This is a genomic window from Phocaeicola faecium (assembly GCF_014837055.1).
Taxonomy (GTDB): domain Bacteria; phylum Bacteroidota; class Bacteroidia; order Bacteroidales; family Bacteroidaceae; genus Phocaeicola; species Phocaeicola gallinarum.
This window is the reverse complement of sequence record NZ_JACSPQ010000014.1, coordinates 1-57,671: the sequence shown is the minus strand read 5'-3', so window position 1 is coordinate 57,671 and position 57,671 is coordinate 1. Positions and strand designations below refer to the sequence as shown.

The 57,671-nt window shown below is 45.2% G+C and carries 40 protein-coding genes (1 of these 40 running past the window's edge); 16 read left to right on the top strand and 24 right to left on the bottom strand.

Features of this window, described 5'->3' with window-relative positions:
* From H9626_RS11150 to pyrH, 4 genes are all read left to right on the top strand, one after another.
* Positions 1-485 carry the 3' portion of a biotin--[acetyl-CoA-carboxylase] ligase gene (locus H9626_RS11150; RefSeq protein ID WP_191710509.1) on the top strand. The gene continues 274 nt to the left of window position 1, outside the view, so 485 of the gene's 759 nt are visible here — the last part of the coding sequence; its start codon lies off the left edge, out of view; it ends in the stop codon at positions 483-485.
* Positions 469-1,767, top strand: coding sequence for an MATE family efflux transporter (locus H9626_RS11145; protein WP_191710508.1), 1,299 nt, complete (start codon positions 469-471; stop codon positions 1,765-1,767). Before H9626_RS11150 ends, H9626_RS11145 begins: the two co-directional genes overlap by 17 nt.
* Before the next feature lie 516 nt (positions 1,768-2,283).
* Positions 2,284-3,069: a glycerophosphodiester phosphodiesterase gene (locus tag H9626_RS11140; protein WP_191710507.1), complete on the top strand. Its 786-nt coding sequence runs from the start codon at positions 2,284-2,286 to the stop codon at positions 3,067-3,069.
* 75 nt (positions 3,070-3,144) lie between these two features.
* Entirely contained in the window at positions 3,145-3,855 is a 711-nt protein-coding gene (gene pyrH, locus H9626_RS11135) for a UMP kinase (protein ID WP_178257618.1), read from the top strand.
* A gap of 84 nt (positions 3,856-3,939) precedes the next feature.
* Here the strand turns inward: pyrH and H9626_RS11130 are convergent, their stop codons facing one another.
* The 4 genes from H9626_RS11130 to H9626_RS11115 form a co-directional block, all read right to left on the bottom strand.
* On the bottom strand, positions 3,940-5,172 hold the full coding sequence (locus tag H9626_RS11130) for a GTP-binding protein (RefSeq protein WP_178257617.1): 1,233 nt from the start codon (positions 5,170-5,172) through the stop codon (positions 3,940-3,942).
* Positions 5,173-5,390: 218 nt separating this feature from the next.
* Positions 5,391-7,793: a TonB-dependent receptor gene (locus H9626_RS11125; RefSeq protein ID WP_191710506.1), complete on the bottom strand. Its 2,403-nt coding sequence runs from the start codon at positions 7,791-7,793 to the stop codon at positions 5,391-5,393.
* Positions 7,794-7,884: 91 nt separating this feature from the next.
* Positions 7,885-8,472 carry a helix-turn-helix transcriptional regulator gene (locus tag H9626_RS11120; protein ID WP_178257615.1) on the bottom strand — a complete coding sequence of 196 codons (588 nt, stop codon included), beginning with the start codon at positions 8,470-8,472 and terminating at the stop codon, positions 7,885-7,887.
* A 64-nt stretch (positions 8,473-8,536) separates the two neighbouring features.
* Positions 8,537-9,346 (bottom strand): alpha/beta hydrolase, encoded by an 810-nt coding sequence (locus tag H9626_RS11115; protein WP_191710505.1) that lies wholly within the window; start codon positions 9,344-9,346, stop codon positions 8,537-8,539.
* A gap of 277 nt (positions 9,347-9,623) precedes the next feature.
* Between H9626_RS11115 and tsaE the strand changes: the two genes are divergently transcribed.
* Genes tsaE through H9626_RS11100 form a run of 3 tightly spaced genes read left to right on the top strand, consistent with a single transcriptional unit; the run spans position 9,624 to position 10,791 of the window.
* On the top strand, positions 9,624-10,052 hold the full coding sequence (gene tsaE, locus H9626_RS11110) for a tRNA (adenosine(37)-N6)-threonylcarbamoyltransferase complex ATPase subunit type 1 TsaE (protein ID WP_178257613.1): 429 nt from the start codon (positions 9,624-9,626) through the stop codon (positions 10,050-10,052).
* Positions 10,053-10,060: 8 nt separating this feature from the next.
* The gene (locus H9626_RS11105) at positions 10,061-10,288 is read left to right on the top strand and encodes an immunity 17 family protein (RefSeq protein ID WP_178257612.1); all 228 of its coding nucleotides are present in this window, start codon (positions 10,061-10,063) and stop codon (positions 10,286-10,288) included.
* Positions 10,285-10,791, top strand: coding sequence for an NUDIX hydrolase (locus tag H9626_RS11100; protein WP_191710504.1), 507 nt, complete (start codon positions 10,285-10,287; stop codon positions 10,789-10,791). The genes H9626_RS11105 and H9626_RS11100 overlap by 4 nt, the downstream gene beginning before the upstream one ends.
* A gap of 506 nt (positions 10,792-11,297) precedes the next feature.
* Here H9626_RS11100 and H9626_RS11095 read toward each other — a convergent pair.
* Positions 11,298-12,503: an ROK family transcriptional regulator gene (locus H9626_RS11095; RefSeq protein WP_178255563.1), complete on the bottom strand. Its 1,206-nt coding sequence runs from the start codon at positions 12,501-12,503 to the stop codon at positions 11,298-11,300.
* 158 nt (positions 12,504-12,661) lie between these two features.
* Here H9626_RS11095 and nagB point away from each other — a divergent pair, with 158 nt between their 5' ends.
* The 3 genes from nagB (at position 12,662) to H9626_RS11080 (ending at position 18,256) form a co-directional block, all read left to right on the top strand.
* On the top strand, positions 12,662-13,453 hold the full coding sequence (gene nagB / locus H9626_RS11090) for a glucosamine-6-phosphate deaminase (RefSeq protein WP_178255564.1): 792 nt from the start codon (positions 12,662-12,664) through the stop codon (positions 13,451-13,453).
* 36 nt (positions 13,454-13,489) lie between these two features.
* A complete protein-coding gene (locus tag H9626_RS11085) occupies positions 13,490-15,475 on the top strand; it encodes a glucosamine-6-phosphate deaminase (RefSeq protein WP_178255565.1) in 1,986 nt (661 codons plus the stop codon).
* A 153-nt stretch (positions 15,476-15,628) separates the two neighbouring features.
* A complete protein-coding gene (locus H9626_RS11080; RefSeq protein WP_191710503.1) occupies positions 15,629-18,256 on the top strand; it encodes a transglutaminase-like domain-containing protein in 2,628 nt (875 codons plus the stop codon).
* A gap of 131 nt (positions 18,257-18,387) precedes the next feature.
* Here the strand turns inward: H9626_RS11080 and cls are convergent, their stop codons facing one another.
* From cls to H9626_RS11000, 16 genes are all read right to left on the bottom strand, one after another.
* The gene (gene cls / locus H9626_RS11075) at positions 18,388-19,698 is read right to left on the bottom strand and encodes a cardiolipin synthase (RefSeq protein ID WP_178256490.1); all 1,311 of its coding nucleotides are present in this window, start codon (positions 19,696-19,698) and stop codon (positions 18,388-18,390) included.
* Between the two features lie 201 nt (positions 19,699-19,899).
* Positions 19,900-23,604, bottom strand: coding sequence for a phosphoribosylformylglycinamidine synthase (gene purL / locus H9626_RS11070; protein ID WP_178256489.1), 3,705 nt, complete (start codon positions 23,602-23,604; stop codon positions 19,900-19,902).
* A 405-nt stretch (positions 23,605-24,009) separates the two neighbouring features.
* Entirely contained in the window at positions 24,010-26,265 is a 2,256-nt protein-coding gene (locus tag H9626_RS11065) for a GH92 family glycosyl hydrolase (RefSeq protein ID WP_178256488.1), read from the bottom strand.
* 123 nt (positions 26,266-26,388) lie between these two features.
* On the bottom strand, positions 26,389-27,357 hold the full coding sequence (locus H9626_RS11060; protein WP_178256487.1) for a glycoside hydrolase family 130 protein: 969 nt from the start codon (positions 27,355-27,357) through the stop codon (positions 26,389-26,391).
* 70 nt (positions 27,358-27,427) lie between these two features.
* On the bottom strand, positions 27,428-28,801 hold the full coding sequence (locus tag H9626_RS11055; RefSeq protein ID WP_438616945.1) for an MFS transporter: 1,374 nt from the start codon (positions 28,799-28,801) through the stop codon (positions 27,428-27,430).
* Between the two features lie 251 nt (positions 28,802-29,052).
* Positions 29,053-30,915, bottom strand: coding sequence for a DNA mismatch repair endonuclease MutL (gene mutL, locus H9626_RS11050; protein ID WP_178256486.1), 1,863 nt, complete (start codon positions 30,913-30,915; stop codon positions 29,053-29,055).
* A complete protein-coding gene (locus H9626_RS11045) occupies positions 30,912-31,208 on the bottom strand; it encodes a hypothetical protein (RefSeq protein ID WP_178256485.1) in 297 nt (98 codons plus the stop codon). Before H9626_RS11045 ends, mutL begins: the two co-directional genes overlap by 4 nt.
* Positions 31,209-31,211: 3 nt before the next feature.
* On the bottom strand, positions 31,212-32,873 hold the full coding sequence (locus tag H9626_RS11040) for an OstA-like protein (protein ID WP_178256484.1): 1,662 nt from the start codon (positions 32,871-32,873) through the stop codon (positions 31,212-31,214).
* A 29-nt stretch (positions 32,874-32,902) separates the two neighbouring features.
* On the bottom strand, positions 32,903-34,279 hold the full coding sequence (locus H9626_RS11035) for a peptidylprolyl isomerase (RefSeq protein ID WP_410554116.1): 1,377 nt from the start codon (positions 34,277-34,279) through the stop codon (positions 32,903-32,905).
* Between the two features lie 19 nt (positions 34,280-34,298).
* A complete protein-coding gene (locus tag H9626_RS11030; protein WP_178256483.1) occupies positions 34,299-35,153 on the bottom strand; it encodes a peptidylprolyl isomerase in 855 nt (284 codons plus the stop codon).
* Between the two features lie 34 nt (positions 35,154-35,187).
* Positions 35,188-36,534 (bottom strand): peptidylprolyl isomerase, encoded by a 1,347-nt coding sequence (locus tag H9626_RS11025; RefSeq protein ID WP_191710502.1) that lies wholly within the window; start codon positions 36,532-36,534, stop codon positions 35,188-35,190.
* A gap of 122 nt (positions 36,535-36,656) precedes the next feature.
* Positions 36,657-38,132: an IMP dehydrogenase gene (guaB, locus tag H9626_RS11020; protein WP_178256481.1), complete on the bottom strand. Its 1,476-nt coding sequence runs from the start codon at positions 38,130-38,132 to the stop codon at positions 36,657-36,659.
* Between the two features lie 300 nt (positions 38,133-38,432).
* Positions 38,433-39,998, bottom strand: a complete 1,566-nt coding sequence (locus tag H9626_RS11015) for a peptide chain release factor 3 (RefSeq protein ID WP_178256480.1) — start codon at positions 39,996-39,998, stop codon at positions 38,433-38,435.
* Between the two features lie 30 nt (positions 39,999-40,028).
* A complete protein-coding gene (rfbD, locus tag H9626_RS11010; protein WP_191710501.1) occupies positions 40,029-40,895 on the bottom strand; it encodes a dTDP-4-dehydrorhamnose reductase in 867 nt (288 codons plus the stop codon).
* 44 nt (positions 40,896-40,939) lie between these two features.
* Positions 40,940-41,488: a DUF4924 family protein gene (locus H9626_RS11005; RefSeq protein WP_191710500.1), complete on the bottom strand. Its 549-nt coding sequence runs from the start codon at positions 41,486-41,488 to the stop codon at positions 40,940-40,942.
* 4 nt (positions 41,489-41,492) lie between these two features.
* Positions 41,493-42,152 (bottom strand): LysE family translocator, encoded by a 660-nt coding sequence (locus H9626_RS11000; RefSeq protein WP_178256477.1) that lies wholly within the window; start codon positions 42,150-42,152, stop codon positions 41,493-41,495.
* 325 nt (positions 42,153-42,477) lie between these two features.
* On the opposite strand from H9626_RS11000, the gene H9626_RS10995 reads away from it, so the two are divergent.
* The 3 genes from H9626_RS10995 to meaB all read left to right on the top strand — a co-directional run bounded on the left by H9626_RS10995 (position 42,478) and on the right by meaB (position 51,048).
* The gene (locus H9626_RS10995) at positions 42,478-48,132 is read left to right on the top strand and encodes an alpha-2-macroglobulin family protein (protein WP_191710499.1); all 5,655 of its coding nucleotides are present in this window, start codon (positions 42,478-42,480) and stop codon (positions 48,130-48,132) included.
* Between the two features lie 395 nt (positions 48,133-48,527).
* Complete coding sequence (locus H9626_RS10990) at positions 48,528-49,604, top strand: DUF1573 domain-containing protein (RefSeq protein ID WP_191710498.1); 1,077 nt, start codon at positions 48,528-48,530, stop codon at positions 49,602-49,604.
* A gap of 328 nt (positions 49,605-49,932) precedes the next feature.
* Positions 49,933-51,048: a methylmalonyl Co-A mutase-associated GTPase MeaB gene (meaB, locus tag H9626_RS10985; protein ID WP_191710497.1), complete on the top strand. Its 1,116-nt coding sequence runs from the start codon at positions 49,933-49,935 to the stop codon at positions 51,046-51,048.
* Positions 51,049-51,178: 130 nt separating this feature from the next.
* Here meaB and H9626_RS10980 read toward each other — a convergent pair whose 3' ends face one another.
* The 3 genes from H9626_RS10980 to H9626_RS10970 are packed head-to-tail and all read right to left on the bottom strand — an operon-like array spanning position 51,179 to position 52,851.
* Positions 51,179-51,442 (bottom strand): DUF4834 family protein, encoded by a 264-nt coding sequence (locus H9626_RS10980; RefSeq protein WP_191710496.1) that lies wholly within the window; start codon positions 51,440-51,442, stop codon positions 51,179-51,181.
* Positions 51,443-51,448: 6 nt separating this feature from the next.
* Complete coding sequence (locus H9626_RS10975; protein WP_191710495.1) at positions 51,449-52,153, bottom strand: CDP-alcohol phosphatidyltransferase family protein; 705 nt, start codon at positions 52,151-52,153, stop codon at positions 51,449-51,451.
* An 11-nt stretch (positions 52,154-52,164) separates the two neighbouring features.
* Positions 52,165-52,851 (bottom strand): phosphatidylserine decarboxylase family protein, encoded by a 687-nt coding sequence (locus H9626_RS10970; RefSeq protein WP_178256471.1) that lies wholly within the window; start codon positions 52,849-52,851, stop codon positions 52,165-52,167.
* Between the two features lie 162 nt (positions 52,852-53,013).
* On the opposite strand from H9626_RS10970, the gene dnaE reads away from it, so the two are divergent.
* The 3 genes from dnaE to H9626_RS10955 are packed head-to-tail and all read left to right on the top strand — an operon-like array spanning position 53,014 to position 57,513.
* Positions 53,014-56,811, top strand: coding sequence for a DNA polymerase III subunit alpha (gene dnaE / locus H9626_RS10965; protein WP_178256470.1), 3,798 nt, complete (start codon positions 53,014-53,016; stop codon positions 56,809-56,811).
* A 37-nt stretch (positions 56,812-56,848) separates the two neighbouring features.
* Positions 56,849-57,163 carry a thioredoxin gene (gene trxA, locus H9626_RS10960; RefSeq protein ID WP_178256469.1) on the top strand — a complete coding sequence of 105 codons (315 nt, stop codon included), beginning with the start codon at positions 56,849-56,851 and terminating at the stop codon, positions 57,161-57,163.
* A 14-nt stretch (positions 57,164-57,177) separates the two neighbouring features.
* On the top strand, positions 57,178-57,513 hold the full coding sequence (locus H9626_RS10955) for a hypothetical protein (RefSeq protein WP_178256468.1): 336 nt from the start codon (positions 57,178-57,180) through the stop codon (positions 57,511-57,513).
* The last annotated feature ends 158 nt before the right edge of the window (positions 57,514-57,671 follow it).

Genomic DNA, 57,671 nt, shown 5'->3' with positions numbered 1-57,671 from the left:
ACGCAAAAGACATAACCATCAAGTGGCCGAACGATATTTATTGGCGCGACAAAAAGCTCTGCGGAACGCTCATCGAAAATGACCTGACGGGGATGTATATCAGCCGCTCGATTTCGGGCACGGGCGTGAATCTGAATCAGGCACGCTTCACCAGCGACGCCCCTAATCCCGTCTCGCTTTTCCAGATTACCGGACAGCAATACGACCGGCAGGAGATACTCCGCCAGATAATGGAACGTATCGTTCACTATTATGCACTGCTGAAGTCCGGTGAAACCTCGGAGCTGACCACACGTTACCAAGCCGCGCTTTACCGCAAACACGGATTCCATGCGTATAAAGATAACAACGGAATATTCCGGGGGCGCTTCTGCGAAGTGGAACCTTCGGGAAGGCTCATACTTGAAGATGAAGCCGGGCTACAAAGAGCCTATATGTTTAAAGAAGTAACCTTCTTAATTCCTCCGTATGACACCGATAAATAAGCAAATCCTCCATATTGCCATCCCTTCTATCGTTTCAAACATCACCGTACCGCTGTTGGGACTGGTGGATGTTACCATTGTGGGACATTTAGGCTCGGCGTCGTATATCGGTGCCATTGCGGTAGGTGGCATGTTGTTCAGTATGATTTACTGGATATTCGGATTTCTGCGCATGGGTACAGGCGGACTGACGGCACAGGCATACGGAAGTCACAATCTGAAAGAAGCTACGCGCATCCTGCAACGCTCCATTGCCGTAAGCATGTTGCTTGCCCTCGCCCTGCTTATCCTGCAATACCCTATCCGTGTCATTGCTTTTCTAATTATCGATGCCAGTCCCGATGTGCGCCAACTGGCGGCAAGCTATTTCCACATCTGCATTTGGGGCGCCCCTGCCACGCTGGGACTGTACGGCTTTACCGGATGGTTTATCGGGATGCAGAACTCGCGGTTCCCGATGTTCATCGCTATTACTCAAAACATAGTCAACATAGCGGCAAGCCTGTTTTTTGTTTTCGCACTGGGTATGAAAGTCGAGGGTGTGGCATTGGGCACGCTCATCGCCCAATACGCCGGATTGCTGATGGCTTATTTGCTCTGGCTTCGTTATTATCGTCCGCTTCGCAAGCACCTCAGCCGGAAACACATCTTCGAGCGCGAGGCAATGGTTCGTTTCTTCCAAGTAAACCGCGACATTTTCCTGCGCACGCTTTGTTTAGTTGCTGTCACCGTATTTTTCACTTCTACCGGAGCGGCGTATGGCGACGTAACGCTGGCGGTCAACACCCTGCTCATGCAACTCTTTACGTTGTTTTCTTACATCATGGACGGATTTGCATACGCCGGAGAAGCGTTGAGCGGCAAACACATCGGGGCAAATAACCGTACTGCGTTACGCCTCACCGTGCGCAATCTTTTCGGATGGGGACTTGCACTTGCATTGATGTTCACCCTGCTCTACGGCATCGGAGGAAAAGGTTTCCTGCGACTGCTGACGAACGATGAGTCGGTGATTCTTGCCTCTGCCACCTATTTCTACTGGGTGTTGGCCATCCCGCTGGTAGGATTTTCCGCTTTCCTGCTCGACGGGATTTGTATCGGAGCCACTGCCACACGCCTGATGCTACGCGCCATGATAGTGGCTTCCGCCGGCTTCTTCCTTGTGTACTACGGTTTCCGGTCTTCGTTAGGTAACCATGCGCTCTGGATGGCATTCATCCTGTATCTGTTGCTCCGAGGAGTCGTTCAGGCGATACTAAGCCGTCGGCTCATTAACAAATAAATTGTAGGGGTGTATCGCATACGCTCTGAATGCACCAACTTACCCACGAATATGCTTTCGGGCGTATGCGATACGCCCCTACATTGGTTAATTACGGACATGAATTACTAAACATCCCTAATAGAGTTTGGCGAAACGGGAGGCATGGGAAAACTTAGAGCTTGTCGTAATTTGTACGACAGGCTCTTAAACAGAATTGAAATCTTTGTTTCATACTGATGAATTTTCAGTCTCACAGAGCAGAAAAAACGGGTGTATCGGGTGAAATTCCAGCGGGGAATTTTATCTTTGCCGATACACATATTACCCAACAAGCTTAGAAACTGTATCCTATCTCGTCGGGAACTTGAAAAACGCTACCCATAGAACAGGTCAACACTATGGGTAGAACCGACCAATTCTACCGCATAAGATGACCAACACTAACGGTAGTGTTTTTCGGGAGATGCCATCGGGTGTTTTCTGCTTTTAAGCCGGCGGGTAATAATGTTTAAACAGCTTATAAAACAGAACTTTATGAACACGAAGAAACTTTTTATTACGTGCGTATGCTCGCTCTTCATGCTTGCTACCCACGCGCAGACACAGGTCATCGCCCATCGCGGATTCTGGAAAGCCGAAGGCTCGGCGCAAAACTCTATCACCGCACTGAAAAAAGCTGACGAAGCGGGAGTCTACGGCTCGGAGTTTGATGTGCAACTGACGGCTGACGGCGTGATAGTGGTAAACCACGATGAAACAATAGCAGGGCTGACTATCGGGAAAACTCCTTACAACAAGCTGAAGGACTTGAAACTGAAGAACGGAGAAACGCTGCCTACGCTTGCCGATTATCTGAAAGCGGGGAAACAGTTGCCCGACATCCGGCTCATCCTCGAAATCAAGCCGCATCCTACCCAAGCGCAGGAGGACGAGATAGCCGCTTCTGCCGTTAAAATGGTAAAAGAGTACGGGATGGAGAAACAGGTGGAATACATATCCTTCAGCATGAACATCTGCGAACAAATAGCACGGCTTGCACCGGACGCTGAAATCGCTTACTTGGAGGGAGACGTGACTCCCCAAGAAATCAAGGCAAAGGGACTGACGGGAATAGATTATCCGTACGATGCGTTCAACAAACATCCCGAATGGGTGAAAGAGGCTCATGAGTTAGGTTTGAAAGTCAACGCATGGACAGTAAACAAAGAGTCTGACATGCAAAAATTAATTGACCTGAAGGTAGACTATCTGACTACCGACCATCCGCTGAAAGCCAAAGCACTGACCGAAACTCAGGAAGCCTCCAATCGGACAAAATAAACTCCGTGATTTTTATCCCGTTTCTTGGGTTTTATTTTTACCTTTGCGATAAAACCAATAAAAGCAATGATTACTATGGCAAAATTTAAGCGCATTTTATTAAAACTCAGTGGCGAGAGCCTGATGGGAGAAAAGAAATACGGAATTGACGAAAAACGCCTCGGCGAGTATGCCCAACAGATCAAGGAGATTCACGACATGGGCGTACAGATAGGTATCGTTATCGGCGGCGGCAATATTTTCCGCGGACTGAGTGGGGCAGGTAAAGGTTTCGACCGCGTAAAAGGCGACCAAATGGGAATGCTCGCCACGGTTATCAACAGCCTCGGATTAAGCTCGGCGCTGGTGGCCGCGGGCGTAAAGGCGCGTGTGCTGACTGCCATCCGCATGGAGCCTATCGGTGAGTTTTATACGAAATGGAAAGCTATCGAAGCCATGGAAAACGGAGAAGTGGTTATCATGTCGGCAGGCACCGGTAATCCGTTCTTTACCACCGATACGGGTTCATCGCTTCGCGGTATCGAGATAGAGGCTGACGTGATGCTGAAAGGCACGAGAGTGGACGGCATTTATACTGCCGACCCGGAGAAAGACCCCACAGCAACGAAGTTTGATGACATTACGTATGATGAGGTTTTGGCACGCGGCTTGAAGGTTATGGACCTGACGGCTACCTGCATGTGTAAGGAAAATAACCTCCCCATCATCGTATTCGACATGGATACCGTGGGTAATCTGAAGAAAGTAATGTCGGGCGACAACATCGGTACGTTGGTACATAATTAAACATACGGAAATAAATATACCCGCATCTTTGCTGCAAGATACGGGTATATTTTTACGCAACGTATGCGTATGAATCATTCTTTTTTATTCCAAACACTCATCAAGGTCGCGCGCCAACTGTTCTTTGTCTAAGTGCTGACCGATGAAAACAATCTTTTCCATGCGGTCGCCGTACTTCGCATCCCAGTCGCGCATCAGTCCGGGTTCTTGCTGCATGAGCTTAATCAAGTCTTCCTCCGGAGCCGTGGCATACCACAGACCGGCTTCACGCAACTGTTTTTGTTTGCCTGCCTGTTCGAACAGGAACGACATGTCGCGATTATGGCTGAAGTAACAAACGCCTTTCGCACGAATTACATTCTTGGGCCATTTGGTTGCGATAAAGCGGTCGAACTTATGGATATCGAATGCCGGACGGCGGTAATATACAAATGTACCGATGCCGTACTCCTCTACTTCGCCTCCCTCGTGATGGTGATGATGGTGGTGATGTTCATGCTCATCATGGTCGTGTTCCTCGTGATGCTCGTGGGCTTCGTGGTGATGTCCGTGTGCGTGAGCCTCCCGTTCCTCTTCCTCGGTAGCCTGCTGCTCGATGCCGCGAATCCATCCTGCCGACATTGCCACTTTTTCAAAATCAAACAGATGCGTGTTGATTATCTTATCCAAATCCACTTTCGAATAATCACATTCAATGATTTCAGCCCCCGGTTGCAACGTCCGTATTATCTGCTTGATGCGTTTCAGCTCTTCAGGCTCTACTTCCGAAGCCTTGTTCAGCAGAATGATATTGCAGAACTCGATTTGCTGGATAATCAGATTTTCAATATCTTCCTCATCAATGTTTTTGCGCGTCAGGTCATCGCCGCAGGCAAATTCGCTTTGCAGACGCAACGCATCGACTACGGTCACGATGCTATCCAAACGGCAAATACCATACTTGATGTATGCACCTCCCATCGTAGGGATAGAGCAAATGGTTTGTGCTATCGGTTCAGGTTCGCAGATGCCGCTTGCCTCGATTACGATATAGTCGAAACGCTGTAATTTCATCAAATCGAATATCTGTTCCACCAAGTCCATTTTCAGTGTGCAGCAGATACATCCGTTTTGCAGAGCCACAAGGCTGTCGTCTTTCTTGCCCACGATACCTCCTTTCTGAATCAGGTCGGCATCGATGTTCACCTCACCAATGTCGTTGACAATGACAGCAAACTTAATCCCCTGCTTGTTTGAAAGAATATGGTTTACTAAAGTAGTCTTTCCGCTGCCCAGATAACCGGTCAGGAGCAGCACCGGAATTTCTTTTGTTTTCATCTTACGCTCTAATTTTTGATGTTCAAGACAACCGATACGTTCAGATTATGAACGAATCGGCTACGTTGCAAAATTACAATTTATTTCCTTTTCGAAACCCATCATACAAGCTATAAAAATAAAAAGCAGCAAACCCGTTTCACTCTGAATCCGGATTTGCTGCCCAATCAGCTTATTTCCTCGTATAGCCTATCTGATTACCCGATGCCATCGAATGTTTAGAATCTGCATCTCACATCTATACCAACTTGTAACGGACGCCCCATTTGAGCGAATCCTCGTCCCATCGTTTCAAAATAAAATGCCTGATAATCTTTATTCAACGCATTGTTTATCCATAACGCCACCTGTCCGTTTCCTTTATTCAGGCTGATACGTCCGTTCAACGTGCCATACAAACACTGGCTGGCATTGTTTTTCTCTGTCCAATAAATACGTCCGGCAGCCCGATAATTGGCGTCAAGCGTAATATTGTCGAGGATGCGGGTATTACGAAGCGCAAATACGTACTGTCCGCCTACGGTAAAAGTATGCTTCGGAACGAAAGGCACGTAGTTACCGTTATAGCTTACCTCTGCCATTGTTCCGTTTGATGTTTTCTCGTTAGTAACATAATCGGTAAAGGTAGCATAGGTATAGCCGTAATTTCCATGCAGGCTGAACGCATCGGTTATTTGGGTGCGAAGAGCTGCCTCAGCACCTATACTCCGACTCTTTCCGGCATTGACAGTGATGCGGCCCATGCCTCTTTCAGAAAAACGAGACAACTGCTGGTCGTGAGTATCCATATAGAATGCCGCAAAATCCGCCTGAAGTTTGCCGTTGAACAGCGTTAAATGAGAACCTATTTCATAATTCCACGAATATTCCGGACGGTAAGAGGTAGTGCCCTTAATATCCGTTTCTGTTTTCGGTAACTTATCGCCTGCCATCTGAGTAACCATCCCATGTGATTTCTCATCAATGGCGGCAATCATCTGACCGGTCATTTCACCTTGTATCAAGTCGGAAAACATCTGTACGTTATAGCCTCCCGAACGATATCCCTTCGATACGCTGGCATAAATGTTCGTATTGGGGGTAAAATCGTATTTCAATGCAACTTTCGGAAGCAACTGGAAGTTATCTGTATTTAATTTACCATCCAGCAAAGGATTGATTTGCATGTCGCGCAAAGGAATCTCCATCATCGGCAGCTTGACATTGAAATCGAAATTCATCTGAGTGCCTGAATTATAGGTCAGCCAATACTTCTCATACTCCAGACGCAAACCGGCTGTCAGTGAAAGCCCTTCCACAAACAAATCGTTAATGGTAGACTGGTGATAAATGGCGGTACTGGCTGTAGGAGTTTTGAAATGCCCGCTTACCGTAAACATCGGATCGGTTACATCGAGTTCCATGTCGGGCATACGCGGATTACTTGCTTTCAGCGAAGCAAAAACATTATTCACATTATCCTCAATCATACTCTTTACCCCGTCATTGCGGAAAGTGACAGGTCCGTCAGTAGAAAGCCACTGGTAAATACCGCTCACACCGGTAGTCCATTGCCAGCGTCGTCCGGGCAAGGATTTCATAATAATTTCTTCGGAAAGCGTTTTAGAGTTCTGTATCTGAGTCAAAGTGTAAATATCCCGCTCCGTAAAATCTTGGTCCATATCCATGTGGTCGCGCAGGTATTGGAATCCCGTAACACTGCTCAATATAAATGCATCAGTATGACGTTCAACATTCATTCCGGCATTCAACAGATTACGCTTGTAACCACAGTCATTATTATAAGATATCTTCCCGATATACGCTTCACGGTCTTCCGTCCCTGAAACCCGGCCGGTATACTCGTACGGATATCCGCCCTGATTGTTATATTCGTAATTAACGGTAAAATCTAATTTCAGGTTCTCATGGGGCAAATAAATGGCCCGTATGCGTCCGCCAAACTCATCGTTGCGGTCAATGCGCTTATCTGTATACGTATTTTTGAAGAAGCCTCCCTCATGGCGGTAGAACAGACCCACAGAGAAAGCAAACTGTTCCGATATGCGGTGGTAGTGGGTCAAAGAAGCGCGGTAGTCGTTATACGTTGCACCGCTCAACCGCAAATCAGTCCCCTGATAAGTAAAAGGCGACTTGGTATAAACACGAATCAGTCCGCCCATTGTATTACGTCCGTAAAGCGTTCCCTGCGGGCCGCGCAACACGTCGATTCGTTCGATATCGGAATAATTAAAATCGAAAGCCGATTTGTCAATGAAAGGGATGTTATCGACGTACAGTCCTACTGCCGGCGTATTGATACGCGAACCGATACCACGCACGTAAACCGACGTGGTCAGTTTCGAGCCATAATCGGGTATAAACAAGTTAGGAACCAATCCTGAAAGAGATTTTACCGAAACCACCGAATTGCTTTGCATATCGCGTTGCGAAAACGAAGTGGCTGACACGGCTTGCTGCCTCAAACGGGCATTTTCTTTCGGTGTAGCTATCACAACTACTTCTTCAATGTCTATCACTTTCGTTGTATCTCCGGGCAAAATGTAGTGTTCCGCCTTAGCCTGCACCGAGCAAACCAGCATGGCAACAGCAGGCAGAACAAGCGCTGTACGTCTTTTCATCCTTTATATTATTAGGTTTAGTAATTCGGCTGCAAAGTAAAGGCATATCTCCGAAAAACACAATCCTAATTTATGAGGATTTTACCGGATATCAGATGCGGTCGACCTCTACATATCCGTGCATGACGGCGTATACAGCCAAACCCGACACCGATTTTATTCCTAATTTCTCGGTTATATTCTTGCGGTGCGAAATAACCGTAGTAAGACTGATATTCAGCTTCTCTGCTATTTCTTTATTGATGAGTCCTCTCGTTACAAGCACCAACACTTCTATTTCGCGGGGCGAAAGTTCATGCTCCATATCCTGAGCCGGAACATCAGACGGGTGAGACGAAGCGTGTCCGTAGCGGCGAAGCTCCATAATGGATTTCACCAGACGGTCTTGAGACTGACAAATGTTCAATGTCGGAATGCCATTCAGTTGCGGTTGTTCACCCGCAGCAAGAACAATGGTTTTCGGACGTCGCTCTATGAAAAAGGCTGTATGCTCAAAATAAATCTGTGCCGAAACAAAATAATGGGCATACATATCCGGCGTATCGGCTATCAATCCTCCAAACGATGGAAATGTACGGATAACTCCTTCGGGAATCAACTCTTCGAGTATGGTGCGCAGCCCCAAAGCCGTCAGCGTATTCGGTTCAAGAATTGCTATTTCAGGTGTATGATTCGTCATTTACAGAATAGTTTAGTATATATAATATATAGGTATGCAAAGATACATATTTTCCCGGTTACGCCTATTTTTTTTCATGTTCTTCAATGAACCTCAGCAACAAAGGGAAAGCAGCCACAGGCATGTTTCCGTGGTCGTATCCGTCTAACTCGTAAAGGGTAACATCGGGATGTCCCAAAAGTTTAAACAGGCGGTAAAAATATGCCGATTCTTCATAACGTCCGTAAAGTTCTTTTTCGCGGTCGCCGGAGATTATCAGCAAAGGCGGACAGTCTTTCCGGACGTGATAAAGCGGGGCCGTACGGTCAATCAGCGGCTGAAGCGGAGGCATCCCCATCCGGTTACGCGCTTCAAAATGAGTAATGACCTGCCCGCTGAACGGAATCAGTCCGGCTATCGTATCCGGATTCTTCCCGTATTTTGCCAACAGACTTTTATCCAAGCCTACCATGTCTATCAGATATCCTCCGGCAGAATGTCCGGAAAGATAAATCTTCTCCTTGCTTCCGCCATAATATTCCACGCTATCCATCGCCCAAGCCACGGCAGCCGCAGCATCGTCTAATATTTCCTGTATCGTAGCTTTTGGAGACAGGCGGTACTCCACGCCCACTACCACCAACTTGCCGTTCAGCAACGGTTCGGGCAGCTCCCTGCTTCCTCCCGTCAGCCCGCCGCCATGAAACCATACCACTACCGGCGCATGGGTTACTCCCTTCGGCACGGCAACGTCTAACCTGCATACGGAATCCGTGTACGCATCGCCGGAAGGCACCGCACGGTAAGGAATGTTTCTCCGGTAAGTATAATCGCCCGTTGCGGCACTCAATCCGCAAAAACAGCACAGAAGAATAAAGATAAAAAGTTGTTTCATAGTCTTTTCTTTTTTCGAATAATAGGTTTCACGGATGCAAAAGTAATGGTTTCCGCCCGATGAGAAAATATTCCGGGAAAAATATCTGCCTAAGTGAAAAACGCTACCGCATGAACAGGGTAACGCTACCGCATGTTTTGAGTAAAACTAACCGAAAGACCGGAGTGTCTTCCGAATAGGATTTTTACCGGGAGGATGATACAAAAATCCGACGGAAACAACTTAACGTTGGCTTTTTTGTTATACTTTTGCATTATCAACTTATTAACAAAACATTATGGAACTAAAGATTGATTCATTGGAACATATTCGCGAAGCTGCGCGCACGTTTATCGCCGCAATGGGAGACAATACCGTTTTTGCTTTTTACGGAAAAATGGGCGCGGGCAAAACAACTTTCATCAAGGCAGTATGTGAGGAACTGGGCGTAACGGACGTGATCAACTCGCCTACGTTTGCCATCGTCAACGAATATCGTTCCGATACAACCGGTGAACTAATCTATCATTTTGATTTTTACCGCATCAAGAAGCTGGAAGAAGTGTATGACATGGGCTACGAAGATTACTTTTACAGCGGCGCACTTTGCTTCATCGAATGGCCGGAATTAATTGAAGACTTATTGCCGGGAAATACCGTAAACGTTTATATTGAAGAAACGGAGAACGGCAGCCGCATGATACGTTTCAACGACGCAGAAGAATAACTGCAATCATGGGAATACATTATTTCTTACAAGCCTTGTTCGTACTTGTGGGGGCTGTTGCCTTATTAGGAGCCGTCTTTAACTGGGACTGGCTTTTTACGGCACGCAACTCACAATTCATAGTAAGCAACGTAGGACGCAAACAGGCGCGCCTTTTCTATGCCGCCATCGGGTGCGTAATGATTGCCACAGGTATCTTTTTCTTTTTAAACACCATAAACCCTCCCGTTTCATGAAAGATAACAGTGAAGAAATGTTTCCCCTCGTAGACGAAGAAGGAAACATAACAGGAGCTGCCAGCCGAGGCGAATGTCATAACGGCAGCAAGCTGCTTCATCCGGTAGTCCACTTGCATGTGTTCAACAGCCGAGGCGAGCTTTACCTGCAAAAGCGTCCGGAGTGGAAAGACATCCAACCCGGAAAATGGGACACGGCAGTAGGCGGACACATCGACTTGGGAGAAAGCGTAGAAATGGCATTGAAGCGGGAAGCACGCGAGGAATTAGGCATAGAGGATTTTACTCCCCAGCTTTTAACACATTATGTATTCGAGTCGGACCGGGAAAAAGAACTGGTATTCGCCCATAAAACCGTGTACGATGGCGTAATTACTCCCAGCGAAGAATTAGAGGGAGGACGTTTCTGGACTTTAGACGAAATCCGCAACCATATCGGGCAAAACGTATTCACTCCCAACTATGAAAGTGAATTTAAGCGCCTGTTTAAATTTTCCGATTAAGTATTTTTATCCGCCCCTTTTTGAGTTTGTTTCCGGTCTGTTTCCCCGTTTTTACTCGTCAGATAGCCCGCTATCATCCTCGTAAAAGCCGAAAAACATCCTCGAAAACAATTCTCAAACTGAGGCAGAGCAAAATTTAAACAGGCTCTAAGCGCCTTGCTTTCTGACGGATTGATTCAAATCAAGTTTTAGTGGCTTTCAGCGTATTTTTTCATCGTTTTGCGTACAAGCATGATAAGAAAAGCGTAATTTTGTGTTGTAAAACATAAAAGCTAAAGGATAACACAAAATGAAAAAGATTAAAGACATTCTAAAACAGGGATTTATTATGGCCGGAAAAACCCATGCATGGGGTAACGTAACGAGATAAGCGACATTCGTCTTATCTCTTGACGCAGAACAAAAAACAGACCTGTTTCATGGGATCAAAAAAAAGTTTCATAAGACCAACAACATACTTGATCCTATGAAACAATTTTTTTCTTTTCCAACCAAAGTAAAATGCTTTATGATGCAAACAACTTGCTGCGCGCCAAAAGCGCCGAACCGATAGCGTTTGCTTTATCCTGCAATTCTGAAAGAACAATATCTGCACTGGGATACATCAAATTCAAAGTATAACGGCGAACGGCCGAAATAATGGGTGGAAGCAGATAATTTCCCGCCCGCGACAACTCACCTCCGATAATAACCTGTTCGGGGTTAAATATATTTATCAAATCGCTGACATGACGTCCCAGCTTCGCTCCAATCTCTTCTACCAATTCGATGGCAAGCACATCTTCACGTTTTACCACTGAAATAATATCATCGACCGTTATTTCGTCGATGGGCTTTTCTTGGGTCAACACCGAATTTTCGCCTGCCCTCACTCGCTCAATAAATTTCCGATAAAGCGCCGAGCAGGAAACTTCAGTCTCAATACATCCTTTTTTCCCGCATTCGCAAATCTGCTGGTTATCGTATCCGTAGTTATGTCCAAACTCTCCGGAGAATCCGGACATGCCATCGTACATTTTACCGTCTACAATAATAGCCATGCCCAATCCCCAGTTTACATTAATAAATATCAGATTACGCGGACAGCCGTCACTACGCTTGATAAATTCGCCATACGCCATCGCCCGGCTATCATTATCTATACATACATTCAAATGCAGCCGCTCGGCAAGCAAAGCACTAATCGGATGTTCTTCCCCAAAATTCAGGCGCGTATAGTTACAACCTATATTGGGATTAACCCTGCCGCTCATCCCAACGCAAACATTCAGTATTTTATTAGTATCGACAGACAAAGAACTAATAAAACGCCGGATTTCTTCCGCCAGACGATCGACACAGTCCATCGTATTGTCTTGCTTAAAAGGCACTTTCATTTCAATGTTAATCACGTCTCCCTTGAAATTAATCAGAGCCATATTAAGCGAATCTTTCTTTAAATCCACTCCTACAAAATATCCGGAATCAGCATTTAACCCATATAAACTGGGATGACGTCCGCCAGCCGTTTCCAGTTTTCCACAATCGTTCACGTAACCATCCGCACAAAGTTCATCAATAAATTTGGTTACGGTAGGCACACTTAACCCCATACTTCTCGACAAATCTGTAATCGTTGTCGTTCCCTTATAAATAAGATGCGTGATGATGCGTTGCTTCATCAATGCAGTCTTTAATCCTTTCTGAATATCTGCCAATAACGCCTGTCCCATATTTACATTATTTATTGTAACTCCACAAAATTAATTATTTTATTTAATAACACAGGAATTATAATAGAAAAAAAAACTTTTTATTTGTCTATATTCATAATCCTTAATATATTTGCAAGAGTAAAGAATGCTAATTAACCAATAAAATACATATAGCTATGAGAGTAATTATTGAACCTGATTACCAAGCCCTGTCAAACTGGGCTGCGAATTACGTCGCAAAAAAAATCAATGCTGCCCAACCGACAGAAGAAAAGCCTTTCGTTTTGGGACTTCCCACAGGGTCGTCTCCGCTTGGCATGTATAAAGCTCTAATCGAACTCAACCAAAAAGGAGTTGTTTCGTTCCGCAATGTGGTAACGTTCAATATGGACGAATACGTAGGACTGCCCGAGTCTCACCCGGAAAGCTATCATTCATTCATGTTCAATAACTTCTTTAACCACATCGACATCCGCAAAGAAAACATTCACATCCTTAACGGAAATGCAGCCGACTTGGAAGCCGAATGTGCCAACTACGAAAAGGAAATCGAAAAATTCGGAGGCATCGACCTGTTCTTAGGCGGTATCGGTCCTGACGGACACATCGCATTCAACGAACCGGGTTCGTCACTGTCTTCACGCACCCGCGTAAAAACATTGACCACCGACACAATCATTGCCAACTCTCGTTTCTTTGAGAATGACGTGAACAAGGTTCCCAAAACAGCTCTTACCGTAGGTGTAGGTACGGTATTGTCTGCACGTGAGGTATTGATAATCTGTAACGGACATAACAAGGCACGCGCCCTTCAACATGCCGTAGAGGGTGGCATCACGCAGATGTGGACCATCAGTGCATTGCAAATGCACCAACACGGAATCATCGTGTGCGATGAAGCTGCAACCGATGAACTTAAAGTTGGTACATACAAGTACTTTAAAGATATCGAAAAAAACAATCTCTAATAAAATTATAGGTACATTCATTAAATCATTATAACCATGAGAACGAATCTCAGCTCCCAAATCTCATTGAATCGCGTTTCTCCGCGCTACTATAAAGTGGAGAGTGCGGTTGAGCGTTCTGTATTAACCCGCTTGGAAAAGATACAGACAAACATTTTTGAAACAATGGAAGAAGGCACTCGCCAGATAGCTGACGAAATCATCGCCAAAATCCAAGACAGACAACGCGAAGGCAAATTCTGTACGATTGCTATCGGTACGGGTGCTTCGTTACGTCCTTTATTCAGCGAACTGGTACGCCGTCATAAGGAAGACGGTATCAGCTTCCGTAATGTTATTATCTTTAATCTTTATGAATATTACCCGCTGACTGAAGGAGCCGGAAGCAGTTTTAATCATCTGAACAAATTACTTCTCTCGCAAATAGATATTGATAAACAGAATGTGTTTACAATGGACGGCAGCATTCCGCAAGATGCCATCATCGACCATTGCCGCTTATACGAGCAACGCATCCAGACATACGGAGGTATTGACATCGCCGTAATGGGTATCGGAAGAGAAGGTAACATCGGTATGAACGAACCCGGTTCGCAAGTCAACTCTACTACCCGACTGATTCTTATCAATGCTACTTCGCGTGCCGAATCGGCTCGTAACATTGGTGTCGACAATCTGCCTCCTTGCTCTATCACAATGGGTATCAATACGATTCTCGGAGCACGCAAGGTATATGTCATTGCTTGGGGAGAAGATAAAGCTGATATCATCAAGAGTGCAGTAGAAGACAAAGTAAGCGATACGCTGCCGGCTTCTTACCTGCAACTTCATACCAATGCCACTGTTTGTATCGACTTGGCTGCTGCTGCCCATCTTACCCGCATCCAGCGTCCGTGGTTAGTAACCAACTGCGAATGGAACGACAAACTGATTCGAAGCGCTATCGCATGGCTGTGCAGCATTTTGAACAAGCCCATTCTGAAACTTACAAACAAAGATTATAACGAAAACGGATTGAGCGAACTGCTGGCTCTTTACGGTTCTGCATATAACGTAAATATCAAGGTATTCAACGATTTGCAGCACACCATCACAGGATGGCCGGGAGGAAAGCCCAATGCAGACGATACTTATCGTCCCGAACGTGCCAAACCGTTCCCGAAACGTGTCATTGTGTTCTCACCGCATCCGGATGACGATGTTATTTCAATGGGTGGAACTATCCGTCGCCTCGTTCAGCAGGGTCATGAAGTACACATTGCTTACGAAACCTCTGGAAACATTGCCGTAGGCGATGAAGAAGTAGTACGCTTCATGCACTTTATCAACGGATTCAACCAATTGTTCGAAGAAGGTGGCGACAAGGTTATCTGCGAAAAATATGCTGAAATCAAGAACTTCTTGCTCAATAAAAAAGAAGGCGATATCGACACACGCGATATCCTTACCATCAAGGGACTTATCCGACGTGGAGAAGCTCGTACGGCTTGTACCTATAATAAGATTCCGTTGAACCGCTGTCACTTCCTCGACCTTCCGTTCTATGAAACGGGTAGAATCGAAAAGAATCCTATCAGCGAAGCCGATGTGGAAATTGTACAGAACTTGCTGCGTGAAGTAAAACCGCATCAGATTTATGTAGCCGGCGACTTGGCTGACCCGCACGGAACACACCGCGTATGTACAGATGCCGTATTTGCTGCCATCGATGAAGAAAAGAATGCAAATGCAGAATGGCTGAACGACTGCCGCATCTGGATGTACCGTGGAGCATGGGCTGAATGGGAAATTGAAAACATCGAAATGGCTGTTCCTTTGAGTCCTGAAGAATTACGCGCTAAACGTAACTCTATCTTGAAACATCAGTCACAGATGGAAAGCGCTCCGTTCCTCGGAAACGACGAACGTCTGTTCTGGCAGCGCAGCGAAGACCGTAACCGTGGTACAGCATCATTGTACGACCACTTGGGATTAGCTTGCTACGAAGCAATGGAAGCATTCGTTGAGTACAAGCCTATCTGATACATACAGATAACTCAACCAAAAGATTAGGCCCGACCGCGCCTCGTCATCTATAAAACGAGACGCGGTCGTTCGCTTTTATAAGTAAAGGGTTATACTTATTTCTTTTATTACTACCTCTGTTCACAATTTTATTTACACATCTTCATCTTTATGACAAAGCACATTATTTTTCTCTCTGCAATTGTTATCACACTGATTCTTGCTGCTTGCTCTTCCGACCACTTTATTCAAGAGACTGACTACCGGGCTAAAGTGGAAGCCGATTTCGCTGAAAAGCAATCAACGCTGAACCGAGGCGATTTGTTTGCCATTTTCAATCAAGAGATGACTCAGACGGAACGGGAAGCTATGATGTTTCTGTACGCATACATGACTCCCGGAGACATTACCGATTATTCCGGAGAATTTTATCTTAACAATGTACGACAAGCATTAGAAACACGTCAATCGACCTCATGGGGAAAAAACATTCCCGACTTGATTTTCCGCCATTTTGTACTGCCCGTACGTATAAACAATGAAAACTTGGATAACGCGCGTGAGGTTTTTGCCAAAGAATTGCTTCCGCGCGTAAATGGTCTTTCGGCTTACGATGCAGTATTGGAAGTAAACCACTGGTGTCATGAGAAGGTGGTTTATACGCCTTCCGACAGCCGTACCAGTGCTCCGTTGGCTACCGTCAAAACGGCATACGGACGATGCGGAGAAGAATCGACTTTCCTCGTAGCTGCTCTGCGTGCGGTAGGTATTCCTGCCCGTCAGGTTTATACTCCCCGATGGGCACACACCGACGACAACCATGCGTGGGTAGAAGCATGGGTAGACGGAAAATGGTATTTCTTAGGTGCCTGTGAACCCGAACCGGTATTGAACTTAGGATGGTTTAACGCACCCGCAAGCCGGGGGATGCTGATGCACACCAAAGTATTCGGTGCGTATGACGGACCGGAAGAAGTCATGAAACAAACGGCAAACTATACTGAAATCAATATCATCGAAAATTACGGAGAAAACGCTCCCATCGAAATCTTAGTTAAAGACGATGGAAACCGTCCGGTTGCCGGAGCAAATGTAGAATTCAAAATCTACAATTATGCTGAGTTCTATACCGTAGCAAGCAAAATCAGCGATGAAAACGGACATGCCTCTTTGTCTGCCGGACTGGGAGATATGCTGATTTACGCATCGGCAAACGGCAAATTTGGTATCCAGAAAGCATCGTTCGGAAAAGACCAACAAGTAACCGTGGTTCTTGACCATCAGGAAGGCGATGACTTTACCGTTCCGTTCAACATTGTTCCGCCGGTAGAGAAAGCAAACATGCCTAAGGTAACCGACGAGCAACGTGCCGAAAATACACGTCGAATGAACGAAGAAGACTCGATACGAAATGCTTATGTAGGTACCTTCCCTACTCAGGAACAAGCTGAAGAATTTGCCGAAGCACAAGGCTTGGATAAAGAAAAAACAGTGGCATTCATCTTGAAATCAAGAGGAAACCACGCCGACATCATGTCATTCCTGAAAAACGCAACAGCCAAAAAGATGGGCGAACGCGCTTTGGAATTATTGTCTACCGTCTCTGAGAAAGACCTGCGCGACACACCTTGCGCCATCTTAGAAGACCACTTGTATAATACCGACCCGACAGCCGATATCAAAATGGTTCTTGCTCCGCGTATTGCCAGCGAAATACTGACTCCATACCGCGCCTACTTGCAAAAAAATATTCCCGCAGCATTGGCTGAACAGTTCCGCAACGACCCGCAACAATTGGTTAACTGGTGTAAAGACAGCCTCATCATCCGCAACGATTTGAATACAATCTTTACTACCACATCGCCCGAAGGCGTATGGAGAAGCCGTGTTACCGATACCGGCTCGCGCGAGATTTTCTTTGTTGCAGCAGCCCGAAGCCTCGGCATACCTGCCCAGAAAGATGCCGTAAACGGAAATATTTATTACCTCAAAAATGGCGAAACCGTAAAGGTTGACTTTGAAACAGCTGTAAGTCAACGTCCGTCGGAAGGCACACTGAAAGCGACCTATAAGGCTATTCCGCGCCTGAATAATCCGAAATATTATACGCATTTCACACTTTCTAAATACGATAACGGTATTTTCCGCCTGATGAGTTATCCCGAAGATGCAACATGGGAATCGCTTCTCAAGAACGGAACGAAGATGGAAACCGGCTACTACAAGCTGGTTACAGGTAGCCGTATGGCAGATGGAAGTGTATTGAGCAACGTTGCTTTCTTCACCATAGAGGAAGGAAAAACTACAACCATCGACCTCGTAATGCGTGAAAATACTGAAGAAATCCGTGTTATCGGTAACTTCGATTCAGAAGCGAAATACATGCCGGTTGAAGGCGGTGAAGAAACCAGCGTACTGGCTACCACGGGACGCGGATATTACATCATCGGCGTACTTGGAGTAGGTCAGGAGCCTACCAACCATGCGTTGAAGGACATCGAAATCAAGAAAAACGAATTCGAAAAATGGGGACGCACCGTTCTGCTGCTGTTTACCGACAAGGAAGCATACAGCAAGTTTAATCACAAGGACTTCCCCAACCTGCCTTCTACCGTGAAATTCGGTATCGACACCGATGGCAAAATCCGCCGCATGATAGCCGAAAACATGAAATTGGAACACGGCGGACAGTTGCCTGTATTCATTATCAGCGACACATTTAACCGCGTGGTATTCGAATCACACGGCTATACCATCGGCTTGGGCGAACAGATGATTCACATTATCCACGGATTATAATCCGCCACTCCGTTTCCCCGCGTGGATTCCAGCAGCGGGGAACACTTAAAAATTTATCCGCATATCTTTAAAAACATCAGTTGGTTTCTTTAAAGATATGCGGATATTTTTATACAGGCCGAAGTGTTTTCCTATAATACGGGCGTGAACAAATGGGCAAACCAGCCCACAAATCTTTTCCATCCCGAACGTTTTTTATATTCTTCGCGCGTCATAATCGTACTGTTCTGCTTGTCTGCCTTAAAGATATCGCCTAACTGAGCGGTTGTGGGGAGGTCGAAAATAAACGCATTGATTTCATAATCGTAACGCAGGCTGCGGCTGTTGAGATTCGTACTGCCTACGGTACAGAAACGGTCGTCTACAATCATGATTTTAGAATGATGAAACCCTCCATTAAAAACATAGATGTGTGCCCCCGCCTTACGCAGCTTGTTGGCGAAATAAAATCCGGCATCGGGCGTAAACGGGATGTCTGATTTTCCGGGAATCATGATTTCTACCCTCACCCCGCGCTTTGCTGCCCGCTTAATCGCTCTACGCACACTGACCGTAGGCGTAAAGTAGGGATTGATAATTTGTATTCTGTGCTCCGCCGCATCCATCGCAGCAATGTAAGCCTCGCGCATAATATCGGGCGAAACCTTCGGAACGCGCTGAATGATTGCTACCTGATTTCCCAAATGGGGAGGCAGGCTATCCAGCGAATCGTGGTCAAAAGGAAAATATTCATCTCCCCCTATCTGCTGGCCGGACTCTTTGTTCCATACACTCAAAAATGCTTTCTGAAGCTGCTCCACTGCCGGGCCTTTAATGCAAACGTGCATGTCTCGCCACGGCCCGATTTCCGGTAGTCCGTTGATGTAATAATCCGCGATGTTCATTCCGCCCGTATAGCCCACCTTACCGTCGATAACCACGATTTTCTGATGGTCGCGGCTAAAAATGTGGTTGACATAGGGGAAACGTATCGGGTCGAACTTAATGATTTCAATGCCGCGCTCGTTTAACATCTTCAGGTGTTCTTTGCGGAGCGGCCGATTATTGGAAAGGTTCCCGAAGTCATCGAACATGGCACGCACCTTCACCCCTTCTTTGGCTTTTTCGGCCAACAGGGTAAACAGTTCTTTAGCAATAGAATCGCTCCGGAAATTAAAATATTCAAGATGAATATGATGTTTCGCTTTCTGTATCTCTTGAAACAAACTGCCAAACTTCAATCTCCCGCTCGGCAACAGTTCAAGTTCATTATGGGCGGTAAGCGGAATATTATGACGCGCTAAAAAGTGGGTAAAAACCGAATCGGCAGGCAACCATGACTGAACAGAATCTTCCATCTCTTCTGAAATCAAAAAAGATGCTGCCCGTCCGGGTGTCACGAGTCCTCCCAACACGATGAACAGCCCTGCCAAATATCCTACCCAATACCGTGTTATTTTCATATAAACAAAATTTTCCACGCAAAAGTAGAGAATATTTCAGAAAGCGACAATAATAGAGAGGATTTAAACCACAAAATCAACAGAATGCGCTATTTACTGACGCTATGAAATGAGAAAAAAGAAAAGCATCAGAAAGTAGAAACTTCCCGATGCTCTCCCTGTTTAATTACTATATTAATCTGAAAAGATCATGTGTGTGCATTAGTTTTTATGAGCTTCCACCCACTTACGCGCATTGACAAAGGCTTCCATCCACGGTGTGATTTGGTCTTTATGCAGGCGTTCGGCTGGGTAATATGCGTTGTTCCACGGGAAGCAGGCACGCTCTAAGTGAGGCATCATTGCCAAATGGCGTCCGTCTTGGCTGGCAATACCTGCCACGCTGTAATCGGAACCGTTCGGATTTCCCGGATACTCATCGTAAGAATACTTCAAAACAACGTTATAGTGGTCTTCAGGGTAAGGCAGTGAGAACTTACCTTCGCCGTGAGCTACCCAAATGCCCAACTTCGATCCGCTGAGCGAACCGAACATCACGCTGCGGTTCATCGGTACGGTTACTCCGAGGAATGAAGATTCGAACTTATGAGAATCGTTATGCAACATCTTGCCTTGTTTTTCGTCTTCCGGAGTAATCAGTCCGAGTTCCATCATCAACTGGCAACCGTTGCAAACGCCCAATGACAGGGTATCTTTACGGGCATAGAAATTATCGAGCGCGGCTTTAGCCTTCGGGTTGAACAGGAATGTACCTGCCCATCCTTTTGCCGAACCTAACACGTCGGAATTAGAGAATCCGCCACAGAATACAATCATGCTGATGTCTTCCAGCGTTTCGCGTCCGCTGGCAAGGTCGGTCATCGTAACGTCTTTTACATCGAAGCCAGCCAAATAGAGCATGTATGCCATTTCACGCTCACCGTTCGTACCTTTTTCGCGAATGATGGCAGCCTTGATTCCACTCGGTGTACGACGGTCGGGGTCAAGTCCGAACTGCGACAACTTACCGGTAAACGACTTGTCGAATACCACTTCCAATGGCTGTTGCTTATAGTTCTCGAAGCGTTTCTTCGCACATCCGTTCATGCTCTGCTTGCGGTCGAGCAGGTAAGAAGTAGAATACCATACATCACGCAGATAGTCTACACCAAACTGGTAAGTAGCATCGTGAAGCGTTACCAAGATATGACGTTCGTCGGCCGGCTTACCCAACTTGATATATCCTACGCCGGCATCTTCCAAAATCTTCTTAACTTCTGATTTATGCTTATCGGCAATCTGAATAACGATACCCGGATTTTCGGCAAACAGTATCTTGACTATGTCGTCACACTTAAACTTATCTAAGGCGATTTCCATACCGCCTTCCGTATTGGCAAAACACATTTCGAGCAAGGTTGTTATCAAACCTCCTGCCGAGATGTCGTGACCGGCCAAAATCAAACCTTTATTAACCAGCTCCTGAACGGCAAGGAAGGCATCGCGGAAATATTCTGCATCGCGAACGGTAGGAACATCGTCGCCCACTTTATTCAGTGATTGAGCAAAGGCAGAACCTCCCAAACGCAGTTCATCGAAACTGAAGTCGATATGATAGAACGTAGATTTTTCATCGTTAACCATTACCGGAGATACTACTTTCTTGATATCCGATACCTCTCCTCCGGCAGAAACGATAACCGTTCCCGGACTGATAATCTTTTCTCCGTTCGGATATTTCTGAGTCATTGACAAAGAGTCTTTTCCGGTAGGAACATTGATTTGCAGTTCACAGCAGAAATCAGACAACGCCTTAACTGCCGTATAGAGGCGGGCGTCTTCTCCTTCCTGTGAACGGCAAGGCCACATCCAGTTAGCTGACAGTGATACGCTGTCCAGCCCTTCGGCAAGCGGAGCCCATACGATATTGGTCAGTGCTTCGGATACAGCCAGTACAGAACCTGCTGCCGGATTAGCCAAAGCTGCCTGCGGAGCGTGACCCAAAGCCGTAGCGATACCTTTCTCACCACGATAATCGAGGGCTACCACACCACAGTCGCTCAACGGCAACTGCAATTCGCCCTGACACTGCTGACGCGCAATCTTGCCTGTAACGGAGCGGTCTACCTTGTTTGTCAACCAGTCTTTACAAGCTACAGCCTCCAACTGAAGCACGCGGCCTACGTATTCATTCAGTTTGGTTACGTCGTAAGACACATTTTCATAGTGGCGTTCTACGGTTTTATCTACCATGTAAGTTTTAGGAGAAGAACCGAACATCTGGCTCACTGCCAAATCGAACGGACGAACGCCGTCTGCCTGTTCGAAAGCAAAACGATGGTCGCCGGTTGTTTCGCCCACTACGTACATCGGAGCACGTTCGCGTTCGGCTATCTTGCGTACGTGATCGATTGACTTTTCTTCTATCAGCAAGCCCATACGTTCTTGCGATTCATTGGCTATGATTTCTTTTGCCGACAGGGTTTCATCGCCGATGGGGAGTTTATCCATGTGAATCAAACCACCGCACTCTTCCACCAACTCCGACAAACAGTTTACGTGACCAGCCGAACCGTGGTCGTGGATAGACACAATCGGGTTCTGTTCTTCCTCACACAAAGCGCGAACCACGTTATAGGCACGTTTCTGCATCTCGGCATTCGCACGCTGTACGGCGTTCAGTTCGATACCCGAAGAGTAACGTCCGGTTTCTACCGACGAAACAGAACCTCCGCCCAAACCGATGCGATAGTTATCACCTCCTAACACTACGATTTCGTCGCCTGCTTCGGGAGTACCTTTCAAGCAGTCGCGTTTCGTTCCGTAACCTACGCCTCCGGCAAGCATGATTACTTTATCGTAAGCATATTTTTCGCCGTTTTCCTGATGTTCGAACGTAAGCACCGAACCGCAAATCAGCGGCTGACCGAACTTGTTACCGAAGTCGGAAGCACCGTTTGAGGCTTTAATCAGAATCTGTTCCGGAGTTTGATACAACCATTTGCGGACAGGAAGCACATCTTCCCACTCGCGTCCTTCTTCCGTACGGGGATAAGATGTCATGTAAACAGCCGTTCCGGCGATGGGCCATGAACCTTTTCCACCTCCCATACGGTCGCGGATTTCTCCTCCCGTACCGGTCGACGCACCGTTAAACGGTTCTACCGTGGTAGGGAAGTTATGGGTTTCGGCTTTCAGCGAGATAACCGTTTTGATGTCTTTGATAATGAAATAGTCGGAAGTAGAATGGTCTACCGGAGCAAACTGTTCCACTACCGGACCTTCGGCAAACGCCACATTGTCTTTATAGGCAGATATAATTTTGTTCGGGTTTTCGTTGGTAGTCTTCTTAATCATTTGGAACAAGGAAGATTCCATTTCCTGACCGTCGATGATGAATGTTCCGCCGAAAATTTTGTGGCGGCAGTGTTCCGAGTTAATTTGAGCGAAACCAAACACTTCCGAGTCGGTCAGCTTGCGTCCCAAGTCTTTTTCTACTTTCAGCAGGTAGTCCATTTCCTCGCGCGACAGAGCTAACCCTTCCTTTTCGTTATACTCTTCCAGATTGTCGATATAAATAATCGGTTGGGGTTTGATGTCTACCGTAAATATATCTTGGTCTAACCCATGATACATGCGTTGCAACATCGGGTCATGGTCGGCATTCTCATCCTTTACCGGGAAATATTCTTCGATGCGGCGGATGCCTTTCAACCCCATGTTTTGCGTAATTTCAACAGCATTCGTACTCCACGGAGTTATCATTTCGCGGCGAGGTCCGATAAACCAACCTTTCAAATTTTCTTCTTTTTCTACCGTTGCATTGCTGTACAGCCAGCTGAGTTTGCGAATGTCTTCTTCATTCATTTCGCTGCTGCATTGAGTAGCAATCACACTTTGACCGGGTGTTCTGAAAAATAGAATCATAGCACTTGTTTAAAATGAATTTTCGATAAAACTTAAATCACGTGCAAAGTTACGAAATTCGTTGAAATAAGCGAACAAGAGCTTGTTTAAATTTTGCCGGATTCCGGTTTGAGACATCGAAAATTTCTATTCGAAGAACGACCGAGTCCTATGGGTAGAACGGGGCAACTCTTCCGTTAGAAATGACCAACACTAACGGTTGCGTTTTACGGGAGTGAACGATAGCTGAAAATGAGAATATTATCTTTAAACGGAATGGATAAAACAGAGATGAATGCCTGTTATCTGGCAATGTAGGGTGAAATACGGAATACACAGTCTCTAAACAAAAAAAACATGCCCGCACCCCAACAGCGGGATGCAAGCATGTCTGTTTATACACAACCACAAATTGATGTCGGAAGATTACTTCCCGACAGAGGATTTTACTTTAAAGGTCAGTGTTCCGGCTTTTACCAAATCGTTATGATTGATACGGTATCCGCAACGCTTGTCGCCCATCTGAACGGTATCGATGAATCCGAATCCCGAACCACCGTCTTCATGGACTTTCTCGATAACCAACCGGTCGCGGCTGTAGTATTTCGGATCGAGTTTGATGGTGATTTTATCAAACGTCGGGGTGGTCAATGTATATTCAGGCACCCCCGGACAGTCGGGATAAAAGCCCATCATACTGAAGATTGCCCATGACGACATGGTTCCTGTATCTTCATTGCCCGGCAACCCGTCAGGTTTGGTGGTAAAATGTTTTGCCAACAGTTCGTTTACAAGTTTTTGCGTGCGCCATTCTTCTCCCTTGAAATAGCTGAACAAATACGGATAAGCGATGTCCGGTTCGTTTGCAGGGTCGTACAGTCCTTCGTCGAACACCATCTGAAGTTTGTCGACAAACTTTTTCTTTCCGCCCATCAGTTTCACCAATCCCATCACGTCGTGAGGAACATAAAACGTATAGTTCCATGCACTACCTTCATGGAAACCGGGGTTCGGTTCGAAATTCTCACCCTGACGCGGGTTGAATGGAGAGTAGAAAGTACCGTCGGGAAGGATGGGACGAAGCGTTCCAAACTCTTTACAATAATAATGTTTATAACCCATCGAACGGTCGTAAAACAGTTTTGCGTCTTCTTTCTTTCCCAATGCCTTAGCCAGCGTAGATAAAGAATAATCGGCAATGTAGTATTCCAAAGCGTGCGATACGGAGTTATCGTACTGCTCTCTCAGCGGAACATACCCGCGCGACATGTAGTCGTCATTATCCGGACGCATCAGGTTATCCTTGCCCGCAGTAGTAGCAGATTTATACATGGCTTCGTATGCCAGATTGATATCGAAATCGCGCAAGCCTTTCATCCACGTATCTACAATAACGGGCAGGCTGGGGTCGCCTTCCATCGTCAAGGTTTCACGCCCGTAAAGTTCCCATTTCGGCAGCCAGCCGTGTTCTTTATACATGTCGAGCATGGTATGAATCATGTCCATCTGACGTTCGGGATAAACCAGCGTCATCAACTGATGCAAATTGCGGTACGTGTCCCACAATGAAAATACCGTATAGCGGTCGCCTTCGGTCGTCAAGATTTTATCTCCTTCCATCTGCGGATACTGTCCGTTTACGTCCTGCAGGATATTGGGATGGATAAGCGCATGATAAAGTCCGGTGTAGAACACGGTTTTCTGTTCTTTCGTTCCGCCCTCTACTTGGATTCTGCCCAAGTCATCGTTCCAACGCTGGCGGGCTTCCTGATGAATAGCCTCAAAGTGGCGTCCGTGTTGCTCTTTATCCAGATTTTCGCGCGCATTCTCTATGCTTACAAAAGAAACACCCATAGCTACTTCTATCTGTTCGCCCTCTTCGGTATCGAAAGTAAACCATGCACCGATGTCGTCGCCGGCAATGTCTCTGTTGTATTTCGTATAAAGTTTATATTTTCCCTGATCTTTGTCCCATTCAGCTTCTACCCCCTGCATCGGACGTTGCTTTTTCCAATATCCTGTGGTTTTCGGAGCTTTATTGACACGCATCACAAAGTAGATAGGGAACACCGCCTGCGGATTATAACAGAACGTACCCAATACCTTCATGCCTTCTACCTCGCGGTCGCTCACACGGCGCATGAAAGCTCCGCTTTCGTTTGTCAAACCTTCGCCCAAGTTTAACAAGATATTGCTTTCCCCCTTCGGGAAAGTGAACCGTGCAAGTCCAGTACGGGGAGTAGCCGTAGCTTCTGCCAGAATATTATACTTGGTAAGTGAGATGGTATAATAACCCGGCGATGCGTTTTCTTTTTCGTACTTGCTACCGTAATGATGATAGTCTACATCCAACTTACCGGTAGTGGGCATCAGCAAAAGCGAACCGAGGTCGGGACATCCCACTCCACTTAAATTAACATGAGAAAAACCGGTAAAGAAACTGTTGGTATACTCATACGGCGTAGACCACCAGCGCGCATCTTTATCGTACGTGTTATCTGCCGACCCCATCACATTAAAGGGTACAACAGACATCATTCCATTCGGGCAAACAGCTCCGGGGTTACATGTTCCGAAATTAGTTGTCCCAATAAAGGGATTCACATAGTCTGCCGGCTCTTGCGCCTGTAAGAACTGAAAAGCAAAAAAGCCCGCCAATAATGTTATCAGAGTCTTTTTCATAGGTGAATGATTGAGAGTAGAATAATTGAATGTTGAACAATAAAAAAACAAAGATGGAGAACCGGTTATTGAGAATCAGCGTAACGTTTCTCCTCAACGACCCATTCTCCATCTTTTTATCTATCAGATAGAATGTGTCTTTACAAAATCGATAATCTCAGAGATATAGCCAAATGCCATACCTACCACCGTATCTGCCGCACCATAATACACTGCCACCCGTTCTCCGTCTTGAAGAGCCGCACACGGGAACACTACATTAGGTACATCTCCTGCCAACTCATACGGAGCCGCCGGCGCAAGCAGGTAATCGCGCGTACGATATAATACTTTTTCCGGATTGTCTTTATCCAAGATGGCTGCACCCATTGAGTAACGGTAGCCGCAACACGTCGTAATTACACCGTGATAAAACATCAACCAGCCGGCTTCGGTAAGGAACGGCACTGAACCTGCGCCGATTTTCGTACACTGCCATGCGCTTTCGGGGAACGGAGTCACTTTCATTACACAACGGTGTTCGCCCCAGTATTTCATATCCGGACTGTAGCTGATATAAATATCGCCAAACGGAGTATGACCGTTGTCGCTCGGACGGCTTAACATGGCATACTTACCGTTTATCTTCTGCGGGAACAGCACACCGTTACGGTTGAAAGGCAAGAAAGCATTTTCACACTGGAAGAACTCCTTGAAATCGAACGTATAGCCCAATCCGATAGTAGGTCCGTGATAACCATTGCACCACGTAATCCAGTAACGGTCTTCAATCCACGTAACACGCGGGTCGTATTTATATTCCGATTCAATCATGTCGGTATTTCCAGCCTTAAACACAATCGGTTCGTGGTTGATTTCCCAATTGATTCCATCTTTACTGAATCCTGCAAATATATTCATTTGTACCGCTTTGTTATCGCAACGGAACACACCGGCAAATCCATCCTTAAACGGAACCACAGCACTGTTGAAAATGCTGTTTGACGTCGGGATATGATAGCGTCCGATAACCGGATTTTGTGAATAACGCCACATTACATCTGTACATCCTGCCGGGCGATCTTCCCACGGCATCATTGTTTTTTCTGTCATAAGTTTTTTAGTTTATATGTTTTTGAGTTTGTCTGTCCCACTCTATTTGTAAAGAGTTTCCCACCTGTATTTATTCTTTTTCTCCTTTTACCAAAGAACCGTCCGGATTGTATTTGAACGGAACAAAATAAGTTATCAGGAACGCCGGGATAGTAGCAAATAATACAAAGATAAAGAACGGCTCATATCCTCCCGGTCTATTAAACCACTCGCCCAATGTCTCGCATACCCATCCGCTCAGCATACCCGGAAGCATAACTCCCAAATTCATGATGCCCGACGCAAATGCGTAATGTGCCATCTGATGAGGACCGGGAGCCACCTGCTGCATCATAAAAAGCGTAAGTCCTACAAAGCCGAACCCGTAACCAAAGTATTCGAAAACGATACCGCTGCAAATGATTATTCCGCTTTCGGGTTGGAAAAATGCAAAAAAGGCATACACCACGAAAGGCAGGTTGAATATACAACATAATGAAAACAAGGTTTTACGCAACCCGCGAGACGAAATATAATATCCAGCCAGCAACGAACCTAACACGAAAGCCGCAGCCCCATACGATCCGTAATACAATCCGATTTCTTTTTCGCTCAGTCCGAGGCCTCCCATCGCCCGGTCTGCTTTCAGGAAAAGCGGAACAATCTTCATTACAAAACCTTCGGCAAAGCGGTATAGAATAATGAAAAACAGATAGTAAACGATGTGACTTTTCTTAAAAAACGCCAACAACACATTTCCCAGTTCGGTCATCACCTGTCCTGCCGTACGCTGCTCTTTCTGCTCACGTTTCTTACCTGAAGGGAGCATAAAAATATGGTAAATACCCAACAGTACCATAACGGCACAAAGGACTGACATAATTATCATCCACGCTTTACGGCTTGCCAATATCGTAGCTTCGGCATCAGCACCTGACCCGCCGCCATACTTTTCTATCAATACGCCAGCCAGATACACCAGTCCTCCGGTAGCCACGATTTTGGCAATGTTATAAAAAGCCCCCTGCCAACCGATATACTTAGCTTGTTCTGAGGGAGTCAACTCACTCATATACACACCGTCGCACACAATATCGTGGGTGGCACCGCTGAAAGCAATAATAGCTAACAGCGCAATGGCAACACTGAAGAAATGAGGAAGATTCAGCGAGAAAGCCACCAAGCCAAACGTTACCCCCGTTACCAACTGGGTAAGTACAACAAAGAATTTTTTGGTTTTAAACAGTTCGAGGAACGGACTCCAAAGCGGTTTCAGCGTCCACGGCAACAAAATAAGGGAAGTCCAAAACGTAATTAACTTGTCTTCCACACCTAATCCTTTAAACATCAACACCGTTACCATGTTGAGTACCACAAAGGGTAACCCCATCGCAAAGTAGGCCGTAGGCACCCACGCTATAGGGCTTCTTTTATGCATCCGTTTCTTTTCTTCTTCTAATTCCATAGTATTAATTTACTATTTAAACTTTCAGCCGCTAATATAGTAATTAAAAAAGAAATAACACTTATCATTCAAAATATTTTTATTAAATTACGATACAAAACCAGCTGGATAGCGCTATGGAGTGGACAGATGAGTCGGTCGAACAGAATTTTTAAAACATCTTTATACACAGACAAGAAAAAGCCCATATTTTTCTAAGAAATACGGGCTGATTTTTCGGGAAGCATCAAACGGCTTACACCAGAATATTTTTACTTGAACAATTTCTCCAAATCTTCTTCTTTCAAGACGGCAAGCACAGATTTTCCATCGGGTGTATAATTGGGAGTAGAAACAGCAAACAAACCATCGACCAAATTATTCATTTCTTCATTGGTCAATACCTGTCCGGGCACTATCGCAGCCGCTTTCGCCAACGCAAGGGCAAGCGTACTCTGTATTTCTTCTTTTACTTTACATCCTTTTTCAATAGCAGTCTGTACCATGTTGGTTATCAATGTTTCCGGATTCAGTCCTTCAATACCTGCCGGAACACCGTTTATAGCATAGGTTCCTCCTCCCAGACTACTCAAATCGAAGCCTAAAGCGGAAAGGTCGTCCATGATACTTTCTAACACAGGTATTTCGGAAGACGCAAAATGAACCATATCCGGAAAGAGCATTCGCTGAGAAACATGCTGACGGTTCTCCATCTGCGTCATATACTGGTCGTACAGAATACGGATATGCGCCCGCTGCTGGTCGATAATCATCAATCCCGACTTTACCGAAGTAAGAATATAACATCCTTTGTATTGATAATGCTGGGTAGCTTTTTCGAGTGGCTTTTCTTCGGGATGTGCATCGTACAACGTGGGAGACGCCTCAAACTCCTGCTCCGGAAGCGGCTCTTCTACAAACGGTTCTCCCCCGTCTTGTGAACTTCCCGAATGCTCTTTCTCCAATCCCTGAAACAAAGGTTCCCAGTCTGTATGCCGACGGGGAGTGTACGACCCACCGGTATTAAAAGGATTATAAGAAGGGTCGTAAGAAGTCTTCGGAGGTTGAACCAACGAGTATGGTGAATTTTCAAAAGCAGGAATATCAGGCATCCCTTCGGTATCGAAATCAATCGAAGGAACTGCATTGAAACGCCCTAAAGTCTCCTTAACGGCAGCCGAGAGAATTTGCCAAATAGCCTGTTCGTTTTCAAACTTTATTTCTGTTTTGGTCGGATGGATATTTACATCAATATTGGCAGGATCTACCTCGAAATAAATGAAATAAGATACCTGTTCACCTGCCGGAATCAGATTTTCGTACGCATCTGCCACTGCCTTATGGAAATAAGGATGACGCATATACCTACCGTTAACGAAAAAGAACTGACGCGCCCCTTTTTTTCGGGCCGTTTCCGGACGTCCAATAAACCCATGCAACTTAACCATCGTAGTCTGAACATCCAACGAAAGAAGTTCTTGGTTCAGCTTTTTCCCGAATACACCCATGATTCGCTGGCGCAACTGAATGGCAGGAAGATTAAGCATTTCGGTATCGTTATGATGAAGCGTAAAAGACACATCAGGATTGACCAATGCGATACGCTCGAACTCGGTCAGGATATTACTCAATTCCGTTTGGTTTGATTTCAGAAACTTACGACGCGCCGGAACATTGAAGAAAAGGTTTTTCACAGCAAAATTACTACCTTTCGGACAGGCTATGGGTTCTTGTTTCTCTACCTTCGAACCGGATATCGTAATCGAAGTACCGAGCTGCGCATCGTCGGTACACGTACGCAACTCCACTTGGGCTACCGCTGCTATCGAGGCAAGTGCCTCACCGCGAAATCCCATCGTATGCAAAGCAAACAAATCAGAGGCCTCGCGGATTTTTGACGTAGCATGACGTTCAAAAGCCATACGCGCATCTGTATCCGACATCCCCTTTCCGTCATCGATAACCTGAATACATGTTTTCCCAGCATCCGTAACCAACACATCGACATGATGTGCACCGGCGTCAATCGCATTTTCGACCAACTCCTTTACCACAGATGCCGGCCTCTGAATAACTTCGCCCGCCGCAATCTGATTAGCCACGGAATCGGGCAACAAACGGATGATATCGCTCATAGTGTAAACTCCCCGGTAACAAGATAATGCAATATAAATAACAAGATACAAATAGCAGCAAACAAGAAACCATAAGTAAGCGGTTTTCGTCCGCTCTCTTTACGGCGTTTCAAGTGGGTGGTTCCTTCAATAAATTTACCCCGAATATCTTCGGGAGAAAATTCTTTGGGAGGAATCATACCTAAATCACGCTTGGCGCTTTCTTCTATTTTCTGTAATTTTTCTTTGCGCTCGTCTACATAGATATACTCATGGTGATATCCACGTGGCTTTCTCATTGAAAACAGTCCCATAAGCTACTTCTTTTTTTCTTCAAACAAATGTTGGTTCGGCAATTCTACCGGCGGACGGGTATTCTTCTTCAACTGGTCTTCCGCTTTTTTTGCACGCCAATTAAATATATCTGCTTTATTCAACGGACGAATATAATCAAACCATACGAAGTTTTGCAACCTATCTGTCCCTTTCGGTATTTGACTCATCGGATAAAGTGTTCCATTCGATTTCGGACTCATCACCATCCGTTCCAGTTTTTGGTCTTTCAAATAAATATCCAGCTGACTGGTTTCAGAAACATTCATACCGATAAGTGTGCTGTCGGAATCCATCGGATAGTAAACAACACGTACCGAGCCGATAACTTCAGTTTTCCACATCTGCCCGTCGCGAAAATAAGATTTCATTTCCTTTCCCGTAACCTGATTGTATAACACGGAGTCGATTTGTTCGATCGATAATGCCTGATTAATAATATGTGCCCAATCAATCGTACTGTCGTTCATATAAATCTTGACCTGTTCGCCTACTAATTGTTGGTTTTTATTCCACAAAATGGGGTCTTTATACATCGTCAGACAACTATCTACCGTTGAAAACACCAACGAATCTGCTACCCCTTGTACGTCTGTCCGATAAAAACGAACCTTATGAAAAGCCCTCATTTCACGATACATGGAGTCCGTGTTCAAATTAAACGTTTCCAACATCAGTGTATCTCCATGAAGAAATAAGCTATCTCCTTGTGAATAATCAATAGCTACCGCTTTACGAGTGGCAAAAGCATATTTTATTCTTTCATTGTAAAAACCATAATCGCCGGTCATCATGTTCTTATTGACGGTGTCATTCATCACCATATTATGAAAAGCCTCTCCGATACCGGCGTTTCTATCGTAAAACAAAGTGTCGCCGGTTAATTGCTTTCCTTCGTTAGTCAACACCGAACGATCATACAAGTCAGCCTTCCCTGTTACTGTATTATAATAACCACGCTCAGAATAAATATGATTGGCATCGCTTACAATATCCGAAGGTCCTACGATATTAGCTATTTTTGTTGCTGTATTATAACGCAGTGTATCCGAAGTCAATGTGAATTGCGGATTCACCAACTTCACATTATAATTAAAAACAGACTGTTTGGTACTCGGATTATACTCACCCCACTCCGATGTCAAAACGTTTTGTTCATCCATCAGCGTTCCACCGTCAAAGAAATATCCCAAATTATACACGCGGTCATAATTCAAGCTATCAGTCAGCAACGTCGTATTACGATTCTCCATACGTACATTCATACGCATTTCGGCTATCTGGGTCATACCGTCGTAATAAAGGTGATCACCATAAAGAAACAAAGTGTCCCCTTGTTCCATCCGCACATTGCTGAACGCTTCGAACGAGCTGATTTGGTCGTAATAATACGCACTGTCACAATACATATATACACTATCGTGACGAAAGACCACGTTTCCCACCACCACCTGTGCATCCGGATGACGCGAATCTTTACGCAATAAGTCGGAATGCAACAAAAAGACCTTACTTTTCTGTTTAGGCTGCGTATCTTTTTTAACTGTTTCTTGAGCCAAAAGACAAAAGGCAAACAGGCATAGAACACCTAATCCAAGTATTCTATGCCCGCTCAGAGAATTATGTTTTTTCTTTCTTTCAAACATATTATTGCTTCAAACGAAAACTCTATTTATCAGTTTTTAATCCATCCCGGATATTTGAAATCACACTTTCTCCAACTCGGATTGATACGGACATACGTATTCTTCTGTTTTTCCACAATCCATTTTTGAAGTTTTTCTTCACTCCGCTTTGCTGTTACAATATCTTTCAGACGTTGATAATCTTCAGAAATCGTTGCTTTGTGCCCGTCTATTCTATTTTTCAGTTTAACGATGGCACAAACATCTTTACCTTTGTTTGTCATCATTCTAAAAGGTTTTGATACTTCACCGATTTGCATGTTTTCTACCACCTTAGCTACATCTTGTGAGATAAATCCCGCTAATTCTTGCATTTCAAATCTGGACGTACTACTTTGCGGGTTTGCCAACAATCCGTGATTGTTTCGTGTATCTTTATCTTGAGACACCCAAATTGCAGCTTCATCGAATGACACTTTTCCCTTACGAATATCATTGGCAAGCGTATCCAGCCGGTTTAACTCCACTTGCACTTCTTCTTCATCGATACGGGGTTTCAGCAAAATGTGTCGGTAACTGATGCGGTCTCCACGTTTTTCTATTAATTGGGCAATATGATAACCATATTCCGTTTGAAACACTTTCGAAATTTTCTTCGGGTCAGTCAAATTAAATACCACGTTTGCAAATTCCGGAGTAAGCTCTCCGCGTCCGGTAAATCCGTATTCTCCTCCACGACGTGCCGAACCGGGGTCTTCCGAATACAAACGCGCCAATGTAGAGAATGTGGTCTCTCCTTTATTGATACGCTCTGTAAAATCACGCAATTCTTTTTTCACCCGTTCTATTTCCTCTTCTTTTACTTTCGGTTCGCGAGTGATGATTTGCACTTCCACTTGTGTAGGCACAAACGGAATACTGTCTTGAGGCAATTTACTAAAATAATTACGAACCTCAGCCGGCGTCAATTTGATATCTCCTACGATTTTTTTCTGCATTTCTTGCATTGTCAACCCGTCGCGCACATTTTCACGCAGCATTTCCCTGATTTGAGTAGAAGTTTTATTGTAATATTCTTCCATCTTTTCCTTCGAGCCGATTTGTTCTATCAGCCATGCAGTACGACGCTCTACATCCTGAATCACCTGCTGTTCCGATACTTCCACACTGTCTATTTCCGCTTGATGAAGGTACAATTTCTGTACAGCCAATTCTTCCGGAATCACACAATAAGGATCTCCGTCAAAACGACGCCCTTCGTATTGAGCATTCAAGCGTTCGTTTTCCACATCCGACTTCAGAATAGCCTCATCACCTACTACCCATACCACTTCATCAATTACATTATTTTGCGCATGAGCAATAAACACACCTGCCAAACACAAGTACAAGCATACGTATAACCTTGTCAAATTCATTGTTTTCATCTGAATTTTCTTTCTGAATTTACTTATAATATACTATATCATTATCCTCCGAAGCCTCCTTATATAAATCTTGCTTCATCCGGTTTATAAAATCAACTCGCTTCAAGTTTATCAAAATCTCTTTTATCTCGCTTCTGGCATATTCCAGCGGCAGCTGCTCTCCCTCCGGCAAAAAGTTTTCCACATGAAGGAAATAACAGAATGCTGTATCACGCACTTCCACGTTACGATTCCGATTCAGATAATCCCGATCGGTATCCAATGCTTTTAAAGGCAGCTTTACAGCGATATCCGATAGCGGTATCCAGCGGTCGTAGAAATATTCATAACTCACCGCATTGCCTATACCGTATTTGCTCAAGTTGTCAATGGCATCCTGCGTATTCCGCTTGTACCATCCACGCACTTTCGACAGTTGGGAAGCAGTTAAAGGTACTTTCATAAACAAGCCCTGTATATAGGGCTGTCCTGCACGGAACATTCCGGAATTCTGACGATAGTATGCCTCCACTTCTTCATCGCTAACCGTATTTCCGAGTTCTTGATTCACCAGTTCCTCTTCATACATGTGCATAACCAACGCTTTGCGGAAAGCTGCCACCCGTTCATCTATTTTTACATTATCAGGAATGTTTCCTTCTGCTTTCTGATACAAAAGTTCATCTTCCGCCCAATTACGAATATATTCGTCTGCAAAAGCCGTACTGTCTTTTTGCGAAAGTCCGATAGGCATAACCGCCTGCAGATCTTCCTTATACAGAAAATTGCCTGCAACCTCCACCAAAGGAGTCTTTCCTTTATGGTCGACCGACGGTGTGCATCCCGCCAACAACAAAACGGCTACCAGTATGTTCCATCTCCTCTTCTGCCTCATGAATATCGAATTGGTGAACGAAGATACAGCTTAATTAGTTATTTCCGACATAATTAACTGTTTTTAAAACCTCTTCATTAATTTCTACCGTGAAATAACGTTGCAAATAAGCCATTTTTTCCCTTTTCTTCATCTGCAAACAGTCTCTTACTACCTCTTCTTTTACATCCTCATACCCCTCCGGCTTTTTCTTCAGTTTTTTGCCGATAACGAATGTATATGGATAATCTTTCAGCGGAACGTATGTTCCGCACTTAAAAGCGAGTTTATCTACATATACGTTTTTACCTATCTGGAAAAGTCCGGTCTCTACCTTTGCCCGCAGATTCGGATTTTCCGACGATAACCGTTGTATTGCTGCATTCCACTCCGACGGATGTAACTTTTTCAGACGTTTTTTCAGTTTCGATGCCGCTTTCTTGTTCAGGCAATGAACGACACCTCCTTTAAAGTGTGGAAATTCCCATACATAGTCATCTTTATGAGCTTTAAAATATTGCTCTAATTCTGCCGGCGATGCAACAACAGGCGATGAATGTTTTTCATCCCAGTAGATAGCCAACAAGCCGTCGTATGCTTGGCGGAAAGGCAACCAATGCTCCAGACTTCCATTTTGCCATTGTTCATATAAACTGCGGTTCAGCATCGGCGACGATCCATCTATCTGCTCCACATACCGTTCTAAAGTTTGTGAAAAATCGCTCGCTTCTATTTCGTTCCGCCTGTCTATCAACCGGGCAATATGAACACCTAAAGGTGAATGAAAGGGTTTTGAAAATTCTCCTTTTCCCAAATTTTGCAGACCTGCCGCAAATTCATCGGACAACAACCCTATCGGCCTCCATTCCGGTTCACCGCTTTTCTTTTCGGAATACTTTTCCGACAGTTCCGAAAACGATGCCCCCGTTTTTAAGGCGCTATAAATGGAATCGATTCGCCTGTCGGCATCTCTTCTTTCAACGTCTGTGGCATATTGAGGAAGCAATAGCGTTATTTCTTCAACACGCACTTCGTCTGTTCTCTTAAAACGGTTTCGTCTTTTTTCACTCATCGAACGCTTCAATGCTTCCATTCCCGCTTTATCAAGTAAAACCGCCTTCAACAAGTTTGCCTGAATACGTGCATATTGCTTCTTAAATTCCGGCAGAGTATCCATGCGAAGCCTGCGGGCATCTGCCACTTTCAGCTTATAGGTTACAAAATTAGAGAAATAGTGTTGGGGCGATTCCTTTGTCTGAGATGCGATTTGGCGATAATAGTATTCAAACTCCGCAAGCGAGGTTTCTTTACCGTTTATTTTCAGCAAAGACTTATCAACATCCGCTCCCCAGAGTAAAGCGGAAAAGAGTAACCCGAAACAGACAAGCAAACTATTTTTCATTCTTATAAAAATAAGCGCGGATTACACCGATTACACGTTTTCACTCGCTGTTTGTTTCGAATGTGTAATCAGCGTAATCCGCGCATTAATGGTTTATCTTTTTCCAACCGGAAAGACCACTATTATTGAGGACGGCTGTAATTAGGAGCCTCGCTTGTAATGGTTACATCGTGAGGATGACTTTCCAATACTCCGGCATTGGTGATACGGGTAAACTTGGCATTATGCAACTCCATGATGTTATGCGCTCCGCAGTAACCCATACCCGCACGCAGTCCGCCTACCAACTGGTAGATAACTTCGTACAGCAAGCCTTTGTAAGGAACGCGGGCTGCAATACCTTCGGGAACCAGTTTCTTCACATCCGCCGTTCCGCTTTGGAAATAACGGTCTTTCGAACCGTTCTCCATAGCTTCGAGCGAACCCATACCGCGGTACGATTTAAACTTACGTCCGTTAAAGATAATCGTATCGCCCGGAGACTCTTCTGTTCCGGCTACCAGCGAACCAATCATTACGCTGTATCCTCCGGCAGCAAGTGCCTTCACCACGTCGCCTGAATAACGCAAACCGCCGTCAGCAATCAAAGGTACACCTGTGCCTTCCAAAGCCTTCGCCACATCATATACAGCAGACAACTGAGGAACACCCACACCGGCTACCACACGGGTAGTACAGATTGAACCCGGACCGATACCTACTTTCACAGCATCTGCTCCGGCTTCTACCAACATCTTGGCAGCTTCGCCCGTAGCCACATTTCCTACTACAATATCAATTTCGGGGAATTTTTGTTTTGCTTCTTTCAGTTTCTCGATAACATATTTAGAATGTCCGTGAGCCGTATCAATCACAATGGCATCTGCACCGGCGTTAACCAATGCCTCCATGCGCTGAATCGTGTCGACAGTAACACCCACACCGGCAGCCACGCGCAACCGACCTTTTGCGTCTTTACAAGCCATCGGTTTGTCTTTTGCTTTCGTAATGTCTTTATAAGTAATCAAGCCTACCAACTTACCGTTTTTATCCACAACCGGCAGTTTTTCAATCTTGTTTTCCTGCAAGATGCGCGAAGCCGTTTCCATGTCGGTAGCCTGTTCGGTGGTAACGATGTTTTCTTTCGTCATCACCTCGTCGATACGTTTCGACATGTCTTTTTCGAAACGCAAGTCACGGTTTGTTACAATACCTACCAGATAATTTTCGTCATCTACCACCGGAATACCGCCGATTTTATATTCAGCCATGATAGCCAACGCATCTTTTACGGTTGAGCCGCGCTTAATGGTTACCGGGTCGTAAATCATACCGTTTTCTGCACGTTTTACGATTGCTACCTGACGTGCCTGCTCTTCAATAGACATGTTTTTGTGAATAACTCCGATACCTCCCTCGCGAGCTATGGCAATAGCCATTTGCGCTTCGGTAACCGTATCCATAGCGGCAGTTACAAACGGGATTTTCAACTCAATGTTGCGTGAAAACTTAGTCGTGAGTTCGACTGATTTGGGTAATACTTCAGAATAGGCAGGAATTAACAGTACATCATCGTAAGTCAATCCGTCCATCACTACTTTGTCTGCAATAAATGACATAGGCTTTTATGCTTTAGAATTTATTGCGTGCAAATATACGAATTTTATTCACAGCCTCACGTGTGTTTAACATATTTTTTCGGGACGACATACTGATTTTTTTCTTTCATCCCCACAGCCGGACCATCCACCGGCAAGACCTTCGGAATCCGATGCCACAAAACAAGAAAACAAGCCCTTGCTTACAGCAAAACAAAGGCTTGTTTTCTTAGAGTCTGTTTTGAATTTATCGTGCGATGATTCGGGATGAAAACAGTTTCTCAATTTTCCCGCACAAAAGAATGCGGTATAATAGGTATATCAGAACTCTGAAGTAAAATGGAACTTGATATGCTTGAAGTCGGCTTGAGCCATCTGAAGAACATAACCACTATCGGCAAGGAATACGTCTCGTCCCTCACGGTCTTTGGCGATGTACTGATACTTGCGCTTCTTGAATGCTTCCAATTCAGCGGGGTCGTCGCTCTCTATCCAGCAGGCTTTATAAAGGCTTACCGGCTCCCAACGACACTTGGCGTTGTATTCATTTTCCAAACGATACTGAATTACTTCGAACTGAAGCTGACCTACCGTACCGATAATCTTACGCCCGTTAAACTGGTTGACAAACAACTGTGCCACACCTTCGTCCATCAGCTGGTCGATACCTTTGTTCAACTGCTTCGCTTTCATCGGGTCGGCATTTTCTATATATTTGAACATTTCGGGAGAGAAACTCGGCAGTCCTTTGAAATGCAAGTTTTCACCTTCGGTCAATGTATCGCCGATTTTAAATGTCCCGTTGTCCGGCAAACCGATGATGTCTCCAGCCCAAGCCTCATCTACCGTGGTTTTCCGCTGAGCCATAAACTGGGTGGGCGAAGAAAACCGCATGGTTTTGTTATGACGCACGTGCAGATAAGGCGTATTGCGAGTAAATTTTCCGGAACAGATTTTACAGAAAGCTACACACGAACGGTGGTTGGGGTCGATGTTCGCTGTAATCTTAAAGATAAAGCCGGTAAACTTGGGCTCATCGGGCTTAACGATGCGTTCTTCTGCCTGCACCGGACGCGGACTGGGAGCTATTTCCACAAAACAATCCAGCAACTCCTGCACGCCGAAGTTGTTCAGCGCCGATCCGAAGAATACCGGAGCCAACTCGCCTTTCAGATAATCGTCAACGCTGAACTCCGGGTATACCCCTTCAATCAGCTCCAACTCGCTGCGCAGTTTTTCCGCCAACGGCGTACCGATGTGGTTATCCAGTTCTTCGGTATGGATATCTACTTCCACCTTCTCGGTCACCACCTGTTTAGAGGGTTGGAAAAGGTTCAGCTTTTGTTCGTAAATATTATATACACCCTTAAAGCGTGGGCCGCTCTCGATAGGCCATGTAAGCGGACGCACGTTAATGGCAAGTTCTTCTTCCAGTTCATCCAACAAATCAAACGGGTCTTTCGCCTCGCGGTCCATCTTGTTGACAAAGATAATCACAGGCGTATTGCGCATACGGCACACCTCCATCAGCTTCCGTGTCTGAGTTTCCACACCCTTTGCTCCGTCTACCACAATGATTACGCTATCCACCGCCGTCAGCGTACGGTAAGTATCTTCCGCAAAGTCTTGGTGTCCCGGCGTATCAAGGATATTAACCTTATAGTCATGGTAATCGAACTCCATAACCGAAGTAGTAACCGATATTCCACGTTGCTTTTCGATATCCATCCAGTCGGAAGTCGCAGTTTTCTTGATTTTGTTCGATTTTACCGCCCCTGCCACCTGAATCTGTCCTCCGAACAGCAACAGCTTTTCTGTCAGTGAGGTTTTACCGGCATCCGGATGAGCGATAATCGCAAATGTACGTCGTCTTTCTATTTCGTTCATAAAATGGAATTATTATTCTAATCAGTCATTTCAGTTGTTAGCACCCTGAAGAAGGTCGATACACTCCTTCAAGCTGTCTACCCAGTAAGGAATCTCCAAACCGTATGTTTCTTTTATCTTTGTTTTATCGAGTACGGAGTAATGCGGACGATTGGCTTTCGCCGGATATTCTTCAGAGTGAAGCGGTTTCAGTTTACAGTCCGTGATGCCCGCTATCCGGTGAATCATCTGCGTAAAATCATACCACGAGCAAACCCCTTCGTTGCTGAAATGGTAAATTCCGGGAACTATCCCCTGACGAATGGCCGCAAACAAGGCTTCTGCCAAATCGCGGGCATACGTCGGTGTACCCACTTGGTCGAATACCACTCCAAGCGAATCGCGCTCATGTCCTAACCGCAGCATGGTTTTCACAAAATTGTTTCCGAAAGACGAATAAAGCCAAGCCGTGCGGACAACCATCGTTTCCGGGCAGTATTTCATCGCCTCTTGCTCGCCTGCCAACTTGGTAGAACCGTATACCGAGTTAGGAGAAGAGGGATGCGTTTCGCGGTAAGGAACATGCGCAGTTCCGTCGAACACGTAATCGGTCGAAACCTGAATCAGTTGTCCGCCTCGTTTTTGTATAGCCTTAGCCAAATACCCCGGCGCAAACCGATTCAGCCGTTCGCACAATGCTACATTATCTTCCGCCTTATCTACCGCCGTATATGCGGCACAATTCACAATAATATCTACTTGATGTTCTGCCACAAAAGCGTCGACCGCCTGTTCATCACAGATATCCAATTCGGCAATATCGGTAAAACAGTAATTATACCCTTGATATTTTTCTGCCAGCAAACGCATTTCGTTACCCAACTGTCCGTTTGCCCCTGTTACAAGAATTGTTTTCATGATTCATCTATTTGCAAAACGCTAAATCCGCTTCCAAGTAAAATTCAATCTTCTATCTCCAGCTCTCCCTTTTTATCTTTGTGGTAATATCCGGCAAGCATAGCCAGCAAATCGCCGATCACCTTGATCGCCTTTTGGGTTTCGTCGCTGATTTCCTTTTTTTGTAATTTAAGCATCAGCACCCCGTACATGGCATCGAAACAAGTCTCCAGTTCGGGTGCCTCCTTGTCGGCTCCCTTCGCACGAAGTTCAACGATAAAAGGCAACGCTTTATAATATGCCGCACTATAATAAGGAAACTTAGGCGAACGGAGCAAACGCAAATGCAGGTCGGTAAGCCAGATAATGATGTTCTTGTTAATCTGGAGATGACCCTTTTCCATCACTCCTTCATCGTGCATCATGTTGATGAGGTCTTCATACCACACCGCCAATGCCTTTTTTTGTTCTTCAGCGATAGGATACGGCTCGATGACGGCCTTCCGAATCTTTTCCATATCGAAACCGTTGGCACGAATCAAATCTTCTATCTGCCACATATACAGCAGATATTCAGCAATATTCTGTTGTTTTAACTGTTGAGAAATATACATAACTTCACGCGAATGATTTTCCGGTAGCCGCCAAAACGAACCCCACCAGTGCGGCAATCATAACCACCACCCCGATGATCCGGTTCAATACCCAGATGCCTCGGACATTAAAATGCGAACGGACCTTGTTTACAAAATAAGTAATGCTGAACCACCATGCCACAGCTCCCAAAATGATGGCAAGATACCCAACCAACTGGAAACCGATAGGGCTACCGGGCATAACAAACGAGAAACGGGCAAAAAGTCCGATGAACAGAAAAATAATAAGCGGATTGGAAAAAGTAACAAAAAATGCCGTAACGAAATTATGCAGGTAAGTTCCCCGCTTTCCCGATGAGGGACGGAGCGCTTTCACCGGATTACTGCGAAACGTATAGATACCAAAAGCAAGCAGCATGATGCTACCAACCACTTGCAAAAATGTCTGGTGTTTTACTATCAACTCATCCATAAAGCTCATACCATATCCCGTAATCAGCGCATAACAGATATCGCTCAACGCTGCGCCCAGTCCGGTAACAAAACCGAACCAACGCCCTTTGTTTAATGTCCGCTGAATACAAAGCACACCGACCGGGCCTAACGGCGCAGATACGACAATCCCCACGATAAGCCCTTTTATCAATAACTCCAATACGGTTACTTGTTCTATCCAATTCATGTTGCAAAGATGCTACTTTTTTACGAGACTACCTACTTTTTTATACGCTATTATTAGAGCCTGCTAAAATCCCGGTATTAAGGCATGAAAATTCTACCCGACAAACACCTTCGTCCTATGGGTAGAACCAATAAACTTATCCGCAAGAAATAAAGAAAACTACCCGTAGCATTTTCATCCTATGAATCAACACTTTAACAAACAGCCTATGTAGGAATCCACTTCAACAGCCGAACCATCCTTTTAAATCTTTTTACATAAAAAAGAGCAGTATTTTAAGAAAAAGGCATTATCTTTATGAAAAACTATAAAACCAAATAACGTTATGAAGAAGAAAATAGTTACAATCGGACTATTGGCGTTGTTTTTCAGTTTTTTCTCTTTACCGCAATATGCACAAACGTATGCGGACTTATGGAAAAAGGCTGAAACATACCAGCAAAAAGATTTGCCTAAGTCCGTTATTGAGATAGCAAACAAGATTTATGGCAAGGCGCAGAAAGAAAAAAATCCTCCGCAGATGATGAAGGCGTACCTTACCCGGGCCGAGTATCGGGTAAGCGTTACGCCCGATAGCCTTCAGGCGGAAATAGAGGGGCTGAAAGCGTGGGCGCAACAGGAGCAAGACCCGGTGGCACGAGGCGTACTGAACAGTATCGTGGGGTATTATAATTTAGACATCATGCCCGAAAATGTTGACAGCGCCATCTATTACTTCCGCCTTTCGCTGAAAGACAAGGAGGCACTGGCAGGAGTAACGGCAAAAGAGTACGAACCGCTGACCAAAAGCCGGGAGTTGAGCGAAAAGTATTTCGGCGACACAATGCTTGACTTACTGACGCGCCAAGCCATCAACCGGCTGGACGGTTACGGCGTTTCGATGACAAATCCCGATGTACAAAAAACGATAATGGAACTTTACGATGACCTGATAGGCTATTATGTGAACACGGGAAACCGGGCGGCAGAATTGCTGACCCGCATCAGCCAACTCAGCTACCTTCAAGGAAACAATATGAAATATCCGTTGAAGAAAACCAATGAGGAAGTTATCGCCCAACTAAATAAATGGGCGGAAGAATATGCCGACCTCGACGTATGTGCGGGTGTATATGCGTATCTTGCCGAAATATACGGACGCTACGAACATGATTACGTGCGCGAACTGGCTGCGGCAGAAGAAGGCTTGAAGCGGTATCCCAAATCGGAATTTGCCAAAGAACTGAAAGAGCGCAAACGTGCCGTACTGCTGCCTTCGCTCTCTATCAGCAGCGAATGGATGTATCCGGGCGAAACCAGCACTCTCTCTGCTACCTGCCGTAACCTGAAAGGGGTAACGCTGGAGCTTTACCGGCTGAACATCAAGGCATCATCGTCTGCGTTTGCCAAAGGCTCGGAAGGAAGTGCGCTGATAAAACAATACGGCAAACTGTACAGCAAACAGCATTTCGACCTGCCTGCCACGCCTACTTACCGCGACACTACGATAACATTCACATTCCAAATGCCCGAAGCAGGTATCTACGTATTGAAATCAAGACCAGACGGACAATCGGATAAAACTGCAGCATACGAAATCATCCATCTTTCTCCTCTGCAAGCGTTGAGCTTCCCATTGCCGGAGGGAGAACGAGAGTATTACGTAGTCGACCGCCGAAGCGGACAACCCGTTCCGGGAGCCGAGATTGCATTCTACTCCATCCCGGTACCCGGAAACTATACACCGTATCGCTCGTTCCGGACAGACGGCGAGGGGCGTGTGGTGGTTCCTAAAATGAATGAATCCATGTTGTGGATGAATGCACGCAAAGGGGAGGATGATTTTATGCGCATCTCGTATGTATCCGGAAATACGCTGCCTAATGTTGTGAGAAATGAAAAAGAAACTCAATTCATTGAATTGTTTACCGACCGAATCATTTACCGTCCCGGACAAACGGTCTATGTTTCCGGCGTAGCTTACAAACAGTCCGGTGATGAGGTTAACGCATCCGAAGGCAGGAGTTTCGACATCACTTTACGCGATGCCAATAACCGCGAAATATCCAAGAAGCAAGTAACCTCTGATGATTTCGGAGGATTCAGCACCGAATTTCAGATACCCCAACAGACGCTCCCAGGAGATTTCCGCATCAGCACGGAAAACAGTTCGCTGTATGTCCGCGTGGAAGAGTACAAACGTCCTACGTTCGATGTTACTTTCACGCCCTACGAAAAGACTTACAACGCAGGCGATACGGTAACGCTGGAAGGAACGGCCTTGAACTTTTCGGGTGTTCCCGTACGTTCGGCAAAGGTAAAATATACAATAACTCGCTCTACCGCGTGGTTCTGGAGGGCAAGCGGAAATGCTACGGAAATAGGAAAAGGTGAAACCACTACCGATTCGGATGGTCGTTTTCGCATACAGGCTTTCTTGGAAGAAGAGCTTTCAGAAACAAATCAACCGTGGGAGAGTTACTTGATTTATAAGGTAAATGCCGAAATAACCGGCGGAAACGGTGAAACGCAGTCGGGCGACATTTCACTGCCCGTAGGTAAACAGTCCATCGGCTTACAAATACAGGGACTGCAGGCAAGAGTGGCGCGCGAAAAGCAGGAACGCATCTGCATACAGGCATTAAACCTGAACCGCCAGCCTGTAAACACGAAAGTGACGTGCGAGATATACGCCGCAGGCGATAAAGAAGTGCTGAAACTAACCCAAACGGTGGATGCACAGAAACCTTTCGTCCCGACCGAACTTTACAGCCTGCCTTCCGGCAAGTACCGCATAAAGGTATCAGCAACAGACGAACAAGGACGCATCAGCAAGGCGGAACAAGAGTTTACGTTATTCTCTCTTGATGAAACCGTACCTCCTATCGAAACTCCGGAATGGTTCTACCAAGACGGAACTGAATTTACGGCATCGACTCCCGTTACCTTGTACGTAGGAAGCAGCGAAAAAGACGTATGCTTATTCTATAATATATATAGTGGGAACAAACGGATTCACAGCGAACGCATCACATTGAACAATGAAATCCGTAAATTCTCTTATATCTACAAGCCGGAGTACGGCGATGGCATTACGGTTAGTTTTGCTTTCATGCGCGACGGCAAACTGTATACGAAACAAGTATCATTAAGACGCCCTGAGCCCGAAAAGGAATTAACCTTAAAGTGGGATGTATTCCGCGACAAGTTGACTCCGGGAACGGAAGAGACATGGAGCCTGACTGTCTTCGATAAAGACGGGAAACCTGCCGACAGCCGTTTGATAGCAACGCTTTACGATGCCTCGCTCGACCGCCTGCTGGAAAACCAATGGAATTTCAACCTGAACTTCTATCGCTATACGCCTTCGGTTTACGTGAGTGGATTGAACATAAATACCCATCTCTATTTATATAATTTCTTTGGGCCGAGCGGCGAATGGTTGGGCATAGCGGGTTATCATAATTTGAGCCAATACAGCTATTTGCAGCTGCCTTCATTCCGAGGTTACAGCCAGAATTCTTACGGAGACAGAATCATGGTACGCGGATTGGCATCGTCAAGACTGATGAAAACTGCCGCACCTGCTGCCGTTGCTGCCGATGGCTCATTCGCACAGTCTAACGGAATAGAGCAAGGATTTGACATCGCTGAAGAAAGTATGATATCAATATCTGATTTACAATCACAAGTAACAGAGCCTTCAACGCCTTACGTCCCGCTGCGGGAAAATTTCGCTGAAACGGCTTTCTTCTATCCCGACTTGAGAACGGATTCGGCCGGAAGGGTACGCATCGTATTCACCATGCCCGATGCCCTGACGGAATGGAAGTTCATCGGATTCGCGCATACGCAACAGATGGACTACGGAATGATTACGGCGAAGGCCAAAACCAGCAAACCGTTTATGGTGCAACCCAATATGCCTCGGTTTGTCCGTGTGGGTGACCGTTCGGTTATCACCGCATCGCTCAATAATCTTTCGATGGAAACGATTAGCGGCAAGGCGCGGATGGAGTTGCTGAACCCGACGGACGAACAGGTAGTTTACCAATCCGAACAGCCGTTTACGGTAAAAGAAGGTGAGAACGGAACAGTAAGTTTCGAGTTTGAAGCCGACGAACGTTTCGATGTTCTGATTTGCCGGATAGTTGCCGAAGCCGGAAAGTTCAGCGACGGAGAGCAACATTACCTGCCGGTACTCACCAACAAACAGCGGGTAACGGAAACAATTCCTGTACAGCTGAGCGGCGAGCAAACGCTTTCACTCCCGACAGACGAATTGTTTAACGGACAGAGCAAGACGGCTACCGACAAGCGTCTGACAATAGAACTGACAGCAAACCCTGAATGGTACGTCGTACAGGCACTTCCCGTCGTAGGAAACCCGACTGATGACAACGCGATTTCATGGGTTACCTCGTATTACGCTAATGCAATATCGGCGGAAATCGTCAGAAAGAATCCGGCAATTGAAAAAGTTTTCAACAGTTGGATGGCGCAGGGCGGAAGCAAAGAAACGTTACTCAGTAACTTAGAACGGAATCAGGACTTGAAAAACATCTTGCTGGCTGAAACGCCGTGGTTGGCAGAGGCTACTGATGAAACTGAGCAGAAACGCCGAATTGCCTTGCTGTTCGACCTGAATACGGTGAGCCAACGTTCTGCACAAGCGGTTAAGAAACTGGCCTCGCTTCAGAATACAGACGGTAGCTGGAGCTGGTACAAAGGCATGGCGGGCAACCGCATCGTGACTACACAGGCGGTAGAACTGTTGGCACGCCTGAAAGCGATGAATATCATGCTCGACGCACAACTGAATACGCTTTATGTAAAAGCCACTCAGTATCTGACGGCTACTATGGAACTGGTATATGAGCAGATGAAGCAGCGCGAAGCAAAAGGCGAAAAGAACGTATTGCCGGACGCTCTGTCGGTTCGTTACCTCTATGTCTGTGCACTCGACAACTACGTAGCAAGCAAAGCGAATCCGAAAATAATCGCTTATCTGACCGGGAAGTTGGAAAACCGTTCTGCCGAATATTCCATCTACGAAAAGGCTCTGACGGCTGCCATCATGCAGGCTAACGGCAAGACCCGTGAGGCATCGGAACTGATTCAGTCGATAAAAGAATACACGATTTATACGTCCGAAATGGGACGGTACTTCGATACGCCGAAAGCATCTTACAGTTGGAGCAGTTACCGGATACCGACACAGGTGGCGGCTATGGAGGCAATCCATCGCATCAGTCCCGATAAGCAGATGATGGAAGAAATGAAACTGTGGCTGCTCAAGCAGAAACAGACGCAGGCTTGGAATACGCCGATAGCCACAGCGGACGCGGTTTATGCGTTCCTTTGCACCAGCGGAAATACCTTCGCTGCCAATCGGGACAAGATTACGGCAAGCGTAGGAACAACCCGCATCCAGACACTGGACAATGCGTTAGACTATACGCGCCACACGTTCAGCGGCAGCGATACGGAAGTTCCGGAAATCCGCTTCGAGAAGTCGGGCGACGGAATCAGTTGGGGAGCGGTTTACGCCCAATACAGCGAAGACATGGACAAGATAGAGTCAACCAAAGGCAAAGACCTTTCTATCAAACGCGAATATTGGCTGAACGACAAGAAAGTTTCGCCGAAAACGCCACTAAGCACGGGTGATAAACTGACGGTGCGACTGACTATCAAGGCAGACCGCGACATGGATTTCGTACAGATAAAAGACAGCAGGGCGGCATGTATGGAGCCTACCGAACAACTTTCGGGCTACCGTATGGGTAATGGCATTGGGTATTATCAAGTAAACCGGGATGCCTCAACGGAATTCTTCATCGACAAGCTCCGCAAAGGCACGCACATAATTGAGTACACGGTGTACGTAGACAGAAGCGGAACTTATCAGGCGGGAACTGCCACGGTGCAGTCGGCATACGCTCCCGAATTTGGCGGACACAGCGAAAGTATGGAACTGAATGTGGGAGAAAACAAATAATTAAGAAAGAGGCTCTTAAAGCTTGTTTAAATTTTACTCTGCCTAAGTTTTAAACAGGCTCTTATTTCCAGCCGGGGAATTAGTCGATTCCCCGGCTATTTTTTTATTGATATATTATTCTACTGAAAAAGTAGTTACTTTCATTCGGCTTTTTGTATTCTCATTGTCGGGATCACCAATTACGATTCCATATTCACCCGGCTGCAAATTTTCTAATACAATTAAATAAGAACTTTCACCGTATTTTTTAGCTTTATAATCAATGTTAGAAAGGTTGTTTGTTTCAGTCTTTCATGACAGACGTTTCTTAATTTTCATTATTAACCCCCATGCGTTATTCTCTTATTTCGTTTTTTCTCCCTATCTTTGCTCAATCAATAAACAAAGATGATATAATGAAACGTTTATTCTTATTGACATACATACTATCAGCAGCGGCCTTATGGGTACAGGCGCAGCCTAAAATAACGTTCGATACTCCGGAAAAAGACTTGGGATACATACTGTGGCGGAATCCTGCCACGGTTACTTACAGTTTCACCAATACAGGCGACAAGCCTTTGGTCATCTCTAACGTAACGACCTCGTGCGGATGTATCGAAGCCAAATGGACGGAAGACCCCATTCCGGCAGGCGGCAAAGGGGAAGTTACTGCCGTATTCGATGCCGAAGCCATCGGACATTTCTATAAGGAAGTGGGTGTGTACTGCAATGCCGCTTCCGCCCCTATTTACCTGCAATTCAACGGCGAGGTTACCGCCGACCCCAAAAACTTTACATTCACTCATCCCGTGGGCTTTGGAGCTATCCGCCTGAACCAAGATGAAATCAACTTCGATGCAGTAAACAAGGGAGACAAACCGACGATTGAACTGATGGTTGCCAATACATCCAACAAGGGTTACTCGCCTGTGCTGATGCACTTGCCCCCATACTTGAGTGCGGAAGCCATTCCCGAAAAGTTGGGACGAGGCAAGGCGGGAAAAATCATCGTGACGCTCGACACGGAGAAACTGCCCAAGTTAGGCATTACCCGCGCATCGGTTTACCTGTCTCGCTTCCCCGGCGATAAAGTGGGCAGCGAAAACGAAATCCCCGTATCGGTTTCACTGTTGCCCGACTTCTCGAACCTGACAGAACAACAAAAGAACAACCCGCCCGTGGTCAGCCTGTCGGCGCATCAGTTAGAGTTTGTTGCGCTGAAACCAACCCAAAAGAAGTCGCAAAACATTGTCATCACCAACACCGGGCGGTCGGATTTGCAGATACAAGACATGCAGGTGTTCAGTATCGCGCTTGCCGTCAAGCTGAAAAAGCATACACTGAAACCGGGCGAATCCACCAAGCTGAAAGTAACCGTACTGGCGGAAAATCTTCCCCGCGTAAAGGGTACTCCGCGTATCTTGATGATAACTAACGACCCGCAACATCCGATGATTAACATCCGCGTAAAAGCAAGCGTAAAACAATAACACGCCCTGTCGGGCAGAACGTAAACGCCGGAATAACAGACCGATACGGACACACGTCCCCTCGCTGTTATTCCGGCGTTTTTTCGTTCGGTTTCCACCCCAAAATTCATCCGCATGAGTTACCCATTTCTACCCATAGAATTGCTTCGTCCTATGGGTAGAACGTTCCTGCCTTTCGAATAGAAATTATAACACCTACCAAAACAGAAATCAGGCAACACAGAAGGGAGGTTTTTATAAAGCCCGACTTGATTTATTCATTTCTTTTTCGTACTTTAGCAAATAAATCATACTGCAAAAAGTTACAAACCTTTAATATCTTGAAATCATGCAGCACCCCGAAAATGATGAAGCATACAAGGGACTTACCGTTAATAAAGGTATCGACCAACCTACGACTGTCAATCCGTATCTGAAACTGAGGAAAAAGACCAAACGCCGCCAGTTTACCGTAGACGAATACGTGGACGGAATCGTAAAAGGCGACGTAACGGTACTGAGTCAGGCGGTTACGCTGGTAGAGAGTTTGCGCCCCGAACATCAGGCGCTGGCGCAAGAGGTCATTGAGAAATGCCTGCCGTATTCGGGCAACTCGCTGCGTGTGGGGATTAGCGGTGTGCCGGGCGCGGGGAAAAGTACCTCGATTGATGCGTTCGGGCTGCATGTGTTGAGTGAATATGGCGGAAAACTGGCTGTGCTTGCCATCGACCCAAGCAGCGAACGTTCGAAAGGGAGTATCTTAGGCGACAAGACGCGCATGGAAAAACTGTCGGTTCACCCCGATGCGTTTATCCGTCCCAGTCCGGCGGCTGGCTCGTTGGGAGGCGTGGCACGTAAAACGCGCGAAACCATTATTCTGTGTGAGGCTGCGGGTTTCGATAAGATATTTGTAGAAACGGTGGGGGTAGGACAAAGCGAAACGGCGGTTCACTCGATGGTGGATTTCTTTCTGCTGATTCAGTTGGCAGGCACGGGCGACGAGCTGCAAGGGATAAAACGCGGCATCATGGAGATGGCGGATGGCATTGTTATCAACAAAGCAGACGGAAACAACATCGAAAAAGCTAAGTTGGCAGCCTCTCACTTCCGTAATGCCCTGCATTTGTTTCCGGCTCCCGAATCGGGATGGACACCGCAGGTATTGACTTACTCCGGTTTTTATAACATCGGAATCAAGGAAATCTGGGACATGGTTTATAAATACGTCGACTTTGTGAAGGCAAATGGGTATTTCAACTACCGCCGTAACGAACAGGCAAAGTATTGGATGTATGAAACCATCAACGAACACCTTCGCGACAGTTTCTATAACAATCCCGTCATTTCGTCTCTGATTCCCGGTACGGAGCAGGAGGTTTTGGGCGGACGAACCACTTCGTTCACCGCCGCACGCAAGTTGCTGGATACGTATTTCAAGGAGTGTTTGATAGCACAGAAAGAATAATCATCCACCTGCACGGATGACCGATTGGTTGCTCTATCGGAACACTTTCGTAGAATTGTTTTTCAGAAAAAATCACGGGCTGTTTGACAGAAGAAGACATAAAAACAGCCCGAAAGAATATGTAAAAAAGTCATTTATCTTTTATTTCTTCAAAATCGACATATTCTCCTTCATCGTCGGAGAATACTTTTTTACGCGCTGAAGCGGCGGAAGAGGAAGCATCTTCTGATTGCTGTTGTCCCGTATAAGCATAGTCAGATGAAGAAGATTTATCGGTTCCTTTCATTCGGCGACCAACACGGCGCACTGTTCCTACAATCTTCAAAACAATAATCAGTCCGAAGACGAGAACTATCAATACCAGAAAAAATATAAAACCTAAGATATGAAACATCAGTCATTACTTTTTACGAGTAATCAAAGAAAGAAGGATATACCACACGATAACAGCAGCAAATCCACTCAAGCGAAACACTACCAGCAGAGGAATGCTTACAATCAAGAAAATATAACTTACCTTATTATGTCCCCACGACAGGTCTTTAAACTTGAGTGAGAACATGGGCAGTTCTGCCACCAGCAAAAGCGACATAACTATTACCAGCAAAAGCAGATAAAGGGCATTGAAATAAGAAGAAACGAGAAACTCATGCGCTCCTACCGCCAACGAACCCCAAAACAGGGCATTTGCCGGTGTAGGCATACCGATAAAAGAAGTAGTCTGACGCTCATCCAAATTAAATTTAGCAAGACGAAGCGCAGAAAAAACAGCGATGAGGAATCCGGCATAAGGCAAAATATCTTTCACTCCCAACATCCAGTCGGGATAAACCACTTCTTTAAACAAAGAAAAAGCTATTGCCGCAGGAGCCAGCCCGAAAGTAATATCATCTGCCAATGAGTCGAGTTCTTTACCGATAGGCGAAGACACATGAAGTAACCGGGCAGTCATACCGTCAAAGAAATCAAAAACTGCTCCTAAAACGATGAACAACAAAGACAATTCATAGTTGCCTTGAAAAGCCCAATAAGCAGCAATACATCCAGAAAAAAGATTGCAACTTGTAATCGTATTCGGAATATTGCGGATAATAGCATTAGCCATAATCAGGATAATTATTTAAGTTTAGCGATAACGGTTTCATTGCCCGTGGTTTTCTGCCCCATCGTAACCAGCACTTCTGTCCCCAACGGAAGATACACATCCACACGTGAACCGAATTTGATGAATCCCATGTGTTCGTCAATGTAACAATCCTCACCTTTCTCTGCATAAGTAACAATACGCCGCGCTACGGCACCTGCTATCTGTCGTGCCATGACCGTATGTCCTTCGGGAGTTTCGATAACGATGGTAGAACGTTCGTTCTCGGTACTCGCCTTAGGCAACCACGCCTTCATAAAACGTCCGTCATGATGTGCCACGTATTTTACAACGCCATCCACCGGATACCAATTAGCATGTACATTGGTTATATCCATAAAAATGGAAATCATCAGGCGGCGGTCATGAAAATACTCATGTTCATCCACCTCTTCGATAACGACGATGCGTCCGTCGGCAGGAGCTACAACCGTTTTTTCCGTATCGCCCTTGAACAAACGTATCGGACATCGGAAGAAATTAACTACTAACAGATAAAGCGCAACGCTGATCACTGCGCACACGTAAAAAGGTATCTTGCATTTTATTCCCCAATAGAGCGCCAAATTAATCATTACCAACAAAATCGCTCCCGTAATGAGAATATGAGTACCTTCGTGATGAATACGGATTTTCTTTAATTTCTTTATCTTATTCATTGGATATATCCGGGTATTATGTATGCACTTTCATTATAAGATAGTACAAAAATATATCATATTTAATAACCCTGCAAGAAAATGTAACTTTTTATTAAACACATTTGTTTGTTGTCGAAAAGGTAGGTATCTTTGATAAGTTTTTCATTTAATCAAATAATCATGCAGGATTTCGTTCACTTACATGTTCATACCCAATATTCTATTCTGGACGGACAGGCTTCCATTCCGCGATTAGTAGACAAAGCTATTGCCAACGGAATGAAAGGCATCGCTGTAACCGACCACGGAGATATGTTTGGCATCAAAGAGTTTTTCAATTATGTAAACAAGAAAAATAGCGGAATAAACGGTGAAATAAAAGATTTAAAAAAACGTATTGCAACTTTAGAAAACAGCGAAGAAAAGACTGAAGACATACAGGCGGAAATCGCTGCTTGCAAAGAAAAACTGGAAGAAACCCGTAAAAAGCTCTTCAAACCCATATTAGGCTGTGAAATGTATGTGGCGCGCCGCCGCATGGAAAACAAAGAAGGAAAACCAGACCAAAGCGGATACCACCTGATTGTACTTGCAAAAAACTTGAAAGGGTATCATAATCTGATAAAACTGGTTTCTAAAGCATGGACCAAAGGGTTTTATATGAGACCACGTACTGACCGTACAGAGCTTGAAAAGTATCACGAAGGGCTTATCGTATGTTCGGCTTGCTTGGGTGGAGAAATCCCACGCCGGATTATTGCCGAACAATACGAAGAAGCAGAAGAAGCCGTACGGTGGTATAAAAATCTGTTTGGAGATGATTACTATTTGGAACTGCAACGCCACAAGGCTACTGTTCCGCGAGCAAATCATGAAACGTATGTCTTACAGGAAAAAGTCAACAAAAAGTTGATAGAATATGCCCGGAAATACAATATTAAACTGGTTTGCACAAACGATGTCCACTTTGTAGATGAAGAAAATGCCGAAGCTCATGACCGACTGATTTGTTTAAGTACGGGAAAAGACTTGGACGACCCGAAGCGTATGCTTTATACCAAACAAGAATGGATGAAGACGCGCGAGGAAATGAATGAAATCTTCGCTGACATACCGGAGGCACTGACTAACACGGCGGATATTTGCGACCAAGTGGAATTTTATTCCATCGACCATGCACCCATTATGCCTACTTTCGCCATTCCGGAGGATTTCGGTACGGAAGAAGAATACCGAAAGAAGTTTACTGAACAAGATTTGTTCAACGAGTTTACGCAAGACGAGAATGGCAATGTGGTTATGAGCAAAGAAGCTGCCGAAGCCAAAATAGAGCGTTTAGGAGGATATGACAAACTGTATCGTATAAAATTGGAGGCAGACTATTTGGCTAAACTGGCTTATGAAGGAGCGCATCGCCGATACGGAACAGAACTTACCGAGGAGATAGAAGAACGTATCAAGTTCGAACTTTATATCATGAAAACAATGGGTTTCCCCGGTTACTTCTTGATCGTTCAAGACTTTATTAATGCCGCCCGCGAAAAGCTGGATGTATCGGTCGGCCCGGGACGTGGTTCTGCTGCCGGTTCAGCCGTGGCTTATTGTTTAGGTATCACTCAAATAGACCCGATTAAATACGACCTGCTGTTTGAGCGTTTTCTAAACCCTGACCGAATTTCGTTGCCTGATATCGACGTTGACTTCGATGACGACGGACGTGGACGAGTTTTAAATTGGGTAACAGAAAAATACGGACAAGAAAAAGTAGCACATATTATTACGTACGGTACGATGGCAACCAAACTTGCCATCAAAGACGTGGCGCGTGTACAAAAGCTCCCGCTCTCGGAATCAGACCGTTTGTGTAAACTTGTCCCTGATAAAATTCCGGATAAAAAACTAAACCTGACCAATGCTATCGCCTACGTACCCGAACTGCAAGCAGCAGAAGTATCGCCCAACCCTATTTTGCGCGATACCATAAAGTATGCCAAAATGTTGGAAGGCAATGTCCGTAATACGGGTGTACATGCTTGTGGAACAATTATCTGCCGTGACGATATTACGGATTGGGTTCCCGTTAGTACGGCAGACGACAAGGACACTGGCGAAAAAATGTTGGTTACTCAATATGAAGGTTCAGTCATCGAAGAAACAGGACTAATAAAAATGGACTTTTTGGGACTAAAAACCCTTTCCATTATAAAAGAGGCCTTAGATAATATCCGACAAAGCAAAGGCATACATCTGAATATAGATGAAATTCCAATCGATGATGAAGCTACCTATCAATTATACAGTGAGGGAAGAACGATAGGGACATTCCAGTTTGAATCGCCCGGTATGCAAAAATATTTGCGCGAACTTCAGCCTTCCACTTTTGAGGACTTAATAGCCATGAATGCCCTTTATCGTCCGGGACCGATGGATTATATTCCCGACTTTATCGACCGTAAACATGGACGCAAGCCGATAAAATACGATATCCCCATCATGGAAAAATATTTGAAGGATACGTATGGTATCACTGTGTATCAAGAACAGGTGATGTTGCTGTCGCGCTTGCTTGCCGACTTCACACGAGGTGAATCCGATGCCTTGCGTAAAGCCATGGGTAAGAAACTGCGTGACAAACTGGATCACATGAAACCCAAATTCATCGAAGGCGGTAAGAAGAATGGTCATGACCCGGAGGTCTTGGAGAAGATATGGACAGACTGGGAAAAATTTGCATCGTATGCGTTCAATAAATCTCACGCTACATGTTATTCGTGGGTAGCCTATCAAACAGCATATCTGAAAGCCAATTATCCGGCAGAATATATGGCAGCAACCATGAGCCGTAACATTGCCAATATCACCGAAATCACCAAACTCATGGATGAGTGTAAGGCAACAGGCATTACTGTATTGGGCCCTGACGTAAATGAAAGTATGCTGAAGTTTTCTGTAAACCGCAGCGGAGACATACGTTTCGGATTAGGAGCAGTAAAAGGAGTAGGCGAATCAGCCGTTCGTTGCATATTGGAAGAACGAGAAAAAAATGGTCCTTTCAAAAATATTTTCGACTTTGTACAGCGCATTAATCTTTCGGCTTGTAACCGGAAAAATATAGAAAGTTTAGCACTGGCAGGAGGATTTGACAGTTTCCCTGAAATCAAACGTGAAGATTTCTTCCAGAAAAATGCCAAAGAAGAAACTTTCGTTGAAACATTGGTACGATACGGAAATAAATACCAAGTAGATAAAGCAGCTATATCTAATTCACTGTTCGGAGATGAACATGAAATAGAAGTCGCTACTCCAGAAATCATCCCTGCACCGGCATGGAGCGATTTGGAACGCTTGAATAAAGAACGTGATTTGGTTGGTATATACCTATCAGCTCATCCTTTAGATGAATATTCCGTGATTTTGGAAGATGTATGTAAAACGCGCATGACTGATTTGGCCGATCTGACTGCCTTACAAAATCAAGACCTTGTTATGGGAGGCATCGTAACCGGAGTACGTGAAGGATATACAAAAAATGGCAAACCATACGGAGTTGTTAAAATGGAAGATTACTCCGGAGTAGGTGAATTTGCTTTCTTCGGGAATGAATGGGTAGAAAAAAAGAACTTCTTTGTTGAAGGAATGTTTCTGTTCATGCGTGGAAAATGTCAGCCTCGCCAATGGAAACAAGATGAGTTAGAAGTGAAAATAAACAGTATAGAACTTCTCTCTGAAGCAAAAGACCACCTGATTGAAAAGTTAACAGTAACCGCCCCACTGTCTGCTATTAATGACCAACTGATTATGGAAATAGCCTCGATAGCGAAATCTTCTCCCGGAACAGCAGAATTATGCTTTTATATACAGGATGAAGACAAGCAAATGTATGTCAGCCTCATGTCGCGGACAATGAAAATCTCTGTAGAGAAAGACTTGGTCAACTTTTTAAAAAGCCAACCACAGTTAGAGTATAAAATAAATTAGTATATTTGCCACTAATATTAACTTTAAAAATTACAATATGGCACTAACGATTAAAGATGACAATTTTGAAGCAATTCTGGCTGAAGGTAAGCCGGTAGTATTGGACTTTTGGGCTCCGTGGTGCGGACCTTGCAAGCAAATAGCTCCTTATGTAGAAGAATTGGCAGAACTTTATAAAGACAAAGTAAATATCGGAAAATGCGATGTAGACGAAAACATGGATTTACCTGCTCGTTATGGCGTCCGTAATATTCCTACTATTCTCTTTATCAAAAACGGCGAAGTTGTAGACAAACAAGTTGGAGCCACTACAAAAAGCGCTCTTCAAGCTAAAATAGAAGCATTATTATAATAATAACCGAAGTTATGGGAATGGAAGAAGACTTTTTGCTGGAAGACGAAGACGATGCAAAATGTGTAGAGTATATAAAGAGTTATCTGCCACAAGAGTTGAAAGAAACTTTTTCGGACGATGATCTTTTTTATATTCTCGACTTGATAGTAGATTATTACACTACAAGTGGCTGTCTGGATGCTGAACCCGATGAAGAAGGTTACATCAATATAGACCAAGATGAAATTGTAAACTACATCATAAAAGAATCTTCAAAAGACGGTATGGGACCTTTCAAAGCAGATGATGTATTCTTTGTAGTACAAGGAGAAATGGAATACAGCAACATGACAGAAAATGAAGAGTAAAGCTATTGAATAAACTTAGAATACGAAAGCCATCTTGTTCACAGGATGGCTTTTTTTCTTGTGCTCCCTTATCATTGCCCACGCGGGGGCATAAAAAAAGGCAGAGTTCGCATCGGGGTTTCTACACCCACCGGAACTCTGCCCTGTCAAAACGGCGG

Coding starts and splice junctions, on each gene's coding strand:
- H9626_RS11145 (WP_191710508.1), top strand. CDS start 469: ATGACACCGATAAATAAGCAAATCCTCCATATTGCCATCCCTTCTATC.
- H9626_RS11140 (WP_191710507.1), top strand. CDS start 2,284: ATGAACACGAAGAAACTTTTTATTACGTGCGTATGCTCGCTCTTCATG.
- pyrH (WP_178257618.1), top strand. CDS start 3,145: ATGGCAAAATTTAAGCGCATTTTATTAAAACTCAGTGGCGAGAGCCTG.
- H9626_RS11130 (WP_178257617.1), bottom strand. CDS start 5,172: ATGAAAACAAAAGAAATTCCGGTGCTGCTCCTGACCGGTTATCTGGGC.
- H9626_RS11125 (WP_191710506.1), bottom strand. CDS start 7,793: ATGAAAAGACGTACAGCGCTTGTTCTGCCTGCTGTTGCCATGCTGGTT.
- H9626_RS11120 (WP_178257615.1), bottom strand. CDS start 8,472: ATGACGAATCATACACCTGAAATAGCAATTCTTGAACCGAATACGCTG.
- H9626_RS11115 (WP_191710505.1), bottom strand. CDS start 9,346: ATGAAACAACTTTTTATCTTTATTCTTCTGTGCTGTTTTTGCGGATTG.
- tsaE (WP_178257613.1), top strand. CDS start 9,624: ATGGAACTAAAGATTGATTCATTGGAACATATTCGCGAAGCTGCGCGC.
- H9626_RS11105 (WP_178257612.1), top strand. CDS start 10,061: ATGGGAATACATTATTTCTTACAAGCCTTGTTCGTACTTGTGGGGGCT.
- H9626_RS11100 (WP_191710504.1), top strand. CDS start 10,285: ATGAAAGATAACAGTGAAGAAATGTTTCCCCTCGTAGACGAAGAAGGA.
- H9626_RS11095 (WP_178255563.1), bottom strand. CDS start 12,503: ATGGGACAGGCGTTATTGGCAGATATTCAGAAAGGATTAAAGACTGCA.
- nagB (WP_178255564.1), top strand. CDS start 12,662: ATGAGAGTAATTATTGAACCTGATTACCAAGCCCTGTCAAACTGGGCT.
- H9626_RS11085 (WP_178255565.1), top strand. CDS start 13,490: ATGAGAACGAATCTCAGCTCCCAAATCTCATTGAATCGCGTTTCTCCG.
- H9626_RS11080 (WP_191710503.1), top strand. CDS start 15,629: ATGACAAAGCACATTATTTTTCTCTCTGCAATTGTTATCACACTGATT.
- cls (WP_178256490.1), bottom strand. CDS start 19,698: ATGAAAATAACACGGTATTGGGTAGGATATTTGGCAGGGCTGTTCATC.
- purL (WP_178256489.1), bottom strand. CDS start 23,604: ATGATTCTATTTTTCAGAACACCCGGTCAAAGTGTGATTGCTACTCAA.
- H9626_RS11065 (WP_178256488.1), bottom strand. CDS start 26,265: ATGAAAAAGACTCTGATAACATTATTGGCGGGCTTTTTTGCTTTTCAG.
- H9626_RS11060 (WP_178256487.1), bottom strand. CDS start 27,357: ATGACAGAAAAAACAATGATGCCGTGGGAAGATCGCCCGGCAGGATGT.
- H9626_RS11055 (WP_438616945.1), bottom strand. CDS start 28,801: ATGGAATTAGAAGAAGAAAAGAAACGGATGCATAAAAGAAGCCCTATA.
- mutL (WP_178256486.1), bottom strand. CDS start 30,915: ATGAGCGATATCATCCGTTTGTTGCCCGATTCCGTGGCTAATCAGATT.
- H9626_RS11045 (WP_178256485.1), bottom strand. CDS start 31,208: ATGGGACTGTTTTCAATGAGAAAGCCACGTGGATATCACCATGAGTAT.
- H9626_RS11040 (WP_178256484.1), bottom strand. CDS start 32,873: ATGTTTGAAAGAAAGAAAAAACATAATTCTCTGAGCGGGCATAGAATA.
- H9626_RS11035 (WP_410554116.1), bottom strand. CDS start 34,279: ATGAAAACAATGAATTTGACAAGGTTATACGTATGCTTGTACTTGTGT.
- H9626_RS11030 (WP_178256483.1), bottom strand. CDS start 35,153: ATGAGGCAGAAGAGGAGATGGAACATACTGGTAGCCGTTTTGTTGTTG.
- H9626_RS11025 (WP_191710502.1), bottom strand. CDS start 36,534: ATGAAAAATAGTTTGCTTGTCTGTTTCGGGTTACTCTTTTCCGCTTTA.
- guaB (WP_178256481.1), bottom strand. CDS start 38,132: ATGTCATTTATTGCAGACAAAGTAGTGATGGACGGATTGACTTACGAT.
- H9626_RS11015 (WP_178256480.1), bottom strand. CDS start 39,998: ATGAACGAAATAGAAAGACGACGTACATTTGCGATTATCGCTCATCCG.
- rfbD (WP_191710501.1), bottom strand. CDS start 40,895: ATGAAAACAATTCTTGTAACAGGGGCAAACGGACAGTTGGGTAACGAA.
- H9626_RS11005 (WP_191710500.1), bottom strand. CDS start 41,488: ATGTATATTTCTCAACAGTTAAAACAACAGAATATTGCTGAATATCTG.
- H9626_RS11000 (WP_178256477.1), bottom strand. CDS start 42,152: ATGAATTGGATAGAACAAGTAACCGTATTGGAGTTATTGATAAAAGGG.
- H9626_RS10995 (WP_191710499.1), top strand. CDS start 42,478: ATGAAGAAGAAAATAGTTACAATCGGACTATTGGCGTTGTTTTTCAGT.
- H9626_RS10990 (WP_191710498.1), top strand. CDS start 48,528: ATGAAACGTTTATTCTTATTGACATACATACTATCAGCAGCGGCCTTA.
- meaB (WP_191710497.1), top strand. CDS start 49,933: ATGCAGCACCCCGAAAATGATGAAGCATACAAGGGACTTACCGTTAAT.
- H9626_RS10980 (WP_191710496.1), bottom strand. CDS start 51,442: ATGTTTCATATCTTAGGTTTTATATTTTTTCTGGTATTGATAGTTCTC.
- H9626_RS10975 (WP_191710495.1), bottom strand. CDS start 52,153: ATGGCTAATGCTATTATCCGCAATATTCCGAATACGATTACAAGTTGC.
- H9626_RS10970 (WP_178256471.1), bottom strand. CDS start 52,851: ATGAATAAGATAAAGAAATTAAAGAAAATCCGTATTCATCACGAAGGT.
- dnaE (WP_178256470.1), top strand. CDS start 53,014: ATGCAGGATTTCGTTCACTTACATGTTCATACCCAATATTCTATTCTG.
- trxA (WP_178256469.1), top strand. CDS start 56,849: ATGGCACTAACGATTAAAGATGACAATTTTGAAGCAATTCTGGCTGAA.
- H9626_RS10955 (WP_178256468.1), top strand. CDS start 57,178: ATGGGAATGGAAGAAGACTTTTTGCTGGAAGACGAAGACGATGCAAAA.